Source organism: Clostridium nigeriense, from assembly GCF_050585245.1.
In the GTDB taxonomy this organism is placed as follows: domain Bacteria; phylum Bacillota; class Clostridia; order Clostridiales; family Clostridiaceae; genus Clostridium; species Clostridium nigeriense_A.
This window is the reverse complement of record NZ_JBNOOF010000007.1, coordinates 115,343-173,013: the sequence shown is the minus strand read 5'-3', so window position 1 is coordinate 173,013 and position 57,671 is coordinate 115,343. Positions and strand designations below refer to the sequence as shown.

Here is a 57,671-nt window from a genome sequence, read left to right as displayed (position 1 = left end):
CTACTTTATAGAATCTTTCCCAAATCTTATTTATATCTTCCTTAGGTATAGTTGATCCACTATTAAATATACTTACATAAACAAGTTCTCCCTTAGTATACGTCTCTATTTGTATCCTTCCGCCTTCTTCTCCATATTTAATGGCATTTTCCATAAGATTAGTAACAACTTGTATTATTCTATCTCTATCTCCAAGACAATACTCATGGTTATTACTAAAAATCACTTCTACATTTATACTTTTCTCTTTTATTTTTCCTTGTAAATTTAATATACACAAAGTTATTATTTCATTAATATCCATCCTCAAAATACTTAGCTTAAACTTTCCTGATTCCATGGATGATATATCAAGAAGATCTGCTACCAATCTTGAAAGTCTTCCTACTTCATCATTAACTATATTTAAATAGTAATTCTCTTTATCCTTTGGAATTACTCCATCTATAATACCTGTTATAAATCCCTTTATTGATGTTATAGGTGATCTTAATTCATGAGAAACATTTGAAATAAACTCTCTTCTTACAGTATCAACTTTTTCTAAAGACTCTGCCATTATATTAAAAGAGTCTGCAAGCTCACCAATTTCATCTTCAGAATCTATATGCACTCTTTTTTCTACCTCACCCTTTGCTAATTTCTTAGCGGCATTATTAATTTCAGATAAAGGCTTCAATAATATTTTTTCAGCAAAATAATAAGCAATTATACTAGATAATACTACAGCACTTAATACAGCCAACCAAATTATAGTAAATAATTTTGATGCCCTAGCTTCTTTTGAACTTTCAATTAAAATAGTAATTCCATTGAAATTATTGTTATCTATTAAAGGTCTATAATAAGATTTAAGCTTTTTGTTTGACTTATTAACAAAATCTTTTTCTATCACATTACCTGATTTTAATAAATCCATCTCAGAACTAGGAATATCTATTTTTGTGTATTTTAAATACGATAGGCTATCGTCAGAAACTGCATATACATAACCTTGACTATCTAATATTATGGAATCCATATCTACTGAAACCTTAATTATCTTCATAGCATTTTTTAAATCTTCATAGCCCAATTCATTATTCTCATTTAAAAATTCCGTTGTAGCTTCTTCTATTATTTCTATATATTTGCTTGCACGCTCATATTCTTGATTTGAATACTCTCTATATATCATGGTTGTTAAAAACATCCCCACTAATATTAAGACTGTTGAGGTAATAGACGAAAAGGTAATTAAAAGCTTATATATTACACTTTTCTTTCTCATTTATTTCACCTCGAATTTATATCCAACTCCCCAAACAGTTTCAATTTGCCAATTATCTCCACCATTTATTTTTTCTCTTAATCTCTTAATATGAACATCTACAGTTCTTGAATCCCCAGGATAATCATATCCCCATACCTCACAAAGCAATTGTTCTCTTGTAAACACTTTATTTTTATTGCTCGCTAAATAATACAATAATTCAAACTCCTTAGGGGGCATCTTTATCTCTATCCCTCTATATACAACATTATATGAATTTACATCTACAACTAAATCCGAGTAATTTATAATTTCTGTGCCCTTTTCATCATAATTGTATCTTCTCATAACAGCCTTAACCCTTGCTAATAGCTCCTTTGGTTCAAAAGGCTTAACAACATAATCATCAGCACCTAATTCTAATGCTAACACCTTATCAAACGTATCTCCCTTAGCAGTTAACATTATAACTGGAATTTCATTATTTTTTCTAACCCACTTTAATACTTCTATTCCATCCATCCCTGGAAGCATAATATCTAGCAGTACTATATCTGGTTTAAAATCCATGAATAAGTTACATGCCTCTTTACCGTTATGACATCTTCTAGTCTCATATCCAGCACTTAGTAAATACATATTTATAACTTCACATATATTTTCATCATCATCAACAATTAATACTCTACCTAATCTATTATCCATAAAAATAACACCATCCTTAATCTTATTATAATTGATTTAAATTCCCTTTGATTACTTTTATAGCAATTATAAAACATAATTAATAATTGTAACAAATTATTAATTATATTTTATTATGATAAAAATAAAAAGCCTCTAAAAAGTTTTTGCTTCTTAGAGGCTTTTTATCCTAGTATGTATTAAGATTCGAATAATTTGCTTATTGGCTCATCATCATATATTCTCTTTATTGCTTCTGCAAACAAAGGTGCTACTGATAAAGCTTTAAATTTAATTAAATCATCTTTTTCTGGTAACTTTATAGTATTCAACATAACTAATTCTTCTATTGCAGAATTGTTTATTCTTTCAAAAGCTGGTCCTGATAAAACTCCATGAGTACAGCAAGCATATACATTCTTAGCTCCTAAATCCTTTAATGCATTAGCAGCATTTGCTATAGTTCCTGCTGTGTCAATCATATCATCTATAAGGATACATCTCTTACCTTTTATATCGCCTATAATATTCATAATTTCTGATACATTTGCCTTTGGTCTTCTTTTATCAATTATTGCTATTGGTGCATGTAATTTGTCAGCAAACTTTCTAGCTCTTGTAACACTTCCTAAGTCTGGTGATACAACTACTACATCTTCTTGATCATCAAATCCCTTTTCGACAAAATATTTAGCTAATATTGGCGATCCTAATAAATGATCAACTGGTATATTGAAGTATCCTTGGATTTGAGCTGCATGTAAATCCATAGTTAGTACTCTGTGTGCTCCAGCAGCAGTTAAAAGATCTGCAACTAATTTTGCTGTAATTGGATCTCTTGATTTTGCTTTTCTATCTTGTCTAGCATATCCATAATAAGGCATAACAACTGTTATTCTACCAGCTGAAGCTCTTTTAAATGCATCTATCATAATTAGAAGTTCCATTAAGTTATTATTAACTGGTGAACTAGTTGATTGAACTAAGAAAACATCAGCTCCTCTTACAGTTTCTCCTATATCAACTGATATTTCTCCATCACTAAATGTTGATACCTTTGATTTACCAAGTGGTAATCCTAAAATGTCTGCAATTTCTTTTGCTAGTTCTGGATGTGAATTTCCAGTAAATATTTTTATATTTTTTCCATGGGTTATCATTATATGAAGACCTCCTTAAAATTTTTGGCACTTTTGTTTATCTAAATAACTATTTGTTAGTAAGCCCACTTTTAGCTACCCAACCTTCAATATTCCTTTGTTTAGCTCTAGCAACTGCAAGCTCACCTTCTTTAACATCATTAACTATAGTTGAACCTGCGGCTATATAAGTGTTGTCTTCCACTGTAACTGGTGATACTAAATTTGTATTACATCCTATAAAGCTATTATTTCCTATTATAGTTGTATTCTTTTTCTTACCATCGTAGTTTACTACTACTGTTCCACATCCAAAATTACAGTTTTCCCCTACTTTAGCATCTCCTATATATGTTAAATGAGATACCTTTGTATTATTTCCTATATTTGATTTTTTAATTTCAACAAAATCCCCTATTCTAGCATTACTTCCAATTACTGATTCTGGTCTTATATATGCAAATGGACCAACAGTAGTTCCTTCACCAACTTGGCTATCAATAATAACAGAAGACTGAATTTCTACATTATTAAAAATTATACTATTTGAAATTCTTGAATTTGGATAAAGTAATACTCCTTCACCAATTTTACTATTTCCTTCTATTACATTCCCTGGGTATATTATAGTGTCTCTACCAATTTCTACATCATCACCTATATAAGTAGAATTAGGATCAATTAATGTAACTCCATTTTCCATATGTTTTCTATTTATTCTTCTTCTTAAGATCTCTTCAGCTTCAGCAAGTTGAACTCTTGAATTTACTCCAATAGTTTCTTCATAATCTATTGATAATGCCCCAACTTTCTTTCCTTCATCCTTTAGTATTCCTATAACATCTGTTAAGTAATACTCTCCTTGTTTGTTATCATTAGATAACTTTTCGAGTGAGTTTAATAAACTTTCAATATCAAAGCAATATATTGCAGCATTCATTTCATTTATCTTTAATTCTTCTTCAGTACAATCCTTATGTTCAACTATCTTTAATACTTCATCTCCATCTCTAACTATTCTTCCATATCCAGTTGGATCTTCGACAATTGAAGATAATAAAGTAGCAGCATTTTTATTTTTTATATGAGTTTCAAATAAATTTTCTATAGTTTCAGGCTTAATTAAAGGCGCATCTCCTGCAAACACACCTACTACACCTGTCTTATTTTTCAAGAAATCAACGGCGCATTTTACTGCATGACCTGTACCTAATTGTTCTTCTTGTAATGAATAAATAATGTTTCTTGAAGCAGTTTTTTCTTTAACTAAATCTGCTCCCTTTCCTATTATTACATCTATATCATTTATTTTAGCTTTTCTCATAGTGTCTATAACATGATTAACCATTTCTTTACCACAAACCTTGTGTAAAACTTTTGGTAAATCCGACTTAATTCTAGTTCCTTGACCAGCAGCTAAAATTAATGCACATTTATACATATAACCCACCTCACCATAAAAATTTAAGGACAAATTTATTATTTTTTCAAAAAACGTTCGTAAACATCTCATTCTATTATATTGTATTGATGGTACTATTTCAACCTTATATAAGGCTATATTAATCACTTTTTAATTCTATAACATATATATTCTAAAATAGAGCAAAAAAATAAAAGGGATATCCCTTTTATTTTTGATTAGTTCATATTAGCCAACCACTACTTCTGATTCATCCTCTAACTTAGCTTTTTCATAAGCTTCTAAGATTGATGCCTGAATTTTTTCTCTAGTGTCAGTGTTTATTGGATGTGCTATATCCTTAAACTCTCCATCTGGGGTCTTTCTACTTGGCATGGCTATAAATAATCCATTTTGTCCTTCGATTACCTTAATGTCATGAACTACAAATTCATTGTCAAATGTAACTGAAACTATAGCCTTCATTTTTCCATCAGAAGCTATTTTTCTAATTCTTACATCAGTTATTGTCATTGCACTACACCTCCGTCGCTATGATATAGATATAAAATTCTATAAAAATTGTAAAAATCCTCTTTTTATTTTCAATTTTTTTAAATTTTTTAAAAATTTAAAAATTTAGCAACTTCATGTAGTTCGATTTTTAATCTGATATTAAGCTAGAAGGTTTAACTTCTAACCCTTGTTCATCTTCTAAATTTTTAAGTTCAACTATAGAAATGTATTCATCTACTCTTTTTTGAGTAACTCCTATATTATCAATTAATACTCCAATTCCTATTAATTCACTTTCAAATTCATTCAAAAGATCCTTTATTCCTTGAGCTGTTCCACCACCTCTTAAAAAATCATCTATAAATATACATTTGCTTTTTGGTTTCATAGATCTCTTTGATAATGACATTTGTTGAATTCTGCCACTAGTTCCTGATACATAATTAATTGTAACTGTTGAACCTTCTGTAACCTTATTATCTCTTCTAATAATAACTAAAGGAATACCAAGATTTCTCGCAACTTCATATGCTAGAGGAATACCCTTAGTTTCAACTGTTACTACATAATCTACATCATTATCATAAAATACTGATGATAATATAACACCGGCTTTACTAACAATTTGTGGATTATACATTAAATCTGTCACATAAATAAAATTTCCCGGAACTATTCTACTCTTATCTTTTAACATTTCACAAAGATCTTCCGCAAATTTCTTCATACTTTCATTTTCTATTCCTGGAATATACTTTATTCCCCCAGCTGCCCCAGAAATGGTTTCAACTTTTCCCATTTCAAGTTTTTCTAATATTTCTCTCACTATAACTATATCTTCACTAATAGTAGATTTAGCTGCATTTAATAAATCCGAAAATTTATTAAGTCCTATAACTTTATTAGGATTTTCAGTTAAAATTTTTGTAATAGCAACTACTCTACTATTTCTGCTTAATTTTTCCAAAATATACCACCTACATTTTTATTATTTTCCGAATTATTTGTTAGTTTCAAGCATCTAATATTCATATTTTATTCTATATTTTTCTCAATATCAATAGATTTTAATCACTAATACCGTAAAATACTTATAATTATAAAATTTTTAATAAAATTTCACCAATTTATATAATATATAACTTTTTATGTGTTCATTTTCTTAAATTTGTATATAATTATAAAGTGAAAACTATTTAAGATTAATTTAGTAGATTATTCTTAATATAAAAGGAGTTGGTATTTTGTCATTCGATCTAAATAAAGATATAAATAAAAAAATACATTTTATAGGCATTGGCGGAATTAGTATGAGCGGTCTTGCTGCCCTTTTATTGACTAAAGGTTATAAAGTATCTGGATCTGACTCAAGAGAATCCGAAATTACAAATAAATTAAAAGATGAAGGTGCAGAAATTTACATAGGTCATAATAAAGACAATATAAAAAATGTTGACTTAGTAGTTTACACAGCTGCAATACCATCAGACAACCCTGAAATAATAGAAGCTAAAAATCAAAATATAGAGCTTTTAGATAGAGCTGAATTCTTAGGATTCATTATGAAAGGACATAAATATAATGTTGCTGTAGCCGGTACACATGGAAAAACTACTTCTACATCAATGTTATCTCATGTAACCTTAAAAGCTAATTTAGATCCTACAATATTAGTAGGTGGAGAATTAGATGTTATAGATGGTAATTTTAAAATTGGTGATAGTGAGTATTTTGTAACAGAAGCTTGTGAATATAAAGAATCATTCCTAAAGTTCTATCCTTATATAGGAATTATTTTAAATATAGATGCTGATCACTTAGATTATTATAGAGATCTAAATCATATAAAGGAAACTTTCCAGAAATTCTCTAATATAATTCCTAAGGATGGTTACTTAATTGGATATTGTGAAGATGAAAATGTAAATGAAATATTAAAGAAAGCTAAATGTAATACAATTAGCTACGGAATAGATGCTGGTGATGTAAGGGCTACTAACATTTCCTTTAATAATAAAGGATGTGCAACTTTTACTGTTTGCAAGGATGGAAAAGAATTATTTAATGTAACTTTAAGTACTACCGGAAAGCACAACATTTTAAATGCCTTATCAACTATTTGTGTGAGCTTAATATTCGATATTCCTTATAATGTAATTATAGAAGGTTTAAAGGAATGTAAGGGTGCTCATAAGAGATTTGAATATAAAGGCGAATTTAATGGAGCAACTATAATAGACGATTATGCTCATCATCCAGTTGAAATAAAAGCTACATTAGATACTGCTGAGATAATTCCTCATAAAAATATATATGCAGTATTCCAACCACATACTTATACTAGAACTAAGACTTTATTCAATGAATTCACTACTTGTTTTGATGATGTAGATGAACTTTTACTGATGGATATTTATGCAGCAAGAGAAAAAGATACTGGTCTTGTATCATCAAATCAACTTGGTGATGCATTAAGAGCTAAAGGTATAAACTGTACTAATGTTCACAGTCATGAAGAAGCTGCTAAATACTTAAAAACTAAAGCTTCAGACAATGACCTAATTTTAACTATAGGTGCAGGTGATGTTGTTAAGGTAGCAGATATTATACTAAAAAAATAATATTATTTTTTACTAACAGCTAATTAATCTTAATAATTAGCTGTTAATTTTTTTATAGCGTTCTGGATATCTTTTTACTACTCTACTAATAATATTGATATTGTTTGCTTTATGTGTTTCTTTTTATCTAATTTTAATTTATAATTTACAATACAATACTAATTTGATAAAAATAAATTTATTTATAGAGGTGATTTTATGGACTTATCAATGAAGATTAAAAATGCTGCAGATTTTATTATAAAAAAATCTAAGTATAAGCCTGAAATTGGGTTGATACTTGGTTCTGGTCTTGGTTCATTAGCTGACTCAATCGAAAATCCAGAATTTTATCCTTATGAAGAACTTCCTCATTTCCCTATATCAACAGTTGAAGGCCATGCAGGAAGATTAGTTATAGGTATGTTAAACGGAAAATGTGTTGTAGCTATGCAAGGAAGATTCCACTACTATGAAGGATATGAATTAAGTGAAGTCACTTTTCCCGTTAGAGTTATGAAACTTCTAGGTGTTGAAAAACTTATCGTTACTAATGCAGCTGGTTCAGTAAACACAAACTATAGAGCTGGAGACTTAATGATTATAACAGATCAAATTAACTTCTCTGGAGCTAATCCATTAATCGGTGCTAATCTTAAAGAATTTGGACCAAGATTCCCTGATATGTCTAGTGCATATACTCCAGAATTAATAAAAAAGGCAGAAGAAATTGCTAGTGGATTAAACATAGATACTAAAAAAGGTGTTTACATGATGTTTAGTGGTCCTACTTATGAAACTCCTGCTGAAATAAGAATGGCTAGAGTTATAGGGGCAGATGCAGTTGGTATGTCAACTGTTCCAGAAGTAATTGTTGCCGCACATTCTGGTATGAAAGTTCTTGGAATATCATGCTTAACTAACATGGCTGCAGGTATCTTAGATCAACCTCTAAACCATGAAGAAGTTATGGAAACTTCAGCTAAAGTAAAAGAAACATTTACTAAGCTTATGAATAAAATAATAGAAGAAATATAGAAATGTACTTTCACACGATGTAGACTGAATAATGTAAAATTAAAGAAGAAACTTCATTACGTCGTTTATAAAGTAGATATATTTCTAGTAATTCATCATTTTACATTTTAAAAAAGGAGCTTTTTACAGCTCCTTTTTATTATTTAATTATTGTTATATCTTTAGTTACTGAATTTAAAACTTCACATCCATCTTTAGTAACTAAAACTAAATCCTCTATTCTAACTCCAATATCATCTTTTAAATATATACCAGGTTCAATAGAAAATATCATTCCCTCTTTAACTTCTTCATGATTAGTTGAACTTACATCTCCAAAATCATGATCTTCTATTCCTATGCTATGTCCTGTTCTATGAGTAAAGTACTCGCCATATCCCGCATTTTCAATATAATCTCTTGCTGCTTTATCTATTTCTGAGAACTTAACTCCTTCTTTAACTTTTCTTATAGCACTTAGATTAGCTTCTTTAACTATGTTATATATTTCTGCATGTCTTTCACTTGGCTCTTCACCAAAGAAAACAGTTCTAGTCATATCAGAGCAATAAGAATTATAAACCCCTCCAATATCTATAACTATACTATGTCCCTTCTTTATAGGAGTATTATCTGAATGATGATGAGGATCTGCACCATTAGGACTAACTGCAACTATAGGTGAAAAAGAAAATTCGTTAACTCCATGTTTTTCATATATATCAACTAAAAGGTTAGCATAGTACTTTTCAGTTTTTTCTTCCTTTAAGTTATCCCAAAGTTCAAGCATAACCTTATCATTTATTTCTGAAGATTTTTTCATTAAAGTTATTTCTTCAGCATCCTTTATCATCCTTAACCTATCTATAATTGGAGATCCATTAACAAAAGCCTTTGCTCCATTATTATTTATTAATTTAATTAAGAAATGTGCTGGCCAATTTTTATCCACAGCTAATACGCTTTCTTTGTCCACAACTGTGCATAATATTTGTATTGGATCTTCAATATCTGTATACCAAATTAAATCCACACCTAAGTCCTCATAAACTGGGAATAACTTATTAACAATAAGCTTATGATTTCCATTAGTATTTAAATATAAAGCCACCATTCTTTCTCCTGGTGAAAACCACTTTCCTGTTAAATAAAATATAGCAGGTGGTGATGATACTAGCATTTGATTTAATCCTTGATTTGACATCTCTCTTAATACGTTATTTACTCTATTTGTCTTCATAATTAATTCACCTCTATTCATATTTATACCTATAATATAACTCATGAACAAAATAATATCTATTTATATCAATAATTTATAGTGCTATAATTAAATATATTTATTTAGGAGGATTGATTATGAAAATAGCTGCAATTTCAGATATACACGGAAATATATATTCACTAATGAAGGTTTTAGAAGATATAGATGAACAAAAAGTAGATTTAGTAGTTTGCCTTGGCGACTTAGTAGGATATGGTCCTCATCCAAACGAAGTTGTGTCTTTAATAAAAAGAAGAGAAATGCCTTGCATAAAAGGAAATTATGATTCTTCTGTAGTAGATGGAGCTTTTACATTTATAAGAGATACTTCAATTAACTCCTTTGCACTTCCTTGGGCCTCTGAAGAAGTTAGAGCCTCAAATAAATTCTATTTATCTCAACTTCCTACTGAATTAAATTACGATATTAATGGAGTAAAAATTAAGTTTACCCACGGTAGCCCAAGTAAAATAAATGAATATTTATTTGAAGATGGGGAAAATACTAAAAAAGTTATGGAATCATTAGAGGAAGATGTCTTAGTTTGCGCTCATACTCATATTCCTTCTTATAAGAAATTTGGTGATAAAGTATTTATAAATACAGGAAGTGTTGGTAAACCTAAGATTGGCCGTCCAAATGCTACTTATGTTTTAATAGAAATAAAAGAAGATAAAACTGTTGATGTTAAATTTAGAGAATTAGAATATGAATATAAAAGAATAGTTAAAGATGCTCAAATGCTTCACTTTCCAGCACAATTAATAGCATCTTACGAAAGCGGAACTGAATAAAAAAGTACATCTATTAATTTTGCTTATTCCGTCACATTCGCTCCAAGTCATCACAAAATTAATAGATACACTTCAAAGCTGAATGATGGAAATTATAAAATGTTATTCACAGGGTAACATTTTTATAATTTCCTAAAAAGTAAAAAAAGCAGTAAATATGTTATATTAGTCGTTCCGTCGCAAGCTCCAAGTCGCTCTAACACAACATATTTACTGCTACAAACTAAAGGTAATAATTCCCCATTATTCGGAATTATATATTCATCATACTTTTCTATACCAAAAAATACTTTCAATAAAGTTATCATTATAATATAAATCATATGAAACTTTATCTACTTCTTCTCTTTCAACTAACCTAGTACCTACGACTCTCCTCTTATAAGGAGCACTAGTATTTAACCCATCAATTTGCACTCTATAAAGGTTATCTTGATAAATGAATGTTTTAAATATTGGCTGTGCTTCAAAAGTTAATTCTAATATTTTAATATATGTTTCTTGACCTAATGAACTCTTTCGTAAGAATTCCTCTAAAGCTAGTTTATTGTTAATTCTATTAACAGGATCTGAAATTATACTAATTGTTACAATATCTTCGAAGCAATATTTCAAAATCGTATTACCTCCACCTAAAATATTTATCTCTTTTTTTACTTTTCATTTTCTCTAAGATATGCATCTATTTGATTACATACCCTCTCCATAACTTCCATTAAGCTATTTTTATACTCTTCTGGATATGTTATTAACATACTTTTTAGCTTATTTAACTCGATAAATTTTTCTTCTAAATAATCTTTATCACTCATCTGACTCTCCCTAATTTATTTCCTAAAATTATCTTATGATTTAAAGTTGCAAATGTTAGTAAATTGATGTAAAATCTTAATAAACTGTATATACTATTATTACTATGACGAGAAGAGTAGCTATATGGAAGTAGTTTTAGCGAGTAAGGAATGGTGAAAGCCTTATACGAAGCCTTTAGTGAAGAACATCTCCGAGTTTCTAACCGAACAAGTAAAAAATTATTATATTTATAAAATAATTTTTATTTAAGTAGACTTAGACGGATTCAAGCCGTTATATCTTGAATGACATTATATAGTGTCAGATGAGTGGCTATTTATAGCAACTTGGGTGGTACCGCGAAATTATCCTTTCGTCCCTTGTTTTGGGATGAAAGGTTTTTTTATTATATAAATTTAACTAGGAGGAAAAGAAATGAGTAAAGTTGTTTATGTAAAATCTCTTTATAGAAACCAAGAAGAATATTTATCTAAAGAAATTAAAATTTCTGGTTGGATAAGAACATTAAGAGCATCTAATGCTTTTGGATTTATCGAAGTAAATGATGGTACTTTCTTTAAGAATGTGCAAGTTGTTTTTGATAACAAAATCGAAAACTTTAAAGAAGTTTCAAAATTACCTATTAGCTCATCAATTACTGTTATAGGTACTTTAGTAGCAACTCCAGAAGCTAAGCAACCTTTTGAAATTCAAGCTAAGGAAGTTATAATTGAAGGAATGTCTAGCTCAGACTATCCTCTTCAAAAGAAAAGACACACTTTTGAATACTTAAGAACTATCGCTCACTTAAGACCAAGAAGTAACGCATTTTCAGCTGTATTTAGAGTACGTTCAGTAGCAGCTTATGCTATACACAAGTTCTTCCAAGAGAGGGGATTTGTTTACACTCATACTCCATTAATAACTGGCAGTGACTGTGAAGGTGCTGGAGAAATGTTTAGAGTAACTACTTTAGACCTCCACAATGTTCCAAAGACTGAAGATGGAGAAATTGACTTCAAAGAAGATTTCTTTGGAAAAGAAAGTAACCTTACAGTATCTGGCCAATTAAATGCTGAATGTTATGCATTAGCATTTAGAAATGTTTATACTTTTGGACCTACTTTCAGAGCTGAAAACTCAAACACAGCAAGACACGCAGCTGAGTTCTGGATGATAGAACCTGAAATTGCTTTTGCTGATCTACAAGATGATATGGAATTAGCTGAAGATATGCTTAAATATGTTTTAGAATATGTTTTAGCTGAATGTCCAGAAGAAATGGCATTCTTCAATCAATTTGTTGATAAAGGAATCTTAGATAGATTAAACCATGTAGTTTCATCTGACTTTGGAAAGGTAACATATACTGAAGCAGTTGAGATATTAAAGAAGGCTGATAAGAAGTTTGAATACCCAGTTGAATGGGGAATTGACTTACAAACAGAGCATGAAAGATATCTTACTGAAGAACACTTTAAGAAACCAGTTTTCGTAACTAATTATCCAAAGGATATTAAAGCTTTCTATATGAGATTAAACGATGATGGAAAAACAGTTGCTGCAACTGACCTATTAGTTCCAGGAATCGGAGAGCTTATAGGTGGAAGTCAAAGAGAAGAAAGAATTGATATCTTAACTAAGAGAATGGCTGATCTTGGCCTTAAAGAAGAAGATTATTGGTGGTATTTAGAGCTTAGAAAATACGGAGAAACTAAGCACGCTGGATTTGGATTAGGATTTGAAAGACTTATTATGTACATTACAGGTATGTCAAACATCAGAGACGTAATCCCATTCCCAAGAACTACAGGACAATCTGAATTCTAATAAAAAAATCCTAGTAAATATTATATTTACTAGGATTTTTTTATCGTAACCTAAATACGTTTGGAGAAATTAATATTAAAATATATTTCACTCTTCATTAATATATTTTAAACTTATATTAATACAAATTATTTCTACAAGCACCTTTATTATCTAAAGCTCTAAACTTAATTTTAAAAATATTAGAGAGTATTATATTTTTTTAATTAAGCTTACCTCCTTAATATCCTTGTACACATTAAATTCTTTTAAATATTTCGCCATAAATCCTTACTAATAACAAATTAAAAATTTTCTTATGTTTAATTTTCATACACAAATAAATAATTAAAATACTTTTACAAATTAATCTATTTTATAGAGTTAATCTTAAATACAATTTTTTCTATTCTATTTATTATTTTTCTTGCCCTAATAAGAAATTTCTCATCTTCAGAATATTTTATTATAGCTATAATAAATGCTCTATTTCCAGTAAGATAATTTATCAAGCTATATTTCCCTTCAAATTCAATTGCATCTTCTCTTAAATCTACTCTAATTTTATTGTTTAGATCTTCAAAATTACTTTTCGTATTCTTCCAATTCATATTTTCTATAACAAATAGTATTCTTGAAATATTCTCCAACTTCTTTCTTGATAATCTAACACTTTCACCAATAACATATCCATTTAAAGATAACTCCTTCTCTGACCTTATAGTCTTACAGTAGTTAATATTAAATCCTTTACTATTAACTATTTCATCTATTCTTTTTAAGAAAGCTTTATTATGAACATATTTACTTTGAGATGAAAATAATAGGTCATCTGCATATCTTGAGTATTCTATATCTAACTTTCTACAATATTTCTGAATCCTAATATCTAATTGCCTAAATACTATATTAGATATTAATGGAGAAGTTATAGCCCCTTGAAGCACTTTCTTTTTATTTGTAATTATAGAAAGAGTATATTTAATTAATTTTTCTCTCTCTTTTTCACTTAATTTTTCGCTTACTTCAAAGTAATGAGATAATACGTCCTTTAATAACGAAAAACTTATACTTCCAAAGAAATCTCTAATATCTAGTCTAAGGTAATACTTATCTTTATAAAATGCAGTATGTGGAATTAAAAAATCTATATAGCTACGTCCATTTATAAATCCATATGCACAATCAGCAAGCATAATATTACTTAAAAAATTTCTTGATATTTGTTTTTGTATATTATATAATTTTGATTTTTTATTTATAGAATATATTTTACGAATACCTACTTTTTTAGAAATATTATAATGCTCTCCATAATATTCATTTTTTTCATTTTGCTTAATTGCTAATTTTAAGTTTTCCTCTGATATATTTAATATATCATCAAAAAAAGTATTATAGTCTTCTATTTTCCATATTCCCATAATAAACTCCTATAAAAAGGCCCCCGTTTCCGAGAGCCTGTGTGTGATAAGTACTTCTCATATTTCCGCGCCGCGAGCTTTAACACGTATTATATAGTGTAAAGTAACGAGTACGCAGAATTGTAATTTATCTCTCCTTGGTTTTTTACTATTGAAAATAAATTCTTTTTAAATCTACTTTCATAACTTCATCAAGGTTAATCAATACTATATTTTATACTGATCATTGTTACTACTCATCTAATATATCATACCATAGATTCAATTTTTTGCATAATAAAAAATAATTCAGGGAAATCCTTTTTAAAAGTATCTTTTTTTAATAAATCATCTTCAAGTACATTAATATATTTATTAATATAATAATTCATAAAACTAATTATCCATCCATCCGTCTTACTTCCAATGGATGATCTTAATTTAATTATTTTCTCTTTATTTTCTTTTGATAATCTATCTTTATTAATTTGTTTTAACGTTTCAAGCGTATCTAATTTCCCATTACATATTAATCTTATAATAGTTGTTCTATATCCTACATCTTCTTTTCCTAATATGGTTTTATCTCTATCTAAAAGATTATTTAATACATTTAAATCGCATTTATTTTCTTCTTTAATCCAACTAATTATTTTAGGCAAAGATTGTTGTGTAACTATTAAACCTTCGACTGTAGTTGATACAGGAAATACATTATATTGAGCACAATAATGCTTTATAAACTTTAATATTTTTTCAAAATAATAGTCCTGTATATAATATAAATCATATACTAATTTGAACTTACTACTAGTTAACATCTTTGTTATGTATTGTCTTAAATTATATGTAAAATGCTTTTTATAATCCTTTTTTGAGTAGTATAAAAGCTGCTCCTTTTTATATAGATTTATATTACTCAAAGGATTAACTAACTCGTCACTATTAACTTTAAAATACCCCTCTTTAGAATCTTTTAAATATGTAAACTTTATTATTTTATCCATATCTACTAATATAATATATGGAATATTAAATTTTATTATTTCAGGATTAATGAATCTTAATTTAGTATTATTGGAATTATATGGATAAAAATTAACTTTGGATATAGATGGAAAAATGGTTTTAATTAGCTTATGAGATAATAATTGCATTTCTGATGTTCCTTCAACAAATACTACAGCCTTTGAAAAGTAACAATTTGATTCATTTATTGTCAAGATTGGCTTATTAATCTCTTCAACAATTTCATTCATCTTTTCAATTTTAGTATAACCTTGAACCATTGAAGCTCTAAACATTGCTGCTCTTATATCTTGCTTGATTAATTCGCTTACTAAATTAGGTGAATGAGTAGATATTAAAATATTTATACCTTTTGATGAATTATTACTAATGGCTTTAACTAAACTATCAATATATTGAGGATGTAATCCAATTTCTGGCTCATCAATTATTAACATTGGATTTTTCCATCCTGTACCTGCAAGATTAGGTACTAGATATAATAGAAGTTTTAAATATTTAAATGAGTTTAATCCGTCTGAATAATATTCAAGTTTATTTCCATTTGGAAGAAACTGATCACTTCCAAATCTAGTTATCAAACTATTTTTAAATCTATTTGTATAATCATATTTGTTTATTTTGATATTTTCTTGATTAAATATTTTTTCAATTATTTTTAAACTTTTTACATACTTATCTCCATATATATTTTCAAAGGAGTTATCCAATTCCTTTTCTAAGTCTTTATCATTTAGCTTTAAAGTAGTCTGTGATAAATCACTCATTATTTCCCAAATAATATTCCAATCCTGTAAATCTATAAATCTAGTATCAATTAGATATATTGGAAATAACCTATGTATTATTTTTAATAATTTTTTATCATTAGGATACCATCTAATTGAAACATCTCTATATTGTACTAATTTGATAAATATTTGATTTTTATCATTCATATATCTCCCTAAATAATCCAATGAGTCCTTTATATATTGATTTGGATTTTTTATCATTAATTCAGATAACTCATAAACCAATGTTATTTCCATCCTTTGTATATATGGATTACTATTATCTATTACATCTTCTAAAATAGAATGTTTATTTAAATTATCATAAAAATAATTTAAAGCATCTAATAGATTAGACTTTCCGGATCCGTTTCGACCTAAAAAACAATGTATATCATAATTATTATTAAGATTAATGTCTATTTTTTTTAGAGATTTAAAATTTCTGATCTTTATTGAATTGATTGGCATTATTACCTCCAATTTATTATATAAAATAATATACTATTATTTTTAATTTCTTACCAATAACATTATATTACAAAAACTACCATAAAACTAGCTAGTTGTTATTTAAATTAAATTTTATTTTTATATCTAGAATATATAAAAGCATATACTATTTAATTTTTCATATAACGTAATTATAAAAATCTTATATCTATAATAAAGTTCATAATAATATACTATAGACTTAGCTAGAAATTCATTAATAACTCACTTACTTAAGTAATGATGTTGTTTATCCATGAAATATATTAATGTATTTAATTAATGTGGCGAAACAATATTAAGTCTTTACTAATAAGATAAAATCTGAATATAATTTCATGGTTAATGAACCTAAAGAAGAAGTTATTATAAACAAGTCTTCTATAGAAAAAAGCATCCCATTTTAGTCTATTTAAAAAAATGAGACTTATTTTTTGATTCACAGTGATAAAAGTTCTACTTCATCTTTTTACAATGTTGAACTTGTTGTAATAGATTTTACAGCCTTAGCTTTTACTGCTAAAAAACTGAAAATACAAAAGGAAGTACTTAATTCATTATTTTTCTACATTTTCTAACGATATCCCTTTATGTTTTTCTAGTCTTTTTAATTTAGGAGTATTAATAATTTGTGCTCCATAAATTCCATTGTGTCCTATTATATAGTAACTAATAAATGCTCCAATTATATAATAATGAACAGCTTCTGCTCCAAATAGATTAATACCTAGCATAATAGTAGTAATTGGAGTATTAGTAGCACTTCCAAAAACACAAATCATTCCAATGGCTGCTAGTAATGAAGGTTCTATATTAGTTAAGTTACCTATAGCACCACCTAAAGAGGCCCCTATATCAAATAATGGAGTAACTTCTCCCCCTTGGAATCCAGCTCCTAAAGTTAATGCAGTTAATATTAATTTCTTTATTGGATCTAAAAGAGTTACACCCCCTGAAAAACCACTATCAATAAGCCAAGTACTTAACCCCTCAAACTTATATAATCTAAATATTATAATTACTAATAAAACTACTGTTGCTGATATTATTGCTCTAGATATATTATTTTTTATATTTTTACTATAAAAGCCCTTAACCAAATGAATTCCCTTTGCAAATATTCTTCCAAAAACGCCAAATATAATCGAAGATATTATTACTACCAATAATGTATATATAGAAATGCTAGGTATAGCTTTTATTAAATGACTTGCGTGACTTATACCTAATGCTTCTGCAACAAAATTAGCTGTATAAGATCCAATAAAGCAATATATCATTGCCTCATAACTGAGCTTTCCTATAAAGCATACCTCCATACCAAAAAATGTTCCAGCAAGTGGAGTTCCAAATACTGAACCAAAGGCAGCACTTATTCCAGACATAATTAAAATTCTCTTTTCCTTGTGCTCCAGCTTAAAAATATTAGCTATTTTATTTGTTACAGCGCCCCCAATTTGAACTGCTGTACCTTCTCTTCCTACTGATCCTCCAACCAAATGAGTTAACACTGTAAAAATAAATGTTAAAATTGCCATTCTAAAAGGAACTTTTACCTCCTTTTGAACACTTTCAATAATTAAATTATTTCCCCTATTAGATCCCTTTCCATACTTTGAATATATATATGCTGTTAATACTCCTATTACAGGAATTAAAAAAATTAAATATGGTAAACTTTCTCTTAGTGTTGTAACTAATTCTAATGATCTTAAAAATATTGCTGATATAATACCCATTATAATTGAAGCTATAATAGTACAAATAGTTAATTTAAAACTTCTCATCTTATGCCTACCTTTCCCAAATAATTAATTCACAAAAATAAAAAAGACTATGGCTCTACGATTAAAATCATAGAAGTCATTAGTCTTACTTGACGGTTTAGATTTCTCATGGGAGAACTTCATCCCCAATAATTATTCGTATTTTACTTAAATATTATAATACTAAAATTTATAAAAATCAATCTATCTATATAGTTATCATACATCCAAATACTTATTTAAAATTTCTATACTAAACTACTTTTTTCTACTCATATAAATTATAAATGATATTATTGATAATAATATTTGTACAATGCTAAGAATAATAAATTCACCTGTTGCTAAATATATATCTCCTAATACTCTTATTGATATTAATAAGCTTATAAGAAATATTACTCCCATAATAAGTGAAATTATTATTCCCTTATTTTCTTTAGATAAACTAAAAATTCCTGCGATTAAATTACCTAATCCATAAAAAACTATTGCAATAATTCCTGGAATAATCCAATTTGTAAAAGGAAGCCTAGATAACCATTCTTGTGGGTATTCACCAAACCTTCCTGATATCATTATAATACCACAATAAATTGCTCCTAATGCTAAAAACAAATCATAAATTGCTAAAATTAATTTCATTTTATTATTTTTCATGATTATCACCCCTTAATGAAATAATATCATATATTTTGTATTTATCAATATATTTTTATTGATAAACAATATTTTTTCATTTCAAAAAAGCTGAGTTTTCTCAGCTTTTTATATATTTTTTATATTTTCATATACTCTTTTATAATGAGCATAAACTTCTTTATATGCTTGTACTGACTCTTTATTTGGATAATAACATTCCTTTTCCTTTACTATTACCTTTACAGCTTTCTCAAATGAATCAAACCACTTTAAAGAAACAGCTGCAATAATTGATGCTCCAAGGGATGGACCCTCTTCTATTTTTAAAGATATTATCTTTTTATTAAATATATTTGCTTGTATTTGAAGCCAATCCTTAGACTTAGCCCCTCCACCTACTGAAATTATATCTCTATCATTATCATCTTCATAAATACTAAAGCAATCTTTTAATGAGAATGTTATTCCTTCAATAACTGCTCTTGCAAAATGATTTAAATCATGACTTTTATCTATTCCTATAAATGTTCCTCTAATTTTACTATCTGTATATGGAGTTCTTTCACCTACTATATATGGAGCAAATAATAATCCATTAGCTCCCTCTTTAACATTAGAAATACCACTTAATAATTCCTCAAAGCTTTTATCCTTTGCAAATGTATCCCTAAACCAAGTTAGTGAATCTCCAGCAGAAAGAGTTACCCCCATAGAATAATAGCTATTTGGTAGTACATTATTAAACATATGAATCTTTCCACCGTAGTTCTTATAACATTCTTCATATTTTAAATATACACCAGAAGTACCTATACTTAATAAGTCTCTATTTCTATTTATTATTCCTGATCCTAAAGCTGAACATGGGTTGTCAGATCCAGCTGGAAAAATTTTAATACTTCCTTTAACATTTAATTTTTTCTTTAACTCATCATTCAATTCTCCTACACATTCAATTGAATTATATATCTTAGGATACTTTTCTAAATCTAAATTCAAAAAATTTGCTATCTTTTCTGACCACTTTCCCCCTTTTACATCTAGCATTTGAGTTCCTGCTGCATCAGAGATATCTGTACATATATTGCCTGTGTATTTAAATACTAAGTAATCTTTAGGTAAACAGAATTTTTTAGTTTTCTCCCAATTTTCAGGCTCATTTTCCTTTACCCATAATACTTTTGGAAGTGTGAATCCTTCTAGACTTTTATTCCCTGTAATTTCAATTATTTCGTCCGAAAAATTATCCATGATATACCGGCATTGCTTAGTAGTTCTTGTATCATTCCATAGAATACTTCTTCTTATAGGTTTATTTTCATTATCTAATAATACTAAACTATGCATTTGCCCAGATATACTTATGGCTCTTAGATCATGTTCTTCTAAATCATTAGTTATTTTCTCTAAAACTTTAACTGACGCATTATACCAATCCTCTGGATCTTGTTCAGAATATCCCTCCCTATTATTATATAAAGGATAACTTTCTGAGTGCTTTAATACAACTTCTCCTTCTCTACTTAGAGCTATTCCCTTAATAGAGCCTGTTCCTAAATCTAAACCTATAACATATTCCATAAAACATTCCCCCATTATTTAATAAATTAGGGAGACTTTTGCCTCCCCATTTACTTCTATATTAATATATTAAATCATTTAATTTAGATTTTACATATTCTATATGTGATGATTTACTCTTAACTTCTTTTACTGATAGTGCATATTCAGTTAAATCTTCTAAATCAGTTTCACCATTCAATAATTTCTTGCCTACTTCATTTTCATAAGATGAATATCTATCCTTTTTAAGATTATCTAAATATCCATTTTCTATTATTCTTGCTGCTGCCTTTAATCCTCTTGCATAAGTGTCCATTCCAGCTATATGTGCTAAAAACAAATCTTCTTGTTCAAAAGAACTTCTTCTAACCTTAGCATCAAAATTTATACCACCATCATGTAATCCGCCATTCTTTAAAATCTCTATCATTACTAAAGTAGTGTCATATACATTTGTTGGAAATTCATCTGTATCCCATCCCAATAATGAATCTCCTTGGTTAGCATCAATTGAACCTAAAGCATTATAATTTCTAGCTATATTTAATTCATGCTCAAAAGTATGACCTGCAAGCATTGCATGGTTTGCTTCAATATTTAGTTTAAAGTCTTCCATTAAATCATATCTTTGAAGGAAGGCTAATGTAGTTGCAGCATCAAAATCATATTGATGTGCCATTGGTTCCTTTGGTTTTGGCTCAATTAAGAAAGTTAATTTATGATTAATTTTCTTTGTATAAGCTACTGCCATTTTATATAATCTTGCTATATTTTCTTCTTCAAACTTAATATCTGTATTTAAGAAACATTCATATCCTTCTCTTCCACCCCAGAATACAAAGTTTTTACCACCTAATTTTTTACTTATATCAATTCCCTTTTTAACTTGAGCTGCTGAAATCGCATAAACATCTACATTAGGACTTGAAGCAGCCCCATTAACGTATATTGGATTAGAATGTCTATCTGCTGTATTCCATAGAAGCTTAATTCCTGTCTTGTCCATCTTTTCTTTCATATAGTCTGTAATAACATCTAAGTTATTGAAGAATTCCTCTAAGTTATTTCCAAAAGGAGCTACGTCCATATCATGGAAGCAAAAATATTCGACCCCCAATTTTTCAAAGAATTCAAAAGCAGCATCAACCTTATTCTTTGCTGTTTCCATTGGATCTTCTGTATTCCAATTTCTTATATTAGTAGCCTTTCCAAATGGATCTGATCCATCTTGATTAAATGTATGCCAGTAAGCAACTGCAAATTTTAAATGCTCTTTCATTGGCTTTCCTAAAACTACCTCTTCTGGATTGTAGTGATGAAATGCAAATATGTTATCTGTTTTTGGTCCTTCATATTTAATTTTTTCAATATTATTAAAGAAATCCATATAATCACCCCATAAATTTTAATTAGTTAGTTTTTCTATCTAACTCAATCATACACCTTGATTTTTTCAATGTCAATGTTTACATCGATATTTTTTTCAATTTTTATCCAAATATTGATTTTGAACTTTTTAATTTGCTATGCTATATTATTTATAAACAATCATTAAGGATGGTATGCAATGGAAAATAAGTTTAACATTAGAAAAACTAATATAGTTGAGATATTAAATTTACTTTATAATAAACCTAATATTTCTAGAATATATATTTCAAAGCTTATAAATCTTAATAAAGCTAGCGTTTCAGAAATTATTAGCTTATTAATAGAAAAAGAAATAGTTTCAGAGATAGGTACTGGCAATGGTAGTTCTAGTGGTGGAAGAAAACCTATTCTTCTCAAGTTAAATGAAAAAGCTGGCTTAAGCTTAGCAATAGATTTAGGAATAGATTATGTAAGTTATTTACTGACTGACTTAAATAAAAACATCCTTACTTATAATCATTATGAGAAAGTAGTTAATAAAGACACAGTAGTTGATATTATAATTAATATCATTAACTCCTTAGAAAATTATATTGGAGAATATATTTATGGATTAATCGGTGTTAGTCTAGCTATTCATGGTAGAGTTTTTAAAGATAATATCAAATTTACCCCATACTATGACCTAGATAAAATAAATCTAAAAAAAGAATTATCTAACATTATACCAAATATAAGATTTCATTTAGAAAATGAATCCAATTTAGCTGCTATTGGAGAATTTGAAAACTCTATGGATCAATTAAAAAACTCAGTTGTTATAAATGTTCATTCTGGAATTGGTGCTGGAATTATAATTAATGAAAAGCTTTATACAGGATTTGAGGGACGTGCAGGCGAAATAGGACATATGATTCTTATTCCAAATGGGAAAAAATGTCCATGTGGAAATAATGGATGTTTTGAACAATACTGCTCTACTCCAGCTTTATTAGAGGATTTTAATAAGAAATCAAATTTAAAAGTTAGAACAGTGAAAGCTCTTTGTGATTTATATAATTCTAATAATAAAGCGGCTATTGAAACTATTTCAAATAACATAGAGCTTATGGCCATAGGAATTACAAATATATTCAACTATTTTGCCCCTGATAATATATTTATACATAGTGAATTAATTGACTATATTCCAGGATACTTGAATTTAATTAATAATAAAATAAATTCTATTTTCTCAAAGGATATTACTTTACTACAAAATAAATTAGATGGTAAATCAAATTTATTTGGAGGCGTAACTCGTTGTGTTTATGATTTTTTAAATGAATTTCCAGATATAATATAAATTATTTTTTATTAATTTTTAAATAATAAAAAATTGTAAGCTAAGGACTTTATAAAAGCTTTAAAATATAGATATTATAATATATCTTAATGTATATAAAATAATGCAAAAGAAAGTACTTCATAAATTTTAGGGTATTAGATTGGGAGGCTTTATATTATGAATAATTTTGAAATACGGGAAGATTTTTATTTAAATGATGAAAAAATTAAAATTATTTCTGGTGCTGTTCATTATTTTAGAATTGTTCCAGAATATTGGAGAGATAGATTAGAAAAACTTAAATCTCTAGGATGTAATTGTGTTGAAACATACATTCCTTGGAACTTTCATGAAGTTAGACAAGGCGAATTTAACTTCTCTGGAAACAGAGACTTTGTCAAATTCATAAAAATTGCTGAAGAGTTAGGTTTATTTGTAATTCTAAGACCTACCCCATATATCTGTGCAGAATGGGAATTTGGTGGATTACCTGCATGGCTTATTAAAGATGATTCTATGAGGGTTAGAAGTACCTATCCTGGCTTCTTGAATGCAGTAGATTCATATTTTAAAGAGTTATTTAAGCATATTGCTCCTCTTCAAATAACTAATGGTGGACCTATAATAATGATGCAAGTTGAAAATGAATATGGTTCCTTTGGAAATGATAAAAGGTACCTTAATTCAATTAAAGATTTAATGATTAAGCATGGAGCTACTGTCCCATTATTTACTTCTGATGGGGCTTGGAAAGAAGCCCTTGATGCTGGTACCATCAAAGATATTTTGCCTACAGCAAATTTTGGTTCAAGATCAAAAGAACAAATTACTAATCTTAAAAGATTTATGGATGACAACAATATACAAGGGCCTCTAATGTGTATGGAATTCTGGATTGGATGGTTTACTAACTGGGGTGGAGAGTTTAAACGAAGAGATAGCAAAGATGCTGCTAGGGAATTAAATACTATTCTTGAAGAAGGTCATGTAAATATTTATATGTTCCATGGTGGAACTAGCTTTGGATTCTATAATGGATGTAGTTATCATAATGGTCAGGACCCACAAACTACTACTTATGATTACGATGCACCTTTAACTGAATGGGGTGAACCTTCTGATAAATATAATGAATTCAAAGAAGTTATATCAAAATATACGATACTTCCTAATGTGAAATTGTCCACTAAAATAAAATTTAAAAACTATGGAGAATTTAAACTTACTAACAAGGTATCTTTGTTTAATACATTAGATACAATTGCCTCTCCTATTTATAATGATATAACTTTAAATATGGAAAAACTTAATCAAAACTTTGGATATATATTATATAGATCTAACATAGGTAGTAAGCGCAATATTGAAAAGAGTAAATTAGTAGATTGTGATGATAGAGCTCAAGTATTTATAAACCAAAAACATGTTGCTACTCAATATAAGGAAACCATGGGAGAACCTATTCCACTTACGTTAAATAAAGAAACTAATAACATTATGGATATATTAGTAGAAAACTTAGGAAGAATAAATTATGGTGCCAGTCTAGTAAGTCCTAAACAGCGCAAGGGTATAAAGGGTGGAGTAATGTTAGATATTCACTTTCATTCAGGCTGGGATCATTATTGCCTAGATATGGAGAATATAGACAATGTTGATTTTTCTCTTGGATATGAAACTAAAACTCCAGCCTTTTATGAATATAAATTTAATATAAAAGAAAGAGCCGATACATTCTTACATACTCATAACTTTGGAAAGGGCTGTGTTTTTGTTAATGGATTTAATATAGGACGCTTCTGGAATATAGGCCCAACAAATTATTTATATATTCCTTCACCCTTACTAAATGAAGGTGAAAATAAAATAGTTATATTTGAAACTGAAGGGAAATATCATAATAGCATTACACTAAGCGATACCCCATTGTATATTTAGAAATTAGCAATCAAAAATATTTATATTCTGATAATACTTATATCAATTACTATTATGTACTAAATTAATTATTATGAAAAAGCTGAGTAAAAATGTTTCATCCAAGTACTCCTAAAATAGAATTTGCTTTAGGAATTAATTTCATTTTATTTCTTAAATATTTTTCATAACATTATTCTAATACTCTCACATAAATTTTATTTAATTAGTATTATTATGGCTTTACTTGTTTTTTTACTAATTCATTTTAATATGTATATACCAAAACCTTTACACAAACTCTGGACATTATAAAAGGAGGATTTTTATGAGAAAGAATTTAAACTTGATGATTAAACCTTCTTCAAGCAAATGCAATTTAAAATGTAAGTATTGTTTCTACAACTCTATATCTGATGCAAGAGAAATAAGGGATTATGGATTTATGAAAGAATATACTATCAAAAAAATATTAGATAGAGTGTTTGAATATTGTAATGGCGGTAATTGTTCAATAGCCTTCCAAGGTGGAGAGCCATTACTTATAGGAATAGATTTCTACAAACAACTTATGGATTATATAAGAATAAATAACCTTAATGGTACAAGCTTCTCCTTCGCATTACAAACTAACGGAACACTAATTAATAATGAGTGGGCAAATTTTTTTAGTGAGAATAATTTTTTAATTGGTATTTCTCTTGATGGTAATAAAGATTTACATAATCTAAATAGAGTCGACCATTTAAATAATGATTCATTTAACAGGGTAATGAATGGAATACATACATTAGAAAAATATAATGTAGACTATAATATACTCACAGTTATTACTTCTGCTTTATGCAAAAAAATTGATTCCACCTATAATTTTTATAAAAAGAATAATTTTAACTACCTTCAATTTATTCCTTGTTTAGAGCCACTAGAAAACTCTCAGATGAATTTAAGTAGTTTCTCTATAACACCATCTCAATACGGTGATTTTTTAATTAATCTTTTTGACCTTTGGTACAAGGATGCATTATCTGGAAAATACGTAAGCATAAGATTTTTCGATAATATTTTAGGATTATTCTTTAACAAAGATTACGAGGCTTGTGAAATGAAAGGAATCTGCTCATGTCAGCATATTATAGAAGGTAATGGTGAAGTTTATCCATGTGATTTTTATACTTATGAATCTTACAGCATTGGAAATATATTAAAAAACTCCTTTGACGATATTCATAAAAATAGCAGCACATTAAATTTTATTAATTCGTCTAAAGATATAAATGACAAATGTAAAAACTGTGCTTACCTTAATTTTTGTAGAGGTGGTTGTAGAAGACACAGAGAAAATCAAAAAGGTAATCTGAATTACTTCTGCGAATCATATTATAAATTTTATTCACATTCCTTAGAAAAGTTTAAAAATGTAGCACTTAAGATCCAAAGAGATAACTTGAGGAGGTAGATATAATTGTTACGGCTTAAAATGATATGAAACTATATTTATAAATTTTGCTCGAATTTAACTGCTGAAGAAATAATAAATAATCCTTATATAGGAATTTTTTCTTTAGATATATCTGAAAATTTAAATATACTAAGAAACAATGCATCTTCTGATTTAAATAAGTTATATAAAGATGGTATTCTAATAAAAATAAAAGAAGCTAAAAGAGAAAGCAAAATGTAAGTAGAGATAATAACATCTCTACTTACATTTTTCAATAATATATAATTAATTATTCTATAAACTACTCAAGTAGTTTCCCTTAATTATAAATTTTATTTACTTCTTCTCTTAGCTAATTCATATAATGTATGAACTGGAGCTCCTGTACCACCTTTAACCCCTAAATCGCTATTACTTGAAGTCCAAGCTGTTCCAGCTATATCTAGGTGTAACCATGGTTTATCTTGAACGAATGCTTCTATGAATAATCCTGCAGTTATTGTTCCTGCAAATCTTCCTCCACTATTCTTTAAGTCTGCTATATCAGATTTAATTAATTCTTTATAATCATCAAAAGCAGGTAATTGCCACATCTTATCTCCAGTATATTCTGAAGCTGATTTTAATTCATTGTAGAATTTATCATTATTGGTAACTACTGCTGTAGTAGTTTCTCCTAATGCAACTAAAGCTGCTCCTGTTAATGTTGCTAAATCTATAACTTCATTAACCTTTTCTTCAGTAATAATGTAATGAACAGCATCTACTAAAGTTAATCTACCTTCAGCATCTGTATTAACAACTTCTATAGTCTTTCCAGCCATAGATCCTATTACTTCGCCTGGCTTATAAGCTTCACCAGAAATTAAGTTTTCACAGGATGCTACAACTGCAATTACATTAAGCTTTAATCTTCTTTTAGCAATTATAGACATTGCTCCTATAACTGAAGCTGCTCCACCCATATCTGATTTCATATCTACCATACCACTAGTTGGCTTTATTGAATATCCGCCTGAATCGTAAGTTAATCCCTTACCTACTAATCCAAGAACATTATCCTTATTATTCTTATCTCCAAAGTATCTCATAACTATAAGTTTAGGTTCCTTTGCAGATCCTTTTGCAACATTATAAAATGCTTCCATCTTTAAAGCTTTTATTTTATCTACTCCATGAACTTCTACTTCAAATCCACTCTCTTTACCAACTTTAACTGCTTCTTCTGCTAAAGTTTCAGGGTAAATAACATTTGATGGTTCATTGACTAAATTTCTCGCAATTATTATTCCATTAGCTACTTCAACACCTTCACTAATTGCATCTTCTATTTCCTTAGTAGCTTCTTTTATTCCACATCTAGAAATTGAAACTTTTAATTCTTTTTCTTCTTTAGCATCAGTTTTATATTTATTAAATGTATAACTTGCTAATTTTGCTGAAGTTGCCATAGCCTTTATTAATTCTTCAAGCTTTATAGCTTCAGTATGAGGCACTCTTAAGAATATGTTTGTAAGTCCTAAAGACTTAAGTTTCTTAATTCCCTTTCCTGTTGCTTCTCTAACCTTATCTAGATTTAAATTTTCTTCCTTTCCTAAGCCAACTAAAATTACTGTTTGAATAGTATCATTAAGTTGTCTTGTGAAGGTATAAACTTCTCCATTCTTTCCATTGAACAATTCTTTTGCTTCTGCAAATTTTATATTTCTATTTAACTCTTCATTTGATACTTGTAAATTACCTTCTAATAAATATATAACTAAAGCATCAGCTGTTGAACAAGTTAAACTTCTATAATTTATACTCATTTAATCACCTCGTTTTAACTTCCTTTTACTCATAATACCACTATTAGGAAATCTATTCAATGGATAATAATTATTATTTAATTCATTTTTTAAAAATTTTTAATTTTTTATTGTATAAAAATTTATATATGGTCAATACTACTAATGTAGATACAAAACCTGTTTATACAGGTCCCATCCCCCATTTATTTATAAAGCGCTTCGGCGCTTTTTTATTTTATAAAAATTCAAGATAACATTTTCTTTTTTATTATGTAGAGCTATCACTTTAATGGTATAATTTAGAATATAAATTATATTTTAAGGAGATAGATAAATTCATGAAATTAAAAGCATATTTAAAATTAACTGTATTATCTACATTTCTCATAGCATACATGCTAATATCTACTGGTTGTACAGGTTTAAGTAAAGCTGAAAAGGTTTATAACAGCTTTACTGAAAAATGGGCTGCAGCTGATTATTCATCTATGTATGAAATGTTAACTAATGAATCTAAAGAATACATATCAGAAGATGATTTTATTTCAAGATATACTAATATTTTTTCTGCCATAAACGCTAATAATTTAACTTTTGAAGTTGATGGTGAAAAAGTAAAAGAAGATGGAATAATTACTATTCCATTTAAATTAAATATGAATTCAATAACTGGTGATCTTAACCTTACTGATTATAAACTAACTTTAATTAAAGAGGATAAAGATTACAAGATAAAATGGGATGAAAGTTTAATATTCCCTAATATGGTTAAGGACGATAAAGTAAGAGTTTCTACTACACAAGCTAAAAGAGGCAGTATACTTGATAGAAATGGTAATGTACTTGCAGAAGATGGAACCTTAATTACAGTAGGTATTTACCCCTCAAACTTTAATAAATCAGATGTAGAAGCTAAAATTGCTGAAATAGCAAATGCATTAGACATAAGTGAGGATAATATTACTTCTAAGCTAAATGCAAATACTAATCCTGAACATTTTATTCCTTTAGTAGATATATTACCAAATGACTCAAAACTATCTACTCTTAAAAATAGAGATAAAGAAGGAATTCTTTTAAATGAAAAAGTTGGTAGAGTTTATTATGGTGGAGAATCCTTTGGAAGATTAATTGGATATATTGGAAGTATTACCGCAGAAGAATTAGAGGCAAATACCGAAAAAGGATATAATGAGACAAGCCTTATTGGAAAAGCAGGATTAGAACAAGTTTATGAAGATACCTTAAGAGGTGATGACGCTGCTGAAATTTATATAGAACGTGGTATGGATAAGATAACTATTGCCAGCACAGAAGTAAAGAATGGAAATGATATTAAATTATCTATAGATACTGATTTACAAAATAAAATTTATAGTGAAATGACTGGAGAAAAAGGGGCTGCTACTGCTGTTGACCCTAAAACTGGTGAAGTCCTTGCAATGGTAAGTGCTCCTTCCTATGACTCAAACACATTTACTACTTATATAAGTAAAACACAAGAAGCTAAATGGGAAGAAAATGACCATACAGATGAAATAAATAGGTTTAATAAAATTTATTCACCTGGCTCTACTATGAAATTTTTAACATCAGTTATTGGTTTAGAAAATGGTGTTATAGATCCTAATGAAGAAAAAGATATAGAAGGTTTAACTTGGCAAGAAGATAGTTCTTGGGGTGATTACAAAATAACCAGGGTAACAGACCCAGGTAAATCAGTAAACTTAAAAGATGCTGCTAATTACTCAGATAATATTTATTATGCTCAAGTAGCCTTAGAGCTTGGAAGTGAAAAATTTATTAATGGACTTAAGAGCTTTGGAGTAGGAGAAGAGTTAACATTTGAATATCCAATGGAAACAACTCAAATATCAAATGATGGAGAATTAAGTAGAGATATACTTCTTGCAGATACAGGATATGGACAAGGTGAAATCATGGTTACTCCACTTCATATGGCTTTATTTTATAGTACTTTAGCAAATGAAGGTAATATTATGCAACCTAGATTAGTTATAAGTGAAAATTCTGAATCGAAAATTTGGAAAGAAGGATTAATTTCAAAAGATAACTTACCAATTTTAGTAGATACATTTACAGCATTAATTAATGATTCAGGAGCAACCCTTGCAGATGGAGCTGTTCCAGGACATAGAGTTGCTGGTAAATCCGGTTCTGCTGAAATAAAAGAATCTCAAGATGACACTAATGGAACTGAAAATGGATGGTTTGTTTCTGTGGATCCTGATTCATCTAAAATATCAATTGCTATGATAATTGAAGATGTAAAAGGAAGAGGAGGTAGCCATGTTACTATCCCTAAAGTAAGAAACGTTATGGACTATTATCTAAATAAGTAACAATAAAAAGGAATTCAGCTATATGCTGAATTCCAACCTAAATTTTTAATTCTTCATTTTTAATTTTTCATTAAAATCTACTTTATTATAGCTTTTCCATCTTCAAACTTTTCTATAATTGCTAAAGACTCAACTCTAACACCCATTTCCTCAAGCACACTTCTACCTTCTTGGAAGCCTTTTTCTATTACTATTCCAATTCCAACTAAGTTTGCTTTTGCTTGGTTTACTAAATCAATTAGCCCTTTAGCTGCACATCCTTTAGCTAAAAAATCATCTATTATTAATATGTTTTCACCTTCATTTAAAAATTGTTTTCCCACTCTAACTTTATATATCTTATTTTTAGTAAAAGAATGAACTTCTGATTCATATACTTCTTTATCTAAATTTAAACTCTCTGTCTTTTTGGCAAAAACAACTGGTATATAATCAAAATATTGAGAAGCAACAGCGGCTATTCCAATACCTGAAGCCTCTATTGTTAGTATCTTATCTATTTTTTCTCCTTCAAATCTCTTTCTAAACTCTTTTCCTACTTCATTTAAAAACTTAATATCCATTTGATGATTTAAAAAAGAATCAACTTTTAATATATTTCCCTCTCTTACTTTTCCTTTATTCATTATCATATCTTTTAATAATTCCATGTGCTTTTCCCCTTTACTACTTAGTAATATAGTATTCTAGAAGCTTGTCCTTTTAATATTCTCAGTAATAAAGCCAAGAAAAAACTCAGGGCAATATTTTTCTTCGTAGTTAGGATATTTACGGTTTCCTAGTAGAAACACTTGAACCATATTTTCAAGCATATACGAATACTATAATATTCTTTTTTGATAATTATAATATTTTAAATTAAATAAGGCAAGTTTAATAATTTAAAGTAACTATATTACCGGTTATAAGGCTCTCTTTTACGTCTATAATTCTTTGATTAGTTGAACCTCTAAATCTTAATCCTTCAACAGCTTTATCTTGTTCAAATTTTCCATCAACTAATACATCTAAATTATTAATTAAATCCTTCCATCCTTTTCTCTTATCTAAATTCTTAAGTATATACTCAAATTTATATCCTGTATAACTCCAAATGTTTAATTTTTTTTCTTTAAAAGCCATTGCCATATATGAAAACTCTTCTGCTCTTTCAAATGGATCTCCACCACTAAATGTAATACCCTTAATCATTGGATTTTTATATACATCATCTATAAGTTCTTTAATATTTTTCTCTTCTCCCCCTGAAAAATCATGTGTTTCTGGATTAAAACACCCTTTACAATTGTGATTGCAGCCTTGAGAAAAGAATACTCGTCTAATACCTGGCCCATTTACTAAGCTTTCATAAGCAATTCCTGATAATCTAATAGTATTCTTCAATGATTACATCCCCTTTGATATAATTTAATCTCTTATTTTTATTTTATCACTATATGATTCAATTATACCTTTACTTCTATTAAAAGATTCTACTACCCTGCTTTTTCCTGAATCAATTAAATATGCAGCATCATCTATAGTTGCTGGTACTACCTCATAAAATAACTTATTATCCTTACCATACCAATTTACCCAAGTTGGTATATATGTTGGATATTCTACTTTTATTTCTCCAGTGTCTTCATTTTTATTTATTTTAACGAAAACTATAACTCCATCTTCTGTATAAGGATTTTCTATCCTCTCAGTTCTTTGACTAGATAAGAAATTGCCCATAGAATAAATAACTGAAGTTTCATGAAGTCCATCATCTGATTTAATAACATCTATTGGTTGTAATGAATGCGGATGAGTAGCAAAAATAACATCCACTCCGTTATTTGCTAAGAATTGAGCTATTTCTATTTGAGTCTCATTTGCCTCTAATTCATATTCATCTCCCCAATGCATATAAAATATTATAACTTCAGCTCCATCGGACTTCATTTTATTTATTTCTTCCTTCATATTCTGAAAATCCTCTTCTAAGGAATCTTCTCTAAATGTATTCATTAATGGATAAACTTCACTTGATATATGGATTCCATTTAATCCTCTGACTCCCCCCTCAGCTGTCATAGTATAACTATAGGATATTATTCCAACTTTTATTCCTTTAACATCCTTTATTATATATCTATCATCATCTTCACTTGACCTAGTTCCTATTATGTCAAATCCTCTATCTTCTAAAACTTCTCTAGTTCTATAAAACCCTCTAATGTCCCTATCTAACGAATGATTATTCATATTATTAACTATATCTATTCCTGCCCACTTCATTGCATCTGCTAATTCATCTGGAGCATTAAAGCTTGGATATCCTGAAAATCCATAATTTTCTATACCAGATAAAGTCCCTTCTAAATTTGATATAGTTAAATCAGCATTGCTTAAATATTCTTTTACATATTGAAGTGTATTTTTAAAATCATAGCTATCGCTTTCTGAGTCATATTGAGTTTCTAGTATTTCCTTATGTATTAGTATATCTCCAGTAGCAGCTATTTCTATTGTATTTATATTCTCTTTTTCTTCCTCTGCTTCACTAATTACTTCTCCAACACTTTCTATGGAATTTTCTTTACCCACTTCGCTTGATAATGTTTTCATCTTGGGAATATAAAATAATCCTACCAAAAATAAAGCAAAAACAAATAATAAAATAATAATTACTCTCTTCTTCATACTTCCTCCTTATATATTGTTCAATTTCAATTATATCCCAACTAATAAAATAAAAACAGCATGCAAAACAATATTGCCTTGTATGCTGTTTATATAAAATTTACCCTTTTATCTTAACATAACTAAGTCTTCCGCCAGCTTTAATAACTTCAATTTCTTTTTCTGTTAAATTAATATATACATTAAATAAGCTTCCTTTAGTAACATTCTTAATTATAGTCTTACCATTAACTAAAGCAGATTTAATATCAGTTACTACAAGTTCATCTAAAAGCCCTATATTATCGTAATCTACCTCAGCTTCAAATTCCATTGGTATTATACCATTATTAATAAGATTTGCTTTATGAATTCTTGCAAAAGATTTGGCTATTACAGCTTTAACTCCTAAATATAAGGGAACAAGAGCTGCATGCTCTCTACTAGAGCCTTGTCCATAATTATTCCCTGCTACTATTATACCACCATTTTTTTCTTTTGCACGCTTAGGAAAATCTTCATCTACTGTATTAAAGCAATATTCAGCTAAATACGGTATATTAGATCTAAATGGTAATAATTTAGAATTTGAAGGCATAATATGGTCAGTAGTAATATTATCCTCAACTTTTATTAATACTTTTCCAGATAAATCCTCACCTAATGGCTTATTCACCGGGAATGGCTTTATATTAGGTCCTCTAAGAACTTCTACATCTTTTCCATTTTCAGCTGGAGTTATTATCATAGAATCATCTATTAAGAATCCTTCTGGCATTTCTATCTTTATATCTACATCACATTCTCTTGGATCTGTTAATACACCATTTATAGCTGAAACAGCTGCTGTCTCTGGGCTTACTAAATAAACCTTAGCTGTTAATGTCCCACTTCTCCCATAAAAATTTCTATTAAATGTTCTTAAAGATATACCATCAGTTCCAGGAGCCTGTCCCATCCCAATGCATGGTCCACAAGAATTTTCTAATATTCTTGCTCCTGCACTAATAATATCACCTAAGGCTCCGTTTCTTGCAATCATCTCCATAACTTGTCTAGAGCCTGGTGCTATTACTAAACTAACATCCTTATGAACCTTATTTCCTTTTAATATTTTTGCAACCTTCATTAAATCTTCATAAGAAGAGTTTGTACAACTTCCTATTGCAACTTGATCAACTTTTATTTTACCTATACTTACTACTTCTTCAACATTATCTGGACTATGTGGTTTAGCTGCTAAAGGTCTAAGTTCATTTAAATCAATAGTTATTTCTTCATCATAAACTGCATCTTCATCAGGTTTAAATTCTATCCAATCTTCTTCTCTTCCTTGAGCCTTAAAATATTCTAATGTTTTTTCATCACTTGGGAATATTGATGTAGTAGCACCAAGTTCTGCTCCCATATTAGTAATTGTAGCTCTTTGTGGCACTGAAAGAGTCTTAACTCCTTCTCCAGAATACTCAAATACCCTTGAAACACCACCCTTAACTGTTAATCTTCTTAAAACTTCAAGAATAATATCTTTTGCTGCTACCATAGGCTGTAATTTACCAATTAAATTAATTTTGCAAACCTTTGGAGTAGTTATATAATAGGCTCCTCCCCCCATTGCTAATGCAACATCAAGTCCACCTGCCCCCATAGCAAGCATACCAACACCTCCTGCAGTTGGAGTGTGACTATCTGATCCTATAAGAGTATCTCCAGGAACTGAAAATCTTTCTAAAAATACCTGGTGGCAAATTCCATTACCGGGCTTAGAGAAATAGACTCCATATTTTGATGCTACAGTTTGTATGAACTTATGATCATCTGCATTTTCAAATCCTTGCTGTAACATATTATGATCAATAAATGCTACTGACTTTTTAGTCTTAACTTTATCTATTCCCATAGCCTCTAATTGTAAATATGCCATAGTACCTGTTGAGTCCTGAGTTAAGGTTCTATCTATTTTAATTCCTATTTCCTTACCTATTTTAATTTTTCCTTCAACTAAATGACTTTTTAGTATCTTATAAACTAAATTGTCTCCCATTATTTATTGCCCCCTTTAAGTTAATTAACATTTTGTTCCTTTATTCTTAAGTATTCCTTGTATATTTGAACTAGTTCCTTATCAAATAAACTTCTCTTAAGTCTTACAGAAGTTGCTCTCACCATTTGAAGAACTCCTTGAGCTGAAATGTCGTCTAAATCTACTCCATACTCTTTAAACTTATTTATAATTCCGGCTTTTCCAGAGTGCTTTCCTATAACTATTTGTCTTTCAAGTCCAACAATACCAGGATCAAAAGCTTCATAATTCTTTGGATTTTTTATAGCTCCATCTGCATGAATACCCGATTCATGTGCAAACATATTATCCCCAACTATTGCCTTCCAAGCTGGAAGTATTCTTCCTGATGCTCTTGATACATATTCAGAAACTTCTCTAAACATAGTTGTATCCATATTTCCCTCATAGTTATATACAAACATTAGTCCCATTAAAACTTCTTCCAAGGCAGCATTACCAGCCCTTTCCCCAAGACCATTAACTGTAACCCCAACATGAGAAGCCCCGCCAATAATACCTGCTATAGCATTTGCAGTTGCCATACCAAAATCATTATGAGTATGCATTTCTATATCGAAGTTAGTCTTTGAGTAAAGATATTTTATATTATCACAAATTTTAAATGGTTCCATTATCCCAACAGTATCACAATATCTAAATCTATCAGCACCAGCTTGTCTAGCAACTTCAATAAATTCAATTAAAAATTCCCTATCAGCTCTTGATGCATCTTCACCATTTACTGAAACATATAATCCATTTTTCTTGGCGAATTCTACTGATTTAACCATATTTTCTAATACCCAATCTCTAGATGTTCTAAGTTTATGTTGTATATGGATATCAGAAACTGATATAGAAATTGCTACCGCATCTACTCCACAGTCTATTGACTCTTCAATATCCTTTATTACTGCTCTATTCCAAGCCATAATACTAGATTTTAAATTTCTCTTTGCAATTCTTTTTATGGCTTCTTTTTCATCTCCACCCATAGTAGGAATTCCCACTTCAAGTTGATCTACCCCAAGGTCACTTAACATACTAGCTATTGCTATCTTTTCATCATTAGCAAAAACAACGCCAGCTGTTTGTTCTCCGTCCCTTAATGTAGTATCTACAATAAAAATTTCTTTACCATCTTTCACATTCTTTACTGACATAAGCTTCCCCCTTAAAATTATTTATTACTTACTACTAAATAAAGTTCCCCAACTGAAAAATCCATAATTTCCAAAAATTATTAATAATAATTTTACCATATATAGTTAATTCAAACAAGTGAAATCACCATTGATTTATATGAAAATTGCAAGTTTTTATAAAATTATTTCACTTTTTCTTTGCAAAATAATTTTATATATGATTTTTTCACAAATTTCTGCAATGAAAATATAAAATCTTGCATCTAAGAAAGTGAAAAGGCAAGCTTCTCTTTAAAATTAGATTATCTTGCCTTTTATACTCATTCATTAAATCACACTATAATTTTTTTTGTTTCCAGAGTGAGAAATCCTATCTGCCCTTTCTTCATATTTTCCAGGACCAAACCTTTCATCTAAGCTTAAGTATCCAGTTACTCTAGATACTCCTTGAATCTCTTCACTTCCACATTTATTACACTTTCTTTCACTACTATTTAAGAACTCTCCACAATTTTTACAATATCTTATATGAAAATTAATTCCTAAATAGCTTATATTTGTACTCTTATATGCATAATTCAATATATCCATTATAATTTCCCCAGAAGGTCTATCATCTACCTCTATATAACTAATATGTCCTGCATTACAAAGTTTGTGATAAGGTGCTTCGATATCTATTTTATCCTTTATTGATATAGGATAATTTACTGGAATATGAAAGCTATTTGTATAGTAATCTTTATCTGTAATACCTTTAATTATTCCAAAAATTTTCTTATCTTGTTTTATAAATTTACCAGACAACCCCTCTGCTGGAGTAGCATAACAACTCCAATTTAGTTTAGTTTCTTCAGTTAGTCTATCTACAAACTTTCTAATATACGTAATTATTTTAATACCTAACTCTCTTGACTCTTTATTTTCACCATGATGATGTCCTACTAAAGATACTAATGTTTCTGCAAGTCCTATAAACCCTATTCCCCATGTACCTTGCTTTAATATTGGTTCAATAGAATCTTCTTGGGACAACCCTTCAGACCCCTTTATTAATCCTTGCCCAGCCACAAAAGGTAAATCTTTAACTCTTAGTTTTTTCAAAACATCATATCTATTCAACAAAGCTTCTTTTGCTAGCTCTAGTCTTGTATCTAATATGTTAAAAAACTCTTCTACATCACCTTTAGATTGCATTCCTATTCTAGGTAAATTAATTGTTACAGGGGCAATATTCCCCCTACCTTTACAACCAGGTTCACCATTAATATTTTTCATTAAATAAGTTCTACATCCCATGGTTGCTGGCATATATCCCTTATCATAATATTCCTTATTAAAATCTGCATCTATATTCATAAATGTAGGATTCATTCTTTTAGCTGCCACTTCACAAGCTAATTTATACAAATAATAATATTTATCTTCTGGCTCTCTATTTATCCCCTCTTTAACCCTAAATATTATGTTAGGAAAAATAGGTTGCTCTCCTTTACCTAATCCCTTTTCATATTCTTTTAAAAATATTTCACAAATTAATGCAGCATCATCAGAATTAGGTATTCCTAAATTAATTGAACTAAATGGTACCTGCGAACCAGCTCTTGAATGCATTGTATTTAAATTGTATACAATTCCTTGCATAGCCTGATGTACTCTCTTTTTTAATCTTTTTTCGGCTAAAACTTCAATTTTATCATTATCAACACCTAACTCCTCAAGTTCATCTATTATTTCTTGTCTAGTAGGCTCAATAAATATAGATAAATCATTATCAAAATCTGGATGTGATTGACCACCAAACATATCATTTTGTGATGATTGAAGTAATATGCATGAAAGCTCAGCAGCTGTTTCTATTCTTCTTGGAGATTTAATAGTTCCATAACCTGTATTAAACCCTTTTTCAAGTACCTCTCTTGTTGGTATATGAAGACAATTTATAGTTAAATTATAACTATCTAGGTCATGAAAATATAAATCTCCAATTTCGTGAGCCCTTGCCAATTTTTTGGGCATAATGGCTAGATTATGCCACTTATTAGACTCTGATGCTATTCTTAACAGCTTTGAGCTGAAATTATTTCCTACATTTGCATTATCCCTATCAGTTTCTACTCCTATTTTTTCAATAGCTTTCATCAAATCTGATTTTATTTCTCTAACCTTAGTTCTTTCTCTTCTATAGTTAGAATAAATAAATTTAACATTTTTATATCCTTCATGAATTAAAGATTTTTCTACTATATTTTGAATTTCCTCAACAGTTATTTTGCTTCTATTTTCTTCCTCAATATAGCTTGTAGCTTTTTGCACTACTCTTAATACTTCACTTTCCCTTAGCTTTTCCCCAATTTCTTCTCCAGACTTTTTAATTGCATTTGCTATTTTAACTGAATCAAAAGGAACTTCCCTTCCATCCCTTTTCACTACATATAGCATATAATCAACCTCCCAAATACTACATATTGTATAACATTAGTATTCATTATATTACTTTAAATTATTCTTTTCAATTTAGAAAAATCTAGCATTTTCTAGTATTTACATTATAAACTATTCTAAATTTATAATTACCCTGTTTTTATTATTATTTAAATTTGACAATTCCCTTCTTATAACACTAAAAACTATATCAATAGTGATAAGATTTAATATTATCACTATTGATATAGTTTTTCGTTATGATATAATTAATTTATAATTATGGAATGATTATTAGGAGGATTTTATGCAAAAAATAGCATTATTAGTTGATAGCGCATGTGACTTATCTCTTGAAACAATAAGGGAAAATAATATAAAACTACTTCCACTTAGAATATCTTATTCTCATGGAGAATATAAAGATATGTTAGATATATCTGCAGATGAAATTTATAGCAATTTAGAAAAAGAGGTTCCAAAAACTTCTCTTCCTAGCGCAGAAGATTTAGAAGAAATATTATCTTCATTAGAAAATGAAGGATATACCCATGTTATTGCTGTTACTATTTCTAGCGGTTTATCTGGAACATTTAACTCTATAAGATTAGCTTTAGAAGATCATCCTAAGTTAGTATCTCATGTTTTTGATACAAAGATTTTAGCTATGCCTGAAGGAATAGTAGCTTTTGAAGTAGCAAAGTTAATTGAAGCAGGTAAAAGTTTTGAATATATAGTGGATAATCTACCAAATATAAGAAAAAGTATAACAGGATATTTTACTGTTAATACTTTAGACTACTTAAAAAAAGGTGGAAGAATTGGTAAAATTGCAGGAACAATAGGAGAAATGCTAAACCTAAAACCTATTGTTACTGTTGATGAGGATGGAATTTACTATACAGTTTGCAAGGCTAGAGGCAGAAAACAATCTATTCTTAGACTTACTAATATTTTAAAAGAATCCCTTTCTCAAGGCCCTTGTAAGGTTTGGGTTCTTCATGGTGGAGCTTTAGAAGAAGCTAAAAGCTTTTTAGAATCTTTAAAAGGATTAGATAATATAATGAGCCTTGATATTTCTCAAATAAGCCCAGCTTTAGGAGTTCATGGAGGCCCAGGTTTACTTGGTCTTGCAATTCAAAAGGTAGATTAGTATGGATGATTTAAACCTTCACTTAAGTAGTATAGAAGATATAAAAGAAGAAGAAAAAAGACTGCATCAGGAGTATAAAGAAAAGCTTGCTGAACTAAAAAAGATTCAAAAAGAAAAGGAATCTGTAGGTCAAGTTTTTACTAAAGGTTTATTACCTATATATGTTCTCCATATACTTAGTATCAGTCCATCAAATGGAAATGATATTGCTAATAAAATAGGTGAAAAGACAGCTGGACTTTGGCTACCAAGCACCGGGGGAATATATCCATTATTAAAGAAACTTGAAAAAGATGAGTATATATTTGGTGAATGGGATAATCCTAAGAAAAAGTTTCAAAAGGTCTATTCTTTAACTCCTAAAGGCATTAAGGAGTATGAAACTAGAAAAAATCTTCTAAAACCCAAAATAGAAGAATCTCTGAAGGTATTTAAAATTATTTACAGAGATTTATATAAATAATCATTATTTGTATTAAAATTTTTATTTATGAGCAGAATAACATTAACAACTTATAGGTGGTGTTATTTTGAAAGGAAAAGTAATTGATTATAATTTTTTTGAAGCATTTGTTGCATTAGAAGATGATACGATAATGAAAATGCCTTTAAGCCAAATACCAGGATATTTAAATTTAGGAGATACTATTAATATAGATACAACTAATGTTAGTTGCAGTCCAAGCAACAAGCCTAAGATTACTCAAGATAAAATAGTTGATTTCTTTTAAAGATTATAGATTCTTCTAAATATTAATTCCTAAAAATAAAAAAGATGCTTGATTCAAGCATCTTTTTTATTATGATACACTAATTGCACTTACTGGGCAACTTGCTTCTGCATCCTTAGCTTCATCTTCATGCTCGCTAGGAACTTCAGGGGTTTTTGCAACGGCCTTGCCATCATCATCCATTTCAAATACTACCTCACAAATAGATGGACATAAACCACATCCAATACATATATCTTTATCTACATGAGCTTCCATAATATTCGCTTCCCTTCATAATTAATTCAATTATATTGTTCCCGCAAGGTTAATTTTTATGTGCTATATTAATATAGGCCTTCAAAAATTAATGAATATAAATCATTATTAACTACATATTCTTCTGCCTTTCCTTCTTCTAAGGCCTCTGTTAAATCAACATTAATAGGCAATTCACCAATTAGTGGTATTCCTAAATATTCTGCATGCTCTTCTGCTGATTTTTTACTAAATACCTTTATCTTAGTATCACATCCTGGACAAGTGATATAAGACATATTTTCCACTACTCCTCTTATAGGTAATGGCATCTTATTAGCCATTGCTATAACTTTCTTAACTATCATAGATACCATATCTTGTGGAGTTGATACTATGATAAGTTCAGTAATAGGAAAACTTTGCATAACAGTTAGAGTTATATCCGACGTCCCAGGTGGCATATCTATTAATAAGTAATCTAAATCCTCCCAAACCGTATCAGTAAATAATTGAGTTAATACACTAGTTACTATAGGACCTCTCCATACTACTGGATCATCTTCTTTTGGAATTAATAAGTTCATTGAAAGAACCTTAACCCCTCCTTTTGATAATACAGGATAATACTTAAAATTATTTTCATCAATAGGCTCTATTTTGGCTCTCTTATCATTTATGCCAAAAAACCTAGGCATAGATGGCCCCGTAATATCTGCATCTAAGACACCAACCTTGTATCCTTTTTTCCTTAATGTACTAGCTAATATTCCAGTAACGGTAGATTTACCAACTCCACCTTTACCACTTATTACGCCTATAACATTCTTTATTACACCATATTTAGGTTTTATTTTTCCATTCCCACTTTGACCAAAATTTAAAACTTTCCCAGTCTTTTTCTGATTTTGATTCATTGAACTATTTGACATAATAACACCTCCTACCAGTTTCTCTTAACATCCTTTGGAAGATCATCCTCCGTATAAATGTTAGTGTCCCATTCGTTATATTCATTTTCTCCAACTATATAATAGTAATATTGATCTTTTTCTTGCTTATCCTCAACTGTTATATTACTTTTATATTGAGTTGTACTATACCCTCTATTTTTAATCCTTATTATAATATCGAAATCACTTTCATTATTATCTATTATATCTATATTAGGCGCAATTTTTCGTGCTTTCTTTAAAAAGCTTTCCAAATCTGTAGAAAATATATATTTTAAACAATCTACATCCCCTTTAATATCTACACCTATTTTTCTATTTTCATAACCTAAAGTATTACTTAAATTGTTTATTATGTCTAAAACAGGCTCATAGTATATGTACTCAAAGTCTCTAGGTTTACTTATTATAGATAGATTTTGAAGAATTCCTTCATCAAGTCTTTTAGATACAGTGAAACTCATTTCATCATTATAAAAGTTTCCTTCATATTCACCTACAACATAATTAAATTGTTCAACTTCATCCCCCATAGTAATTTCAACTTTATAATCTGGTTGTAAATCTGATTTAGTTTCACTAACCTTTGCCTTTGCTAAAAGTTCATACATATTTAAAATCGCTTTTTCATCAGTTACTAAAAACTTAAAAGACTCATCCCTTACACTTTGAATACTTATTTGGTCTACTTGATTACTTCCTACGTAGTCAAAATATCCATTATTACTTTTAAACTTATTTTTTATACTATCTATAACACTACAAGATGTTAAGTTAACAGATAATATCATCAATAATACAGCAATTAAATACTTTGTTGTTTTTTTCAATAATATCCTTCCCCTCTAAAAAAGGTTATCCCTACAATTCTTAATAGTTAATTAGGAGAAGTAATAACTTCTCCTAATTATAAATAAATTATAATACTTTAATTCTTTAATAGCAAATCTTATTAAAGAATTACTTAAAACTCATTGCTATATAATCAAAAACAACTTTAATGCTGTTTTTTTCCTTACCTGTATTGTAAGAAAACTTTAATATAAGAACCTTCCCATCTGAGTAATTTCTAAGATAATACATATTAGTCTCATTGTTCTCACTTAGAGTTATTACATTCCATTTATAATCTTCATCTATGACTTTAGTATTATCATTGTCCTTAGTGATATTTTTAGTAAGATCATTTAAATCTCCATCTACAATAGATATATTTCCATAAATATTCTTCCTATTACTAAAGCTAATATTAATATCACTATTTAAGTCACTTTCACTATCTATATCCCATCCTTCTGGCAATAAAAAACTATACTTTCCCTCTCTCAATACATGTTCATTAAATTTCTCAGTATTATTATTGGATAATGCGACTTCTTTAATGTCTTTTATAAATAAATTTCTCATTAAGGTTATAGAAAACATAAGGATTACCAGTAAGGTGATGGTATAGATTTTCTTATTCATTTAATATACTCATTAGGATTTATAAGTACATTTTATTCTCATACCCATTATTGCATAGGCACAACAACAGTTGAATTTTTAAAATCATAGAACATTAACCAACATCCCATTCCATCCCTAGACTCATCACTAACCCAAGTTACAAAACCAGTTTTTCCTTCGTAAGGTTGATCATCTTTATCTTTCATACCTGGAATTCCATATACTATATATCTTAAATTTCCATCCTTATCACATTTATAACCTAACATAAAGTTTCTATGCTTTCGTATATATGGATAATAGTTAAGCATTGGATAATATGCTACTGCATATCTATTATAATTAGACATGTTGCACATTTCATGTAGGTCATTTACAGGAATCTTATACCACTTACAGAATTTTATTTCATCATATTTATTTCTACAGTGTTCAAACCCATTAACTAATCCTTCAAAATACTCTCCTACACTTCCCCTAATCTTAAATTCGCTTGTCTTTTCTTCTAACTTTTCTTCATATTCATCGAATTTATTCTTTATATACCCTCTGTTTAATTCTTCCACACCGTATAGATTATCATTAATATTAGAGCTAAATGGATTATTATTATAATCATTAATTATAAATGGATTATTTTCATCAACTACTTCTTCTTCTACTTCTTCTTCATATTGATTTCTAGTTTCGTCTTCATTAACCTCTATATCTTCTTTATTAACCTCTTCCAAATCTTCGGATTCATCTAATATCTCTGATTCATCCCCTCTAACCTCTTCATCGTTAACCTCGATTTCTCTTTCTGAGTTTTCATCCTCTATTTCTTCATAAATTTCTTCTTCTACTCTTGGCTCTTCTTCATTAACTTTTTCTTCTATTTCTCTTTCTACTATTTCATGAATCTCTTCTTCTGCTAATTCTACCTCTTTTATCTCTTCAGACCTATGTTTATCTTTCTTTTTCTTATCTTCTTTCTTCACATATCCCATTTTATCCTTGGCTTTATCATGAGCAGACTTAACAACCTTATAATTTTTCCAACTATCACTTGGTTGTTCTCCATTAATAAAACCACACATAACTATTATTGGAATACTATTTTTCATCTTTCCTATAGCTGCTCCAGATATTTTATCATAAGATATTCCTAATCCAGCTATATTATCTAAGGGATATTCTTTAGTTACTTCCGCCTTACCACCATCAGATACATGTATCTTACCTAAGTTTATGATTTTCTTAGTATCCTTTTTGTTGCATATGGCTAAGATACAATAATCTTCTTCATCATTTCTTAGATTTTGAGCATAAAAGGAAATTTTACATACATTCCCTTTTGCTTCTACCTTTGAATATCCTGATAAGGTTTTGTCGCTAGAGTTAGAATAGCCTCTTTCATCTTCTTGTAAAATAATAAAATTTCTATACAACTTATTTAATTGTGACAAACCTTTAAAACCTCCATTTTACATTAATTCAATACATTATATGCTAACCATATCCAAATATGTTAAAAATAAAACTCGTAAGATTTTTGTATTTTAATTCAAAATTCTCACGAGTTTATTAATTAGTTCTTCTTTAAATATTTATTTATTTTATCAGATAGAAGAGCAAATTCTTCTATGGTTAATGTTTCTCCTCTTCTCTTTGGATCTATACCAGCCTCTTCAAAGGCTAATTCTAATTCTTCCTTAGGTAATCCTATATTCTTAACTCCATTCCAAAGAGTTTTTCTTCTCATATTAAAAGAACTTCTTATTATTTCAAAAAACAATTTTTCATTCTCCACTTCAACCTTAGGTTCATCTAATCTATCTAATCTGATTACTATAGAGTCAACCTTAGGTCTTGGAATAAAGCATTGAGGTGGTACTTTTCTTATAATCTTTGTATTGCAATAATATTGTACTAATAATGAAAGTGATCCATAATCTTTATTACCTGGCTCTGCATCCATTCTTTCTGCAACTTCTTTTTGAATCATTATAGTTAATGATTTAAAGTTATATTTTTCTTTTAATAACTTAACTATAATTGGAGTAGTTACATAATAAGGTAGGTTAGCTACTAGTTTTACGCTTTTTTCTTCGCCAATTATTTCATTAAAATTAACTTTTAGGGCATCATTATGTATTAAAGTGAACTTAGGATCACTTCCAAGTTCTTCTGTTAAAATAGGAATTAAATCATTATCTAACTCTATAGCTACTACTTTTTTAGCCTTATTTAAAAGTTGAGCTGTTAAGGTTCCAACTCCAGGCCCTATTTCTATAACTAAATCATTTTCATCTACTTCTGCTCCTAATACTATATCCTTAGGCACTGAATCATCTACTAAAAAATTTTGGCCTAAGCTTTTTGAGAATTTAAAATTATATTTCTTAACTAATTCAGCAGTTTTTACATCTTTAATTTCCACCAATATTCACCCCTAGTTTTTTCTCTATTTTTTCTATTGCAGTAATAAATTCTTCCCTAGTTATGGAATATTTATTTAATCTAATTAACATTTGATTTGCATTTCCATAGCCAATTCCAAGTTCCTTACCTAACATCATTCTTCTCTTCTTTGAATTAATATCCCCTGTAAGTTTAAAATAAAACATATCTTCTGAATTATATATCTCCTCAATTATTTCTTCAGATACCTTTGCTCTATTTAATGCTTCAATTATAACTTCTGGCGATGCATTCTCAACTCCTATGTCATCTCCCTTGATTCCATCCTCTTGAGCAATATAAGCATGTTTAATCCCTTTAACTCTCTTAGATATAATACTTCTAATTTTTTCTCCTGCAAAATCTGGATCTGTTAATACTATTACACCTTTCCTCTTTTGAGCTTCTTTTATTCTTTCAATAACTCTAGCATTTATTCCAAAGCCACCAACAGCAATAACCTCAGCATCAACCGCTTGTTTAACTGCTGTTATATCATCTCTTCCCTCAACTACAATAACTTCCCTTATCAAAATATTAACTTCCTTTCTCAAATATACCTAAATAATAATTTATCCTTATATATTTATTATGTCAAATCATAAAAAATTTTTATACTGAAATTTATAATATGTATCTTTCTTAAGAAAAATAAAAGGATGCTCATTAGAGCATCCTCCCATTTTACCATTCTCCAGGATAAGCTAAAATATAAACAGGAACATTATATTTTCTTCCCCAGTTACTATATGCTTCTTCTTCAGAATTGACATATACATCAATGATATTACCTTTTATAGCTCCACCAGTATCTGATGCTACTGCTTTACCATATCCCTCAACATAAACTAATGATCCTAGTGGGATAACTCTTGGATCTACCGCTATAGTACTAATACCATTTGGGTCCCTTACAGGTACAGTTCCTGTTGCTGTAACCCCGCCACCACTATATGCAGTAGATTCACAGTATAAAACGCTCTTATAATCTAATAACTGCCCATCTCTACTGGCAAAAGTTCTTCTAGTGCCTTGAGCAACTATTTTATTTACTGGTTCTGCTACTACTTTCGAGCTTTTAACAGTTTTAGAAAATTCTATACCGTTTTTATAAACTACTTCGTAAACGACTTCCTTTTCCCCTGCTGCTCCTTCTTGCCTCGTTTCTTCAAGACCACTCTCAAGATTTGAATCTTCTTCTAACACCACATCAAAATTAATAGCTTCTTTAGCTAATTCGCTTTTTACTTCAACTTTAACTAAATTGATTTGTAGGTTGTCTTCAATCTTGGTATCTAATGCAGGAGATATTTCATCTACTCCATCAGTATACTCAATGCCTTGCTCCTTTAGTTCTTCTTTTTCTACTTCTAGCATGTCTTCAATAGTATCTTCAGCTGTTTCTAGGCTTATATTCTTTTCGCCTACAACTAACTCTACTGAAACAGCTCTTTTAATAGATATTGTATCACCTTCAGATACATTACTATTTAAAGCTGGTTGAACTTTATCCTTAGAGTTAAGTGTAACTCCTTGAATATCCAACACATCTTTAACAGTCCTCTTATATGTGACAAATGTTTCTTCTTTTCCGTCTATTTTTATTATTATTGTCTTTCTCATGTTTACCAACGTCACTGATAGTATAATTGCTAGCATTATAATGCCTATCAGTATTTTTGCCTTCGGACCGTTAGAAAAGTTATTTTTCAGGTATTTTTTTAAATTCTCTACCATCTCTACTTCCTCCCTTTGGCAAGAGCGTCTTTTGCATTATAATTGAATTGATCGCTTTTGTCAAATTTGACCTCCTGCATTTAAAAACTGTAGATAAAATGCAAATCTATGCATATTAAAATATAAATTATAAATATAATAGCAGTTTTTACAGTTATTATTGAAAGTAGATTGTTTTTTATTACTTAGTCCTTCGTTTAAATTATGTTAATTTTTCCCAATATGGGTACCTATTAATTTTACTTTATATATCTTTTCCTATCAACCTCTTAAAATTATCATTTACTACCAAATTGACTTCTTTTGGGTTCAAATCTTTAATTTGAGCAATTTGTTCTATTATATAAGCTATATAATCTGATTTATTCCTTTTTCCTCTATTTGGTGTCGGTGCCATATATGGAGCATCTGTTTCAACCAGTATATTTTCTAATGGAATTTGCTTTACTACTTCTACTATCTTCTTAGCATTCTTAAATGTTACAACACCTCCGATGCCTATATAGTAGCCAAGTTTTATACATTCAACTGCAAATTCTGTGCTACCAGAAAAGCAATGAACAATCCCCTTAACATTTGGAAATTGCTTCATTATCTCTAAAGTATCTCCATGGGCATCCCTATCATGAATTACAACTGGAAGGTTTAAAGTCTCTGCTAATCTCATTTGTTCTCTAAAAACCTTTTTTTGAATCTCCCTTGATGGATTTTCTTCCCAGTAATAATCTAACCCTATTTCTCCTATGGCTATTATTTTTTCATTCTTTTTAATTAACTCTTTAATTTCATTTTCTACATTATCATTAAATTCATTCGCATTTTCTGGATGTATTCCTAAAGCGCCATATATAAAGTCATTATTTATTGCTAATTTATTTGTTTTATCTATACTTTCATAACTTGATGCACAATTTAATATCCCTATGACATTATTTTCTTTAAGCTCCTTTAAAAGTGATTCTCTATCTTCATCAAAAGCTTCATCATCATAATGGGCATGTGTATCAAATATTATATACTTATTTTCCATTTTTTATTCCTCCAAAATCACTTTTTTTATTTATACTTATCATTATAGTACAAAAATCTAAATATTAAACATATTAAAAGGAAATTAGCTTTATATCTAAATTTTCTGTTATTAAATAGCTAAATAAAATAGGTGAAAAGCTTATCTACTCCAAATTAAGTAATAATAATCTTTTCACCTTTATAATATCAATGTTTAAGCTTTCTTACCAGCATGGCCAATGTTATTTGCATGGTCTCCTATTCTTTCTAAATTACTTATTAGATCTAGGAATATTACACTTGAGGCTGCTGCACAAGCTCTTTCATTTAATCTCTTTATATTATTTTCTCTAAGTTTTTTCTCTAAATTATCTATTTCTTCTTCTATAACTTCTATTTCTTTAGGAACAATTAAACTCTTGTTACTATAACTTTCTATAGCAACTTCTATCGCCCTAATAGTTTTATCAAACATTTCATTTAATTCTTTATTTGCATTCTCTCCAAGATTCAAACCTTTATTAATCTTTTCAAGTGCTAAATCTGCTATATTTTCTGCATGATCTCCTATTCTTTCTATATCATTTATAACATGATAAGTAGAACTAAATAGTTTTATATCAGCTTCTGGCAATTCTAATTGAGATAATTCAACTAAATAATCTGTAATATCTTTTTCTAAAGCATTTATAATCTTTTCATTTTTATAAACCTTCTCTGTAGCTTCCTCATTATCTTCATTAAAAGCTTTCATTGCTAAAAGAACATTTTCCTTAGCCTTATTAGCCATTCTTAAAGTTTCCTTTAAAACTTGTCCATTTGCAACTATCGGTGTATCAAGAAGGCTCTTATCTAAATATATTGCACCTTCCTTTTCTATTTCAGAATCACCTGGAAGTATTTTATTTACTAATTTAACTAAATATGTTGATAATGGTAATAATATAATTGTTACAGTGATATTAAAAATAGTATGGGCATTAGCAACTTGTCTAGCCACATTAGGATCAGTAGATTCTATAAATCTTATAAAAGGCCCTATAAATGGGAAGAATATAACTGCTCCAATTGTATTAAAAAGTAAATGTAATAAAGCAGCCTTTTTTGCAGTTCTATTAGTTCCTAATGATGCTAAAATTGCTGTTACACACGTACCAATATTACATCCTAATATTACTGGAAAAGCTAAACGCATATCTATTGCACCTGTTGTTGCTAGTGCTACTAAAATACCTGTTGTTGCTGATGAACTTTGCACAATAGCTGTCATTCCAAGTCCTGCAAGTAAACCTAATATACTCTTATCTGCAACTATAACTACAAATTCCTTAAACCAACTTGCTTCTGCAATAGGTTTCATAGCTGTTGACATAGCACTCATTCCTAAAAATAAAATACCGAATCCTAATACTATGCTTGCTAAATCTCTGACTTTTTTCTTTTTTGCCATAAGTAATATTATGGCACCCACACCTACAAATATAGGTGCAACTGCATCTAAATCAAAAGATACCATTTGTGCAGTTATTGTAGTTCCAATATTGGCCCCCATTATTACTCCAACTGCTTGAACTAATGACATTAACCCAGCATTTACAAAGCTTACTACCATAACTGTTGTAGCACTTGAACTTTGAATTATTGCAGTAACAGCTGCTCCAACTAATACGGCTATGTACTTATTACTTGTTAATTTTTCAAGTATTGATTTTAGTTTTTCTCCTGCGGCATTTTCTAATCCATCCCCCATTAACTTCATGCCGTATAAAAACATACCTAGGCCACCAATAAGACCCGTTAAAATAGAAAAGCTATCCATCAATTATTCTCCTTAATAACTTAAATTTTATTTTTCATATAATATTAACTTTTAGTTAACAAGCTTAATATACAGCGTTTACCTAAACTTGTAAATATTATTTTGATATTTATTAAATATTGATCAATCTTATGTTCATTTTTTCTTTATTTTTTTGTCACAATACTGTCATATTAATTCTGTATTATAATACTTGTAAAGTAGTTAAAGCATTATTATTTACCCCTAAAACCATCTAATGGTCCCTAGATTAAATTGTTCCCCAAAGTGATTTAATCTAGGGTTTTTCCCTTTTAATATTAATTTTTTTCTTCTTTTAATCTTCTCACTTCTTCTGAAACTCTTTTTCTATCTATCTTATCAAATAAGACTTCTATATCTGAAATTCTTCCTTCTTTCTTTTCTATATAGCTCCATATAGGTTCACTAAAATCTAAAGCGAGTCTGATTTTTTCACAAGTTTTTGGAATAAAAGGTTCTAATAAATTAGATAGATTTATCACAATTTGTAGTGACTCATAAATATTTCTTTCTCCAGTTTCATATTCCTTATGAGCTTTTTTGACAAATCCCATAATATCTAAAAGAGCATTTTTAAATTTCCCTTCTTCAATGTAATCTCCTACATCAAAATATAAATTTAAAATTTCATTTTTTAACTCTTTAGATACAATTCCCTTTGGAACAGTAGAATTATGCTTATCCTTTATATTATTAAAAACCTTATTTACAAAACTCCCAAAATTATTGGCTAAATCTCTATTTACCACATTTATAAAATCTCTCCAAGTAAAATCTGTATCCTTAGTTTCTGGAGAATTTAAAGATAAGTAATATCTAAATCCATCTACATTATAATTTTCAACAATATAATCAGCCCATATTGCCCAATTTTTTACTGATGAAAAGTTCTTCCCTTCTAGCTTTAAGTATTCACTAGATATGACTCTTAAATTAGGATTTTTTATTCCTAATCCCGCTAAAATAGCTGGGAATATAACTGTATGGAATGGAATATTATCTTTTCCATGAACAAAATAAATTCTTGAATCTTCACCTTGCCAATATTCTTTCCAATCTTCATCTGTTCCTTCTAAAGTCTTCATAGTATCTGTTAAATATCCCATGACAGCTTCTATCCAAACATATATCTTTTTATCTTCATATCCATCTAATGGAACATCTACTCCCCAATTAAAATCTCTAGTAACAGCCTTATCTCTTAACCCCTCATCTAAGTATCTTTTCACTATTTTTTGTGCATTTTCTCTCCAACCCTTTTGCCTTATCAAAAGCCTTCTAACATCATTTTCAAAATTTGAAAGAGCAAAAAATAGATGTTTGGTTTCTTTTACTACTGTTTCATTTCCACAAAGCTTACATCTTTTATCTAGAAGTTCCTCATATTCTACTATTTCAGAACAATTTTCACATTGTTCTTCTAAAACTATTTCACCGCAATGAGGACATCTTCCTTCTACATATCTATCAGATAAAAACTCATTACAAGTCTCACAATAAGTTTGCTCAATTTCTTTTTCATATATATAACCTTTATTATATAAATTTAGGATAAACTCTCTTACCTTAGATTCATGATATTCTGAGTGCGTCTTTTCAAATATATCAAAAGAAAAACCAAGACTATCGAAACATTTCTTAAACTCATCATGATATTTAATGGCCGCTTCCAATGGAGTTATTCCCTCTTCTTTAGCCTTCATAGTTACAGGAGTACCATGGCAGTCAGTTCCAGATAAAAATATAACTTTGTCCCCCATAAGTCTATGATATCTTGCAATTATATCACCTGGAAGTAATACTGCTATTCTTCCTAAATGTAACGGTCCATTTGCATAAGGCCATGCGTTCCCAACTATTATATTCATAAAAAACCCCCTTATTATTAATTGATAATTTTAAATTGATAATGGATAATTAAGTAGAAAACTCAGCATAAGCTGAGTTTTTATAATAAATATATTATTAGGAATTTCTCCTTTAAGAGAAATTCCATCCAAAATTATGCATTATCCATTATGCATTATTCATTATCTTACAACGCTTCCTGTTGGCAACTCTCCTGGATTTACTAGTTTTAGTAAACTATCATCATCAGTAGCTGCTGCTAATATCATTCCTTGTGATAACTCGCCTCTTAGAGTAACTGGTTTTAAGTTTGCTACTAATACTACGTATTTTCCAACTAATTCTTCTGGTTTATAGTATTGTGCTATACCTGAAACCACTTGTCTTTCTTCTCCATTTAAATCTACTTTTAACTTTAATAATTTTTTAGCTTTCTTTATAGGTTCGCAAGCTAATACTTTCACTACTCTTAAATCTATTTTTTCAAAATCTTCTATAGTTATTTCTTCTTTAATTGGAGTTATTTCTTTCTTTTCTTCCTTTTTATTGGCAGCTAATTGAGCTTCTCTTAAAGCTTCTAATTCTGCTAACCTCTTATCTACATCTATTCTTGGGAATAATGCTTCTCCCTTTTGAACCTTAGTTCCAATTACTGTTCCATCAAAACTATTTAAGGATTCAAAAGTAATATTACTTGCATTTATTTGCTCATTTATCTTCTTACTTGTATCTGGTAAGAAAGCAGATAATAATACTGAAGCAAATCTTAAACTTTCAACTAAGTTATATAAAACTGTTCCAAGTCTATCTTTCTTTTCTTCATCTTTAGCTAATATCCATGGTGTAGTTTCATCTATATACTTATTAGCTCTTCCTATTAAATCAAATATACATTCTAAAGCCTCAGGTATTCTTAGATGATCTATTGCATCATTTACCTTCTTTGGAGTTTCTAAAGCTAGATTTATTAATTCATTATCTATGGCTTCTTTAACATTATTATTTGGAATTACTCCATCAAAATATTTTTCTATCATAGCTACAGTTCTAGATAATAAATTTCCTAAGTCATTACAAAGATCTGAGTTTATCTTCTTTATAAATATTTCATTATTAAATAATCCATCTGCTCCAAATGGAATTTCTCTTAATAGATAGTATCTAACTGCATCTACTCCAAAGTTTTCAACTAATGTTACTGGATCTACTACGTTACCCTTAGATTTAGACATTTTTCCTCCATCAACAAGTAACCATCCATGTCCGAATACTTGCTTTGGTAATGGTAAATCTAAAGCCATTAACATAATTGGCCAATAAATAGTATGGAATCTTAATATATCCTTACCAATTAAATGAACATCTGCTGGCCAGTATTTTTCATAAAGCTCTTTATTGTCACTTCCATATCCTAAAGCTGTTATATAGTTTGAAAGGGCATCTACCCAAACATAAACAACGTGTCCTTCATCAAAAGTAACTGGAACACCCCAGTTAAAGCTTGTTCTTGAAACACAAAGATCCTGTAATCCTGGTTTTAAGAAGTTATTAACCATTTCATTCTTTCTTGATTCTGGTTGAATAAAATGTGGATGATCTTCAATATATTTCATTAACTTATCAGCATACTTACTCATTTTAAAGAAATATGCTTCTTCCTTTGATTTTTCTACTGGTCTTCCACAGTCTGGACAATTTCCATTAACTAATTGAGTTTCTGTCCAGAAAGATTCACACGGAGTGCAATATAAACCTTCATAAGAAGACTTATAGATATCTCCATTATCATAAAGTTTCTTAAATATATCCTGAACAGCTTTAATATGATAATCATCAGTAGTTCTTATGAATTTATCATAGCTGATATTCATCATCTTCCATAGATCCTTAATTCCTGCTACTATTTCATCTACATGAGCCTTAGGTGTTATTCCCTTTTCTTCAGCAATCCTTTGTATTTTTTGTCCATGCTCATCTGTTCCTGTTAGAAACATTACATCATACCCAGTTAATCTTTTATATCTAGCTAAAGCATCAGCTGCTACAGTAGTATAAGTATTACCAATATGAAGTTTAGTTGATGGATAATAAATTGGTGTCGTAATATAATATGTCTTCTTACACATACCATTTTCCTCCCTATCATTGTTCTTTTTTTCTAAAAATAAAAAGCCTCTATATAGGTATATTAAAACCTACATAGAGACGTATTATACGTGTTACCACTCTAATTTATATTTATTTCGCAATAAATATCTTAATAGGTGACATTCTATCACCTTGCAATATAACGGTTGCTACCGTATTCCCCTAACTAAATTGCTCAGAGAATATGCTCCAAGGCCATCTTCATAAAGCTTTATGCCGCTAGCTTTCACCTACTCTAGCTCTCTTTAGACACTCCCTCTTTACTACTCTTCTTTTCATAGCATTTTATTTATTGTTAATATTATGATATTCCATATTAAATTTGCTGTCAATTATTTTAAATTATGATTTGTTATTAAATTTCTTTTTTATAAGATTATCTATCATCATCCTAGAAAAAATCACCATGAACAAATTAAATAATAATATAAAAGTAAAGGTGCCTTCACCTAATATAAATAATATTATAGCATTAATTATAAACAGAAAAGTTCCTATTGCTCCAAAAATTTTTGCAGCAACTTTATTTGAATACTCCCAAGAATACTTATCCTTTATAGAGAATTGATTCTTAAATCCAAAATTCATTTTATTAAATTTAGTTGAATTAGTTTCATATAATCCTCCTAATATAAATAAGCCTATAGGTATTATCTCTACAATTAATAAATAAATCCAAAATTCCATATTAACCTTCCTTCTACAACCTAATTACATCCTCATATTATTATAATTTTATACTAATGCTTCATAATACTGCAATAAGATTCAAATTATTTTTATAATAAAAACTTTATACTTTATATGATATAATTGTATCAAAAAGATTGGGGTTGATACTGTGAAAACTTTCGAATTGCCTCATATGGGATCTAGGAATATTAAAACTGCTCTATCTGTTTTAGTATGTCTTATATTTTGGCCAAATTCTCTTTTTGCAGCAATTGCAGCTGTAATCTGTGTGCAAGGCACCGTGGAAAATTCCCTTGTTATTGGGATAAACAGGCTTATAGGAACACTTCTTGGAGGTATATTAGGAATAGTATTTTTATATATTGCTAACGGACTTAATTTACAAAATTTTCTACCATTAATTGTTTCTATCGGGGTTTTATTAATTATATATATATGCAATATAATAAAAAAACCTTCCGCTTGTTCAATTTCATCTATTACATTAATTAGTATTTTAGTATCTCAAAGCTATAATAATCCTCTAATGTATTCTATACGAAGAATTATTGAAACTGCTTTTGGAGTAATTGTTGCAATATTAATTAACAAGTATATACATCCACCAAAAGAGAAAAATACTATCGATTAAGCTAACTAAAGATAAGGAGTTATACCATGAATTTTACTTTTCCCAAAATTGGTCTAAGAACCATCAAAACTGCTCTTGCAGTATTTTTATGTTTATTATTTTTTCCAAGTGAGCCCTTTTTTGCTTGTTTAACTGCTGTTTTTTGTGTTCAAGATACAGTTTCTAATTCTATTAATATGGCAATAAATAGGGGCTTAGGCACAATTCTAGGTGCTACAATTGGTCTTTTATTTCTAATATTATGTAGATTTTTCACATATAATATTGATATTTATATTATTAGAAAACTATTAGTTTATATAACTATTGCATTAGGGGTAATTGTAGTTATTTATATATGTAATTTAATAAAAAAAACTGGTGCTATAAATATATCTTGCATAGCTTTTCTAGCTGTTACTACAGTTCATGCATTTGGACACCCAATTTACTATGCAATTAATAGAACTATAGAAACTCTTTTCGGAATCTTTATAGCTCTATTGGTTAATAAATTTATTGCACCACCAAAGTCAAATTAAAAATTAAGAATGAAAAATTATTGTGAAAAGAAATTCAGCTTTTGCTGAATTTCTTTTCACAATTTTTAATTCTACATTTTTCACTCTTCATTCCCTATATTGCTCTTGTTTTATGCTTTAAGAATTCTTTTTCTTCTTCATTTAAATATGGACTTAGCTTTTCAAATACCATCTTGTGATAATTATTTAGCCAATCCTTTTCTTCAGATGATAATATTTCTACATTAATACCATCTAAATCTATTGGACAATAAGAAATGGTTCTAAACTTATAGAATTCTCCAAACTCTTCAGATACAACATCCTTTTCTACTATAAGAGTATTTTCTGTCCTTATACCATGCTTACCTTCCTTATAAACTCCAGGTTCATTAGTTAAAATCATTCCAGGCTCTAAAACTACAGAATTTCCTGCTGGTCTTATTCCTTGTGGTCCCTCATGAACATTTAAGAAGAATCCTACTCCATGTCCTGTTCCACATTTATAATCTATTCCATAATTCCAAAGAGGTCTTCTTGCAAGTACATCTAAATTGATGCCAGTAGATCCCCTTAAAAACTTAGCTGAAGCCAATGCAATATGTCCTTTTAAAACTAAAGTATAATCTCTCTTTTCTTCTTCTGTTATAGGTCCTAATATAAATGTTCTCGTAATATCAGTAGTTCCGTCTAAATATTGTGCACCTGAATCTACTAGGAACATTCCTTCTGGTTTTAACTCATATTTACTCTCTTCTGTAGCAGAGTAATGCATCATGGCAGCATGGTCTTTATAACCTGCTATAGTTCCAAAACTATCACCTTTATAATTATCTCCCATAGCTCTAATAGCAGTTAATTTATCA

49 protein-coding genes, 2 riboswitches and 2 other annotated features (2 of these 53 running past the window's edge) are annotated in these 57,671 nt (G+C 28.9%); of the genes, 13 read left to right on the top strand and 36 right to left on the bottom strand.

All coding sequences use genetic code 11. The features are described from left to right. The 6 genes from ACQPUY_RS12365 to purR form a co-directional block, all read right to left on the bottom strand. On the bottom strand, positions 1 to 1,270 hold the 5' portion of the coding sequence (locus ACQPUY_RS12365; protein ID WP_430841543.1) for a HAMP domain-containing sensor histidine kinase. Its footprint begins 149 nt before the window's first position; only the first 1,270 of its 1,419 coding nucleotides appear in the window; its start codon is at positions 1,268 to 1,270; its stop codon lies off the left edge, out of view. After that, complete coding sequence (locus tag ACQPUY_RS12360; RefSeq protein WP_430841542.1) at positions 1,271 to 1,957, bottom strand: response regulator; 687 nt, start codon at positions 1,955 to 1,957, stop codon at positions 1,271 to 1,273. A gap of 179 nt (positions 1,958 to 2,136) precedes the next feature. Continuing rightward, positions 2,137 to 3,096, bottom strand: coding sequence for a ribose-phosphate diphosphokinase (locus ACQPUY_RS12355; RefSeq protein WP_430841541.1), 960 nt, complete (start codon positions 3,094 to 3,096; stop codon positions 2,137 to 2,139). 49 nt (positions 3,097 to 3,145) lie between these two features. Further along, complete coding sequence (gene glmU, locus ACQPUY_RS12350; RefSeq protein WP_430841540.1) at positions 3,146 to 4,516, bottom strand: bifunctional UDP-N-acetylglucosamine diphosphorylase/glucosamine-1-phosphate N-acetyltransferase GlmU; 1,371 nt, start codon at positions 4,514 to 4,516, stop codon at positions 3,146 to 3,148. 210 nt (positions 4,517 to 4,726) lie between these two features. Next, positions 4,727 to 5,011, bottom strand: coding sequence for a septation regulator SpoVG (gene spoVG / locus ACQPUY_RS12345; RefSeq protein ID WP_430841539.1), 285 nt, complete (start codon positions 5,009 to 5,011; stop codon positions 4,727 to 4,729). A gap of 130 nt (positions 5,012 to 5,141) precedes the next feature. Next, entirely contained in the window at positions 5,142 to 5,960 is an 819-nt protein-coding gene (gene purR / locus ACQPUY_RS12340) for a pur operon repressor (protein WP_430841538.1), read from the bottom strand. Between the two features lie 277 nt (positions 5,961 to 6,237). Here purR and murC point away from each other — a divergent pair, with 277 nt between their 5' ends. Continuing rightward, on the top strand, positions 6,238 to 7,614 hold the full coding sequence (gene murC, locus ACQPUY_RS12335) for a UDP-N-acetylmuramate--L-alanine ligase (RefSeq protein ID WP_430841537.1): 1,377 nt from the start codon (positions 6,238 to 6,240) through the stop codon (positions 7,612 to 7,614). A gap of 198 nt (positions 7,615 to 7,812) precedes the next feature. Beyond that, positions 7,813 to 8,631 carry a purine-nucleoside phosphorylase gene (locus tag ACQPUY_RS12330; RefSeq protein WP_430841536.1) on the top strand — a complete coding sequence of 273 codons (819 nt, stop codon included), beginning with the start codon at positions 7,813 to 7,815 and terminating at the stop codon, positions 8,629 to 8,631. Positions 8,632 to 8,770: 139 nt separating this feature from the next. Here ACQPUY_RS12330 and ACQPUY_RS12325 read toward each other — a convergent pair whose 3' ends face one another. Beyond that, positions 8,771 to 9,850: a M24 family metallopeptidase gene (locus ACQPUY_RS12325; protein WP_430841535.1), complete on the bottom strand. Its 1,080-nt coding sequence runs from the start codon at positions 9,848 to 9,850 to the stop codon at positions 8,771 to 8,773. 119 nt (positions 9,851 to 9,969) lie between these two features. On the opposite strand from ACQPUY_RS12325, the gene ACQPUY_RS12320 reads away from it, so the two are divergent. Next, positions 9,970 to 10,668 (top strand): metallophosphoesterase family protein, encoded by a 699-nt coding sequence (locus tag ACQPUY_RS12320; protein ID WP_430841534.1) that lies wholly within the window; start codon positions 9,970 to 9,972, stop codon positions 10,666 to 10,668. Between the two features lie 264 nt (positions 10,669 to 10,932). Here ACQPUY_RS12320 and ACQPUY_RS12315 read toward each other — a convergent pair whose 3' ends face one another. Together ACQPUY_RS12315 and ACQPUY_RS12310 are read right to left on the bottom strand one after the other, a co-directional pair. After that, positions 10,933 to 11,283, bottom strand: coding sequence for a hypothetical protein (locus ACQPUY_RS12315; RefSeq protein ID WP_430841533.1), 351 nt, complete (start codon positions 11,281 to 11,283; stop codon positions 10,933 to 10,935). A 38-nt stretch (positions 11,284 to 11,321) separates the two neighbouring features. Beyond that, positions 11,322 to 11,480 (bottom strand): hypothetical protein, encoded by a 159-nt coding sequence (locus ACQPUY_RS12310; RefSeq protein WP_430841532.1) that lies wholly within the window; start codon positions 11,478 to 11,480, stop codon positions 11,322 to 11,324. 95 nt (positions 11,481 to 11,575) lie between these two features. Continuing rightward, positions 11,576 to 11,844: a binding site (T-box leader), on the top strand. A 51-nt stretch (positions 11,845 to 11,895) separates the two neighbouring features. Between ACQPUY_RS12310 and asnS the strand changes: the two genes are divergently transcribed. Further along, a complete protein-coding gene (asnS, locus tag ACQPUY_RS12305) occupies positions 11,896 to 13,290 on the top strand; it encodes an asparagine--tRNA ligase (RefSeq protein ID WP_430841531.1) in 1,395 nt (464 codons plus the stop codon). A 350-nt stretch (positions 13,291 to 13,640) separates the two neighbouring features. Here asnS and ACQPUY_RS12300 read toward each other — a convergent pair whose 3' ends face one another. The 6 genes from ACQPUY_RS12300 to xylA form a co-directional block, all read right to left on the bottom strand. Further along, entirely contained in the window at positions 13,641 to 14,693 is a 1,053-nt protein-coding gene (locus ACQPUY_RS12300) for a reverse transcriptase family protein (RefSeq protein WP_430841530.1), read from the bottom strand. Between the two features lie 248 nt (positions 14,694 to 14,941). Next, entirely contained in the window at positions 14,942 to 16,945 is a 2,004-nt protein-coding gene (locus tag ACQPUY_RS12295) for a retron Eco8 family effector endonuclease (protein ID WP_430841529.1), read from the bottom strand. A gap of 578 nt (positions 16,946 to 17,523) precedes the next feature. Continuing rightward, positions 17,524 to 18,753, bottom strand: a complete 1,230-nt coding sequence (locus ACQPUY_RS12290; protein WP_430841528.1) for a chloride channel protein — start codon at positions 18,751 to 18,753, stop codon at positions 17,524 to 17,526. A gap of 63 nt (positions 18,754 to 18,816) precedes the next feature. Further along, positions 18,817 to 18,889: riboswitch (Fluoride riboswitch) on the bottom strand. 101 nt (positions 18,890 to 18,990) lie between these two features. Next, entirely contained in the window at positions 18,991 to 19,392 is a 402-nt protein-coding gene (locus ACQPUY_RS12285) for a hypothetical protein (RefSeq protein ID WP_430841527.1), read from the bottom strand. Between the two features lie 108 nt (positions 19,393 to 19,500). After that, positions 19,501 to 20,955, bottom strand: coding sequence for a xylulokinase (gene xylB / locus ACQPUY_RS12280; RefSeq protein ID WP_430841526.1), 1,455 nt, complete (start codon positions 20,953 to 20,955; stop codon positions 19,501 to 19,503). Between the two features lie 61 nt (positions 20,956 to 21,016). Beyond that, a complete protein-coding gene (gene xylA / locus ACQPUY_RS12275) occupies positions 21,017 to 22,324 on the bottom strand; it encodes a xylose isomerase (RefSeq protein WP_430841525.1) in 1,308 nt (435 codons plus the stop codon). A gap of 180 nt (positions 22,325 to 22,504) precedes the next feature. Between xylA and ACQPUY_RS12270 the strand changes: the two genes are divergently transcribed. The 3 genes from ACQPUY_RS12270 (at position 22,505) to ACQPUY_RS12260 (ending at position 27,011) form a co-directional block, all read left to right on the top strand. Beyond that, entirely contained in the window at positions 22,505 to 23,653 is a 1,149-nt protein-coding gene (locus ACQPUY_RS12270; protein WP_430841524.1) for an ROK family protein, read from the top strand. A gap of 159 nt (positions 23,654 to 23,812) precedes the next feature. After that, positions 23,813 to 25,573, top strand: a complete 1,761-nt coding sequence (locus ACQPUY_RS12265) for a glycoside hydrolase family 35 protein (protein WP_430841523.1) — start codon at positions 23,813 to 23,815, stop codon at positions 25,571 to 25,573. A 307-nt stretch (positions 25,574 to 25,880) separates the two neighbouring features. Beyond that, on the top strand, positions 25,881 to 27,011 hold the full coding sequence (locus ACQPUY_RS12260; RefSeq protein ID WP_430841522.1) for an anaerobic sulfatase maturase: 1,131 nt from the start codon (positions 25,881 to 25,883) through the stop codon (positions 27,009 to 27,011). Positions 27,012 to 27,328: 317 nt separating this feature from the next. Here the strand turns inward: ACQPUY_RS12260 and ACQPUY_RS12255 are convergent, their stop codons facing one another. Then, a complete protein-coding gene (locus tag ACQPUY_RS12255; protein ID WP_430841521.1) occupies positions 27,329 to 28,804 on the bottom strand; it encodes a leucyl aminopeptidase in 1,476 nt (491 codons plus the stop codon). A 320-nt stretch (positions 28,805 to 29,124) separates the two neighbouring features. Here ACQPUY_RS12255 and ACQPUY_RS12250 point away from each other — a divergent pair, with 320 nt between their 5' ends. Continuing rightward, positions 29,125 to 31,149 carry a penicillin-binding transpeptidase domain-containing protein gene (locus tag ACQPUY_RS12250; RefSeq protein ID WP_430841520.1) on the top strand — a complete coding sequence of 675 codons (2,025 nt, stop codon included), beginning with the start codon at positions 29,125 to 29,127 and terminating at the stop codon, positions 31,147 to 31,149. Positions 31,150 to 31,226: 77 nt separating this feature from the next. Here the strand turns inward: ACQPUY_RS12250 and ACQPUY_RS12245 are convergent, their stop codons facing one another. From ACQPUY_RS12245 to ACQPUY_RS12220, 6 genes are all read right to left on the bottom strand, one after another. Further along, positions 31,227 to 31,799 (bottom strand): xanthine phosphoribosyltransferase, encoded by a 573-nt coding sequence (locus ACQPUY_RS12245; protein ID WP_430841519.1) that lies wholly within the window; start codon positions 31,797 to 31,799, stop codon positions 31,227 to 31,229. Positions 31,800 to 31,885: 86 nt separating this feature from the next. Beyond that, positions 31,886 to 31,987: riboswitch (purine riboswitch) on the bottom strand. A gap of 35 nt (positions 31,988 to 32,022) precedes the next feature. Further along, positions 32,023 to 32,532: an anaerobic ribonucleoside-triphosphate reductase activating protein gene (gene nrdG, locus ACQPUY_RS12240; RefSeq protein WP_430841518.1), complete on the bottom strand. Its 510-nt coding sequence runs from the start codon at positions 32,530 to 32,532 to the stop codon at positions 32,023 to 32,025. A 24-nt stretch (positions 32,533 to 32,556) separates the two neighbouring features. After that, complete coding sequence (locus ACQPUY_RS12235; protein ID WP_430841517.1) at positions 32,557 to 33,819, bottom strand: CapA family protein; 1,263 nt, start codon at positions 33,817 to 33,819, stop codon at positions 32,557 to 32,559. Between the two features lie 100 nt (positions 33,820 to 33,919). Next, positions 33,920 to 35,842, bottom strand: a complete 1,923-nt coding sequence (locus ACQPUY_RS12230; RefSeq protein ID WP_430841516.1) for an aconitate hydratase — start codon at positions 35,840 to 35,842, stop codon at positions 33,920 to 33,922. Positions 35,843 to 35,862: 20 nt separating this feature from the next. Continuing rightward, a complete protein-coding gene (nifV, locus tag ACQPUY_RS12225; protein WP_430841515.1) occupies positions 35,863 to 37,026 on the bottom strand; it encodes a homocitrate synthase in 1,164 nt (387 codons plus the stop codon). Between the two features lie 309 nt (positions 37,027 to 37,335). Continuing rightward, positions 37,336 to 39,450 (bottom strand): anaerobic ribonucleoside triphosphate reductase, encoded by a 2,115-nt coding sequence (locus ACQPUY_RS12220; RefSeq protein WP_430841514.1) that lies wholly within the window; start codon positions 39,448 to 39,450, stop codon positions 37,336 to 37,338. A gap of 289 nt (positions 39,451 to 39,739) precedes the next feature. On the opposite strand from ACQPUY_RS12220, the gene ACQPUY_RS12215 reads away from it, so the two are divergent. The 3 genes from ACQPUY_RS12215 (at position 39,740) to ACQPUY_RS12205 (ending at position 41,316) form a co-directional block, all read left to right on the top strand. Next, the gene (locus ACQPUY_RS12215; RefSeq protein WP_430841513.1) at positions 39,740 to 40,585 is read left to right on the top strand and encodes a DegV family protein; all 846 of its coding nucleotides are present in this window, start codon (positions 39,740 to 39,742) and stop codon (positions 40,583 to 40,585) included. Position 40,586: 1 nt separating this feature from the next. Beyond that, positions 40,587 to 41,048, top strand: coding sequence for a PadR family transcriptional regulator (locus ACQPUY_RS12210; RefSeq protein ID WP_430841512.1), 462 nt, complete (start codon positions 40,587 to 40,589; stop codon positions 41,046 to 41,048). A 67-nt stretch (positions 41,049 to 41,115) separates the two neighbouring features. After that, positions 41,116 to 41,316 (top strand): hypothetical protein, encoded by a 201-nt coding sequence (locus ACQPUY_RS12205; RefSeq protein ID WP_430841511.1) that lies wholly within the window; start codon positions 41,116 to 41,118, stop codon positions 41,314 to 41,316. 69 nt (positions 41,317 to 41,385) lie between these two features. Here ACQPUY_RS12205 and ACQPUY_RS12200 read toward each other — a convergent pair whose 3' ends face one another. The 13 genes from ACQPUY_RS12200 to ACQPUY_RS12140 form a co-directional block, all read right to left on the bottom strand. Further along, a complete protein-coding gene (locus tag ACQPUY_RS12200; RefSeq protein WP_430841510.1) occupies positions 41,386 to 41,574 on the bottom strand; it encodes a ferredoxin in 189 nt (62 codons plus the stop codon). A gap of 68 nt (positions 41,575 to 41,642) precedes the next feature. Further along, positions 41,643 to 42,470 carry an Mrp/NBP35 family ATP-binding protein gene (locus tag ACQPUY_RS12195; RefSeq protein ID WP_430841567.1) on the bottom strand — a complete coding sequence of 276 codons (828 nt, stop codon included), beginning with the start codon at positions 42,468 to 42,470 and terminating at the stop codon, positions 41,643 to 41,645. Positions 42,471 to 42,496: 26 nt separating this feature from the next. After that, the gene (locus tag ACQPUY_RS12190) at positions 42,497 to 43,336 is read right to left on the bottom strand and encodes a hypothetical protein (RefSeq protein WP_430841509.1); all 840 of its coding nucleotides are present in this window, start codon (positions 43,334 to 43,336) and stop codon (positions 42,497 to 42,499) included. Between the two features lie 130 nt (positions 43,337 to 43,466). Continuing rightward, the gene (locus ACQPUY_RS12185) at positions 43,467 to 43,913 is read right to left on the bottom strand and encodes a hypothetical protein (protein WP_430841508.1); all 447 of its coding nucleotides are present in this window, start codon (positions 43,911 to 43,913) and stop codon (positions 43,467 to 43,469) included. A 107-nt stretch (positions 43,914 to 44,020) separates the two neighbouring features. After that, positions 44,021 to 45,403 (bottom strand): hypothetical protein, encoded by a 1,383-nt coding sequence (locus ACQPUY_RS12180; protein ID WP_430841507.1) that lies wholly within the window; start codon positions 45,401 to 45,403, stop codon positions 44,021 to 44,023. Between the two features lie 122 nt (positions 45,404 to 45,525). Then, positions 45,526 to 46,377, bottom strand: coding sequence for a 16S rRNA (adenine(1518)-N(6)/adenine(1519)-N(6))-dimethyltransferase RsmA (gene rsmA, locus ACQPUY_RS12175; protein ID WP_430841506.1), 852 nt, complete (start codon positions 46,375 to 46,377; stop codon positions 45,526 to 45,528). Further along, a complete protein-coding gene (rnmV, locus tag ACQPUY_RS12170) occupies positions 46,367 to 46,930 on the bottom strand; it encodes a ribonuclease M5 (RefSeq protein WP_430841505.1) in 564 nt (187 codons plus the stop codon). Before rnmV ends, rsmA begins: the two co-directional genes overlap by 11 nt. A 151-nt stretch (positions 46,931 to 47,081) precedes the next feature. After that, complete coding sequence (locus tag ACQPUY_RS12165) at positions 47,082 to 48,134, bottom strand: 3D domain-containing protein (protein WP_430841504.1); 1,053 nt, start codon at positions 48,132 to 48,134, stop codon at positions 47,082 to 47,084. Positions 48,135 to 48,378: 244 nt separating this feature from the next. Beyond that, entirely contained in the window at positions 48,379 to 49,164 is a 786-nt protein-coding gene (locus tag ACQPUY_RS12160) for a TatD family hydrolase (RefSeq protein ID WP_430841503.1), read from the bottom strand. Between the two features lie 195 nt (positions 49,165 to 49,359). Further along, a complete protein-coding gene (locus ACQPUY_RS12155) occupies positions 49,360 to 50,964 on the bottom strand; it encodes a Na/Pi cotransporter family protein (protein ID WP_430841502.1) in 1,605 nt (534 codons plus the stop codon). A gap of 299 nt (positions 50,965 to 51,263) precedes the next feature. Next, complete coding sequence (gene metG, locus ACQPUY_RS12150; protein WP_430841501.1) at positions 51,264 to 52,853, bottom strand: methionine--tRNA ligase; 1,590 nt, start codon at positions 52,851 to 52,853, stop codon at positions 51,264 to 51,266. Positions 52,854 to 53,015: 162 nt separating this feature from the next. Then, complete coding sequence (gene metG, locus ACQPUY_RS12145; RefSeq protein ID WP_430841500.1) at positions 53,016 to 54,959, bottom strand: methionine--tRNA ligase; 1,944 nt, start codon at positions 54,957 to 54,959, stop codon at positions 53,016 to 53,018. Between the two features lie 72 nt (positions 54,960 to 55,031). Next, positions 55,032 to 55,269, bottom strand: a binding site (T-box leader). A gap of 54 nt (positions 55,270 to 55,323) precedes the next feature. Continuing rightward, positions 55,324 to 55,668 carry an SdpI family protein gene (locus ACQPUY_RS12140; RefSeq protein WP_430841499.1) on the bottom strand — a complete coding sequence of 115 codons (345 nt, stop codon included), beginning with the start codon at positions 55,666 to 55,668 and terminating at the stop codon, positions 55,324 to 55,326. Positions 55,669 to 55,822: 154 nt separating this feature from the next. On the opposite strand from ACQPUY_RS12140, the gene ACQPUY_RS12135 reads away from it, so the two are divergent. Both ACQPUY_RS12135 and ACQPUY_RS12130 read left to right on the top strand, forming a co-directional pair. Continuing rightward, on the top strand, positions 55,823 to 56,305 hold the full coding sequence (locus tag ACQPUY_RS12135) for an FUSC family protein (protein WP_430841498.1): 483 nt from the start codon (positions 55,823 to 55,825) through the stop codon (positions 56,303 to 56,305). Between the two features lie 26 nt (positions 56,306 to 56,331). Further along, on the top strand, positions 56,332 to 56,826 hold the full coding sequence (locus ACQPUY_RS12130; RefSeq protein WP_430841497.1) for an FUSC family protein: 495 nt from the start codon (positions 56,332 to 56,334) through the stop codon (positions 56,824 to 56,826). 94 nt (positions 56,827 to 56,920) lie between these two features. On the opposite strand, the gene ACQPUY_RS12125 is transcribed toward ACQPUY_RS12130, so the two are convergent. After that, positions 56,921 to 57,671 carry the 3' end of an aminopeptidase P family protein gene (locus ACQPUY_RS12125; protein ID WP_430841496.1) on the bottom strand. The gene runs 1,016 nt beyond the window's last position, so the window shows 751 of its 1,767 coding nt (coding positions 1,017-1,767); its start codon lies off the right edge, out of view — the gene reads right to left on this strand; its stop codon occupies positions 56,921 to 56,923.

Bases quoted from the DNA above. Each gene is read 5' to 3' on its own strand.
- ACQPUY_RS12360 (WP_430841542.1), bottom strand. From the start codon at position 1,957: ATGGATAATAGATTAGGTAGAGTATTAATTGTTGATGATGATGAAAAT.
- ACQPUY_RS12355 (WP_430841541.1), bottom strand. From the start codon at position 3,096: ATGATAACCCATGGAAAAAATATAAAAATATTTACTGGAAATTCACAT.
- glmU (WP_430841540.1), bottom strand. From the start codon at position 4,516: ATGTATAAATGTGCATTAATTTTAGCTGCTGGTCAAGGAACTAGAATT.
- spoVG (WP_430841539.1), bottom strand. From the start codon at position 5,011: ATGACAATAACTGATGTAAGAATTAGAAAAATAGCTTCTGATGGAAAA.
- ACQPUY_RS12330 (WP_430841536.1), top strand. From the start codon at position 7,813: ATGGACTTATCAATGAAGATTAAAAATGCTGCAGATTTTATTATAAAA.
- ACQPUY_RS12325 (WP_430841535.1), bottom strand. From the start codon at position 9,850: ATGAAGACAAATAGAGTAAATAACGTATTAAGAGAGATGTCAAATCAA.
- ACQPUY_RS12320 (WP_430841534.1), top strand. From the start codon at position 9,970: ATGAAAATAGCTGCAATTTCAGATATACACGGAAATATATATTCACTA.
- ACQPUY_RS12310 (WP_430841532.1), bottom strand. From the start codon at position 11,480: ATGAGTGATAAAGATTATTTAGAAGAAAAATTTATCGAGTTAAATAAG.
- asnS (WP_430841531.1), top strand. From the start codon at position 11,896: ATGAGTAAAGTTGTTTATGTAAAATCTCTTTATAGAAACCAAGAAGAA.
- ACQPUY_RS12300 (WP_430841530.1), bottom strand. From the start codon at position 14,693: ATGGGAATATGGAAAATAGAAGACTATAATACTTTTTTTGATGATATA.
- ACQPUY_RS12295 (WP_430841529.1), bottom strand. From the start codon at position 16,945: ATGCCAATCAATTCAATAAAGATCAGAAATTTTAAATCTCTAAAAAAA.
- ACQPUY_RS12290 (WP_430841528.1), bottom strand. From the start codon at position 18,753: ATGAGAAGTTTTAAATTAACTATTTGTACTATTATAGCTTCAATTATA.
- ACQPUY_RS12285 (WP_430841527.1), bottom strand. From the start codon at position 19,392: ATGAAAAATAATAAAATGAAATTAATTTTAGCAATTTATGATTTGTTT.
- xylB (WP_430841526.1), bottom strand. From the start codon at position 20,955: ATGGAATATGTTATAGGTTTAGATTTAGGAACAGGCTCTATTAAGGGA.
- xylA (WP_430841525.1), bottom strand. From the start codon at position 22,324: ATGGATTTCTTTAATAATATTGAAAAAATTAAATATGAAGGACCAAAA.
- ACQPUY_RS12270 (WP_430841524.1), top strand. From the start codon at position 22,505: ATGGAAAATAAGTTTAACATTAGAAAAACTAATATAGTTGAGATATTA.
- ACQPUY_RS12265 (WP_430841523.1), top strand. From the start codon at position 23,813: ATGAATAATTTTGAAATACGGGAAGATTTTTATTTAAATGATGAAAAA.
- ACQPUY_RS12260 (WP_430841522.1), top strand. From the start codon at position 25,881: ATGAGAAAGAATTTAAACTTGATGATTAAACCTTCTTCAAGCAAATGC.
- ACQPUY_RS12255 (WP_430841521.1), bottom strand. From the start codon at position 28,804: ATGAGTATAAATTATAGAAGTTTAACTTGTTCAACAGCTGATGCTTTA.
- ACQPUY_RS12250 (WP_430841520.1), top strand. From the start codon at position 29,125: ATGAAATTAAAAGCATATTTAAAATTAACTGTATTATCTACATTTCTC.
- ACQPUY_RS12245 (WP_430841519.1), bottom strand. From the start codon at position 31,799: ATGGAATTATTAAAAGATATGATAATGAATAAAGGAAAAGTAAGAGAG.
- ACQPUY_RS12235 (WP_430841517.1), bottom strand. From the start codon at position 33,819: ATGAAGAAGAGAGTAATTATTATTTTATTATTTGTTTTTGCTTTATTT.
- ACQPUY_RS12230 (WP_430841516.1), bottom strand. From the start codon at position 35,842: ATGGGAGACAATTTAGTTTATAAGATACTAAAAAGTCATTTAGTTGAA.
- nifV (WP_430841515.1), bottom strand. From the start codon at position 37,026: ATGTCAGTAAAGAATGTGAAAGATGGTAAAGAAATTTTTATTGTAGAT.
- ACQPUY_RS12220 (WP_430841514.1), bottom strand. From the start codon at position 39,450: ATGCTATATGTAGTGAAAAGGGATGGAAGGGAAGTTCCTTTTGATTCA.
- ACQPUY_RS12215 (WP_430841513.1), top strand. From the start codon at position 39,740: ATGCAAAAAATAGCATTATTAGTTGATAGCGCATGTGACTTATCTCTT.
- ACQPUY_RS12210 (WP_430841512.1), top strand. From the start codon at position 40,587: ATGGATGATTTAAACCTTCACTTAAGTAGTATAGAAGATATAAAAGAA.
- ACQPUY_RS12200 (WP_430841510.1), bottom strand. From the start codon at position 41,574: ATGGAAGCTCATGTAGATAAAGATATATGTATTGGATGTGGTTTATGT.
- ACQPUY_RS12195 (WP_430841567.1), bottom strand. From the start codon at position 42,470: ATGAATCAAAATCAGAAAAAGACTGGGAAAGTTTTAAATTTTGGTCAA.
- ACQPUY_RS12185 (WP_430841508.1), bottom strand. From the start codon at position 43,913: ATGAGAAATTTATTTATAAAAGACATTAAAGAAGTCGCATTATCCAAT.
- ACQPUY_RS12165 (WP_430841504.1), bottom strand. From the start codon at position 48,134: ATGGTAGAGAATTTAAAAAAATACCTGAAAAATAACTTTTCTAACGGT.
- ACQPUY_RS12160 (WP_430841503.1), bottom strand. From the start codon at position 49,164: ATGGAAAATAAGTATATAATATTTGATACACATGCCCATTATGATGAT.
- ACQPUY_RS12155 (WP_430841502.1), bottom strand. From the start codon at position 50,964: ATGGATAGCTTTTCTATTTTAACGGGTCTTATTGGTGGCCTAGGTATG.
- metG (WP_430841501.1), bottom strand. From the start codon at position 52,853: ATGAATATAATAGTTGGGAACGCATGGCCTTATGCAAATGGACCGTTA.
- metG (WP_430841500.1), bottom strand. From the start codon at position 54,959: ATGTGTAAGAAGACATATTATATTACGACACCAATTTATTATCCATCA.
- ACQPUY_RS12140 (WP_430841499.1), bottom strand. From the start codon at position 55,668: ATGGAATTTTGGATTTATTTATTAATTGTAGAGATAATACCTATAGGC.
- ACQPUY_RS12130 (WP_430841497.1), top strand. From the start codon at position 56,332: ATGAATTTTACTTTTCCCAAAATTGGTCTAAGAACCATCAAAACTGCT.